Below are 55,128 nucleotides of genomic sequence, written 5' to 3'. Positions count from 1 at the left end.
TTGCGGCCCAAGCTCACGGCTGCCGTCCGCAGATTGCTGCGCAACGTCATGGGGCCAGGCGCTACCGGCATGTCAACGAACTACGATTTCCGCAAGGCCGTTTTTGCTGGCGGCCGCATTCAGTCTGCCATCGCGCTTGATGCGCGTGACAAAGTCATCCAACGTCTTGTGCCAGGCGTCGTCTCCGGTTTTGACAGCGTAGGCATAGGGCAGAACGTGCACAGGCTGGGGCGGAGAAACTATGCGTGCCCAGTCTGCATTGTCGAGCAACCTGCGGCTGTAGGGGTAGTCGGTCAAGAACACGTCTACGCGGCCACTTTCCAGCTCTAGCTCGCGCTTGGACGGAGGGCTCACACTGACTAGTTTGGCGTGCTTTAGGCGCTCGCCCATCACCAACTCCATGGAGGTTCCGGCCTGCACGGCCACCAGAACGCCAGGCTGGTCGATATCGGCCCATTGCTTGATGACCGCATTGCTCTTGGTGGTGATACCGTAGACATCACTGCTCAGGTAGGGCTGGGTGAATTTGAGGTGGGCCATGCGGTGGGTCAAAATGCCGATGGCGAACATGCCCACATCGCAACGGTCCGCCCGCAGGTCTTCCACGATGGTGGCAAAAGACGAGTCGACATAGTCCACCTTCGCCTTGAGATCCTTGCCCAATTCGGCGGACAGGTCGATGTCGATACCAACCAATTGTTGGTTGCGTGGATTTCGGAAAGTGACGCCATAGTATTCGGGCCAAATGCAGACACGCACAACGTGCCTCGTCATTACCCTGTCGTGCACAGGGCCTGCTGACGCGGCCCCGCAGATGAGCAGGCTGGCAAGGGCGCTGCCGCAGGCGATTCGAATGATGGGCTGCATGGCGGTCTCCATGAGGGTAGGCCTGAAATCAGGGGGCGTCGATCAAGTCGGCAAATGTGGGGCGTAGCTCTGTAATTTTGCGTCGCAGGGCGTCTATTTGCTCGAAGTGATGAACGAAAGTGTCCACGATCTGGGGATCGAACGCCTTGCCGCGCTGCTCCACGAGCATTCCACGCGCTTTGAGCGGGGTCAAGGCTGGACGATAGACCCGGTCCATGGTCAATGCGTCGTAAAAATCGACGATGGCAGTGATACGGCCCGACAAAGGTATGTCGTGGCCTGCCAGCCTGCTGGGATAACCCATGCCGTCGAAGCGCTCATGGTGGGTCAGCGCCACTTCAGCCGCCAAGCGAAACACGGGCACCCGAGAGTTGCCAATGATCTCGGCGCCAATGCGCGGATGGCGCTTGATGATTTCACGCTCCTCTTCGGTCAGGGGACCGGCTTTTTTGAGCACATGGTCCGGGGTGCCGATCTTGCCGATATCGTGCATGGGTGCAGCGCGCCGAAGCATGCGGGCAAAGCCCGGTGTCGATCCTACGAGCAGCACCAACGCCTCGGCAAGAAAGCCTATCCGCACGATGTGAACGGAGGTGTCGTCGTCGCGGGCTTCGGCGGCCATGCACAACCGCAGCAATGCTTCATTGTGCGCCCGCGCGATTTCTTCCAGCGCCTTGTTTCGCTCACGGTACATGTGCCCAAAGTCTTCCACGAAACGCAGCATCTGTTCAGCTGCTGCTGCGTCGAAGCGGGTAGTCTCGCCTGCAGGGCGGGAGGCAATCTGCTCAATGGCTTCTGTCATGGGCGGCTTCCAGCCGGTAAATTGATTCCAATACCTGGATGGTGCTGAACGGCTTGGTGAGGTATTCGTCTGCGCCCGCCTTCATGCCGTCGCGGCGGTCTTCTGCCTGGCCGCGTGCCGTGAGCATGATGACTTTGGTGTGCTTCAGTGCGGGGTTTGCCTTGATGCAGCGACAGACGTCCAGGCCCGACAGGGTGCCGGGCATCATGATGTCCATCAGCACTACGTCGGGTGAGTGGGTGCAGGCCATCTCCAGTCCAACATCGCCGTTGGCGGCTTCATAGATCTCGAAATCCTCGAATTCCATGGTCATGTGCAGTAGCTTGCGGATGTCGGCGTGGTCTTCGACGATGAGTACTTTTTTCATGGGGCGCCTGTTTGCAGTTGTTGGCATATTTGGTAAATCCGCCAAATTTTGTCGTTGATTGATCATATCAATCATTTAAATCACTTGCAAGCGCCTTCAATAAAAATGATTTGCAAGTAAAATAGTGCAGCCATGAAAATTGAAACATCATCTTCCGACGCTTCCCCTGCGGCCGACCAACTCACCACCTTTGAGGCGGCGCGCATGCTGGGGATGGCGGTGCGCTCCGTGCAACTGATGGTCGATCGCAACGAACTCCAGGCATGGAAGACGCCGGGAGGGCACCGGCGTATTTCGCGCCGCTCGGTGGAGCAGTGGTTGCGCTCGCGCTCTGGTGGATCGGTGCCAGCGGCTGAGGCGCAGTTGCCGGCTGCCCCAGTGCGTGAACCTTTCAGGCAGCCAGCCAGGCCGATCCCGGAGCTTGCAGATGGCCGAGTGCAGGCGCCCGGCGATATGAAGGTGCTGCTGATCGAGGATTCCATCCATTTCCAGAATCTGGTGTCTTTGCTGGTGGAGCAGCACTTTCCGGCCTGGCAGCTGCACATTGCCAATGACGGCATCACCGGGCTGGCGATGTACGGCCAGATCCAGCCCGATATCCTGATCGTGGATATCCTGCTGCCCGGAATCGATGGAGCGGCCCTCATCACTACGCTGCGCTCGCACCCCCAGTTCGCCAGAAGCAGTCTCATCGTCGTGACCTCGCTGGACGAATCCCAGCGTGCCCCCTATGCGTTTGCGTTGCAGGGGGTGAACCTCATCCACAAGCCCCGGCTGGTGGCTGAATTGCCAGCGCTTCTTGCCCAGAGCGCGGAACTCAGGGCTGCCTCTTGAGCACAGGGCGCGTTCTATGACCAGCGCGTCTGATGCGCCGGTTCGGCGCGTGTTGCTGGTGGAAGACGATGCCTCGATTGCACGCTTCATCGACATGGCGCTGGAAGACCAGGGGGTGGATCTGACCGTGTGCGGCGATGTGGAAAGTGCCTTGGCCGCGCTGCAAGAGCGTCCTGTGGGGCTGGTCATCACGGATCTGATGCTGCCCGGCTTGTCGGGCTACGATCTCGTGGATCGGTTGCATTCCGAGCCCGCGCTGCTCGCTGGCGCCAAGGTGGTCATTTTCAGCGCGGGCGTGAACCTGGACAAGCAGGCGCGGCTTGAAGGCCGTGGCATATGGCGCATCCTGCGCAAACCGGCGTCGGTTGCCCAACTGCAGGCGTGTGTGCTGGATGCCTTTGTGGAGCATGAAGTTGCGCCGGCAACCCTTGCAGTTGTACCGCTGGAGCCTGCCGCTTCCAGCAGGGTGGAAAGCGACGCGGTCCTTGCCTATTTTGGCGGCGACGTAAGCCTGTTCCGTGCATACCGTGCCAAGTGCCTTGTGCAGTTTGAACACGATCTGGTGGCGGGTGATGCCGCCTTGAGCTCCATCGATCTCGCGGCGCTGCAGCGCCTGTCACACAGCCTTGCCACCGTGTTTCGCACGTTGGGCTGGGCAGAGGACGGCAAGGTGGCCAAGCAACTGGAGGTGTTTGCCGCTGAGGGAGATGCGCAGGCTTCAGCCACCGCCTGGGCCCGATTGCGCCCTCGGCTGCTTGGCTGAGACACGGCCTGACGTGCTGACTGCGGGTTGCAGACGTTGCTCAAAGTCGTCCGGCGGCCGCTGTCAGATCTGACATTTCGGGCGTGAACACGATGCTGCGCCCCCGGCCCTGTGCCTTGGCGTAGTACATGGCGAGGTCGGCGCAGTGCATCAAGGCATCGGGCTCCTGCGCATCCATGGGGTACATGGCGATGCCCACGCTGCAGCCAGTCTGAACCGGGAAGCCATCGAGGTTGCGAGGGCTTGAGAGCGCGGCGATGAGCTTGGTGGCCACCATGACTGCGTCCGAGAGCGCGTCGACCTCGCGCAGCAAAACGACAAACTCGTCCCCGCCAATGCGCGCAACGACGTCGCTGGCACGCACTTGGGCTGTCAGGCTCCCGGCCACATCGATCAGCAGCTTGTCTCCAAGGGCATGGCCGAAGGTGTCGTTGACGGACTTGAAGCCATCAAGGTCCAGCAGCAACAGCGCGACCCGCCGGCCAGCGCGCTGTGCATGCGCGACGGCGTGACGCAGGTACTCACTGAACAGCCAGCGATTGGTCAGGCCCGTCAGCGCGTCGTGCGTTGCCTGGTGCTGCAGTTGCCGTTCGGACTGCTTTGCCTCACTGGTGTCTCGAACAAAGGCGATGGTGCCAACATGGCCCCCGCCATCCACGCGGCTCAGTGCGATGTCTATCGGTACCTTGGTTCCGTCCTTGCGCAGCAGGGTCAGATCTCCCATGGTCCCCATGGGTCTGCGTTGGGGTTCGCTCGCATAGCGCTGCCTGTTTTCGACATGCAATCGGCGCAGGTCGGCCGGCAAGAAGAGTTCGACGGATTGCCCAAGCAGTTCATGGGGCTGGTAGCCTGACAGCGTGCACAGCGCCTCGTTGGCAAGCACGATGGTGCCGGCGTCCGATACGAACAGGATGCCGTCGGGCGCCTGTGTGACGATGAGCTCGGAAAGGTTCATGGGGCGCGGAATCCGTGGGTAGCCCTGCTGGGCGGTGCACCGGAACCGTTGTGGGGCCGGGTACCTTCCCATGGTCGGCCAAGTGCAGGTTCACCGGCTTGACGTGCATCAAGTCTTGCGTGCGTGACCGCGAAAGTGCGAGTTGGCGAGGCGAAGCAGGGGCGCCTATTGCGCTCCGGAAAATTCACGCTGCTCGCTATTGCTATTTTTTGTTCGCCCGCATGCCCGATCGACTACAGGGCGCAACAACGACACTGTGACAAGTTGTTGACTCCGATTTTTTCCACGTCCATAATTCGCGGCACTGGTTCGGTTTTCGCTGCACCAGCACCTCAGCAACATTGCTGATCACATACCGGCTATGAAAGCCCCTGACATGCGCGTACAGCGCGGTCAGGGGCTTTTTGCTTTTTGGAGTTTGAATGTCGTTGTCGTCCGATTCGGGAAACCTCCCCGCGCCAAGCACTGCGGGGCACCTCATCACCGTGGCGAGCATCCAGATGGAGCCACGCATCGGCCGCAAGGACGAGAACCTGGCGCGCTCGGTGGCCCTGGCCGAGCGTGCGGCCGCGGGCGGCGCTGCCCTGGTGGTGCTGCCCGAACTGGCCAACACCGGCTACATGTTCGAGAGCCGCGCCGAGGCCTTCGCACTGGCCGAGCCCGTGCCGAATGGCCCGAGCACGCAGGCCTGGATCGAGGTGGCCCGCCGCTGCAACACGCTCATCGTGGCCGGCATTGCCGAGCGCGATGGCGAGCGCCTGTACAACGCGGCCGTGGTCATAGGCCCCGGGGGCTGGCTGGGCACCTACCGCAAGCTGCACCTGTGGGGTGACGAGCACCTGTTCTTCGAGGCGGGCGACAAGGGGCTGCCGCTGTTCCACACGCCGTGGGGGCGCCTGGGTGTGGTGATCTGCTACGACGGCTGGTTCCCCGAGGTTTACCGCCTGCTGGCCATGCAGGGCGCCGACGTGGTGGCCATGCCCACCAACTGGGTGCCCATGCCGGGCCAGCCCCCGGGCAGCCCGGCCATGGCCAACACGCTGGCCATGGCCAGCGCCCACAGCAATGCGCTGAACATCGTCTGCGCCAACCGCACCGGCACCGAGCGTGGTCAGCCCTTCATCGGCCAGAGCCTGATCGTCGATGCCCAGGGCTGGCCGCTGGCGGGCCCCGCTGCCGTGGGCGGTGATGACCTGGTGCTCACGGCGCAGCTGGACCTCAAGGCCACACGCCAGGCGCGCCAGCTCAACGCCTTCAACCACGTGCTGCGTGACCGCCGCGACGACGTCTACGACCCCATGCTGGGCACCGGCTGGCCGCTGCCGCGGCACTGATGCCTACCTCCGAATTTTCCCGCCCCGTGTTTCTTTTTCGTTCAACCCCAACCCAAGGAGCCTTCTGATGATGTCCCCCTTTGCTTCCCTCCTGCGCTACGGCGCAATCGCCCTGGCGGCTGCGCTGGCCCTGCAGGCACAGGCCGCCGACCCCATCCGCATCGGCGTGGCCGTGGGCCTCTCGGGCGCCAACAGCGTGGTGGCACCGGCCGTGGTGCAGTCCTCGCAACTGGCGGTCGAAGAGATCAATGCCGCAGGCGGCATCCTCGGTCGCAAGGTCGAGCTCGAGATCGTGGACGACGCTTCGGGCGCCGTGGGCGCGCAGAAGGCCTTCGACACCCTGGTGTTCCAGAAGAAGGTCGATGCCGTCATCGCCATGGAGACCAGTGCCGCGCGCAATGCGGCCCTGCCCATCATCTCGCGCGGCAAGGTGCCCTACATCTACACCTCGTTCTACGAAGGCCGCTCGTGCAATCCCTGGATGTACGTCAACGCCTGGGTGCCCGAGCAGCAGGTGGCGCCCATCGTCAACTACTTCTGGTCCAACCTGAAGGCGCGCAACTTCTTCCTGGTGGGCAATGACTACGCCTTCGGCCGCGGCATGCTGGACTTCACCAAGAAGTACATCGAGAAGAATGGCGGCAAGGTGGTGGGCGAGGAGTACCTGCCCATCGACGGCTCCGACTGGACTCCGGTGCTCAGCAAGATCCGCGCGGCCAAGGCCGATGCGCTGATCAGCGCCACCGCCGGCGGCGCGCCCAACGTCTCGCTGGCCAAGCAGCTGCAGGGCTCGGGCCTGAACCTGCCCTACGGCAACCTGGCCATTGATGAAGCCACCGCGAAGAACATGGGCGACGTGGCGACGGGCATGTACATGTCGGCCTCGTACCTGACCACCATCGAAACGCCCGAGAACCAGAAGTTCATCGCTGCGATGACGAAGAAGTTCGGCGCCGACCTGAAGACGCCCAATGAGCTGTCCGAACCGCAGTACGAGGCCTTCTACCTGTACAAGGCCGCCGTCGAGAAGGTGGGCGCGGTGGACAAGGACAAGATCATCAAAGCGCTGGGCGAGGTGTCCTACACCGGCCCGCGCGGCGAGGTGAGCATGAACAAGAGCCGCCATGCGCCACTGGCGATGCGCCTGGGCCAGATCCAGGCCGGCGGCGCCATCAAGATTTTGCAGACCTTCAAGGGCGTGGACCCCGGCGCGCAGTGCCCTGACCTGAAGTAAGCCTGCCAGCAAAGGCTGCCGGTACCCTGCTGCGGTGCCGGCCGCTGGCCCCGCCCGGCCGCAAGGGCCGGGGGTTTCCTCCCGCACACCACCACGACCCGCTGCACGAGGGGCGGCGCCACCCGCGCCACCCCTGGGAGCAGCCATGCCCGACTCGAGGAGTTTTCCATGACCTTGCACCGATTCACCCACTCCATCGCCAGCCGCCTGGCGCTCGGCTTTGGCTGCCTGCTGGCGTTGATCATGAGCGTGGCCGGCATGAATGCCTGGTCCTCGCACCAGGTGGGCAGCCAGGTGCGCCAGATCGTGGAGGTCAACAACCAGCGCGCCGCCTTCGCCCGCGAACTGCTGGACAATATCAACCTGATGGCCGTGCAGGTGCGCTCCATCGTGCTGCTCACCGACATGGCCGAGCTCAAGGCCGAGGGCGCTACCCTGGAGACAGCGCGCGGCGAGTACGTGCGCGCCGAGAAGGCGCTGGCCGCAGCCATGGCCGATGCCCAGGCCGACGAGCGACAGCTGGCAGCAGACATCGCCACGCTGGGCGCGCGCGGAATGGCGCTGGTGCAGCAGGCCGCCAGGCACGGCCTGGCCGGTGCCAACATCGACGCCACCACCACGCTCACGCAGGAGTTGCGGCCGGTGGAGGCGCAGTGGCGCGCCAGGGTGAATGCACTCATTGCCCTGCAGACCCAGCGCAATGCCGTGCTGGCCACGGCGGTGGGCACGCAGATCCAGCGCTCCACCGCCATCGGCGCGCTGCTGGCACTGGCCGCGGTGGCCCTCGGTGTGCTCGTGGCCTGGCGCATCGCGCGTGGCATCCAGCGACCGGTGGAGCGCGCGGTGCGCATCGCCGAGCGCATTGCCGAGGGCGCGCTGGACAATGCCATCGAAGGCGCGGGGCAGGGCGAAGTAGGCCGCCTGCTCGACGCCATCGCCACCATGCAGCGGCGCCTGCGCGGCCTGGTGGCCGACATCCGTGATGCCGCCGTGAGCATCGATACCGCCAGCTCCGAGGTGGCGGCCGGCAACCTGGACCTGAGCCAGCGCACCGAGCAGGCCGCCACGCGCCTGCAGGAGACGGCCCATTCCCTGGACCAGCTTGCAGGCAACCTGCGCCACAGCGCCGAGGCGGCAGGCGAGGCCAATGGCCTGGCGGGCCATGCGGCGGCGGTGGCCCAGCGCGGCGGCGCAGCCGTGGGCCAGGTGGTGGACACCATGGGCCAGATCACCCATTCGTCCCGGCACATCGCCGACATCATCGGCGTCATCGATGGCATCGCTTTCCAAACGAATATCCTCGCGCTCAATGCTGCGGTGGAGGCGGCACGCGCGGGCAATGCCGGGCGTGGCTTTGCCGTGGTAGCGGGCGAGGTGCGGGCGCTCGCCCAGCGCAGTGCGTCGGCGGCCAGGGAGATCAAGGGCCTCATCGACGACAGCCTCTCGCATGTGGCGGCGGGCGCACGCCTGGTGCAAGGCGCCGGCACCACCATGACCGACATCGTGGCCAGCGTGGAGCGGGTCTCCGCCATCATCGGCGAGGTAGCCGGAGCATCCACCGCGCAAAGCGGGCGCATCCACGGCATCAACCATGCCATCGCTGCGCTGGACCATGCCACGCAGCAGAACGCCGCGCTGGTGGAGGAGGGTGCAGCCGCAGCCGCCAGCCTGCAGGACCAGTCGCGCCGCCTGCTCGCGCTGGTGTCCACCTTTCACCTGGGGGCCGAGCCCGTCGACAGCGCGCCACCGGCAGGCACTGCCAGGGCCGTGCCTGCAGCAGCCTCGCGCGGGGGCGCGCCGCAGTGGCTGCCCCTTGCCGCTGCGCGCTGACCACGGCGGGAGATGCTGCGATGAAGATGCTTCTGAACACACTGCAGATGGCCGTGCTGGCCCTGTTCGCCACGGCGGTGCTGCTTGCCATGGCCACCACTGTCTCGGCGCAGCCGCGTGCGGCCGAGCCCATCCGCATCGGCGTGGCCGTGGGCCTCTCGGGCGCCAACAGCGTGGTGGCGCCCGCCGTGGTGCAGTCCTCGCGACTGGCGGTCGAGGAGATCAATGCCAACGGCGGCATCCTGGGGCGGCCAGTGCAGCTTGAAATAGTGGACGATGCCTCTGGCGCCGAAGGTGCGCAGAAGGCCGTGCAGGTCCTGGTGTTCGGCAAGAAGGTGCACGCCCTCATCGCCATGCAGACCAGCGCGGCGCGCAATGCGGCGCTGCCCATCGTCGCGCGCGGCCAACTGCCCTACATCTATACCTCGTTCTACGAGGGCCGCTCGTGCAGCCCCTGGATGTACGTCAACGCCTGGGTGCCCGAGCAGCAGGTTGCGCCCGTGGTCGAGTACCTCGCGCGCAACCGGAATGCGCGCAGTTTCTTTCTCGTGGGCAGCGACTACGCCTTCGGCCGCGGCATGCTCGAGTTTGCGCGCCAGACCATCAGAAAGGGCGGTGGGCAGGTGGTGGGCGAGGAATACCTGCCCGTGGACGGCAGCGACTGGACGGCGGTGATCGCCAAAATCCGCACGGCCAGGCCCGACGCGATCATCAGTGCCACCGCGGGCGGCGCACCCAACGTGTCGCTGGCCCGGCAGCTCAAGGCCGCCGACGTGCGCATACCGCTTGGCAACCTGTCCATCGACGAAAGCACTGCGCGGGAGATGGGCAGCGCGGCCACGGGCATGCTCTTGGCGGCGTCGTATTTCCCCTCTATCGACACGGCGCACAACCGCTCGTTCCGCATGCGCATGCTGGTGCGTTTCGGCGCCGAGCTCAAGGCGCCCAACGAACTCTCGGTGCCCCAGTACGAGGCCTTTTTCCAGTACAAGGCGGCCGTGGAGGCGGCCGGCAGCACCGATGCCGCCAAGGTCATCAAGGCGCTGGGTGAGGTCACGGTGACCGGCCCGCGCGGCACGCTGCGCATGGGCAAGGGCCGGCACACGCCGCTGGCCATGCGCCTGGGGCAGGTGCGCTCAGACGGCAGCATCCGCATCCTGGAGACCTACGCGAGCGTGGACCCGGGCGCGCAGTGCCCGCAGATGGAGTGAGCTGGGCCGCTTGAATGACCCGCCTGAGGGCGCCTGCAGGGAGGACAAATCGCGAAGAAAGCAGCTTCGCAGTTGATTGACGCTGGTGTGACCGGCTGTCATAATTGAAATGACCGCACTGGCCAAGCCACTGCAGTCCCTCAGCAGCATTGCTGACCACATACCGGCTATGAAAGCCCCTGAATGCGCACACCGCGCGGTCAGGGGCTTTTTGCTTTCTGGAGTTTGAAAACATGTTCTCTGTGGGTCCCTTCCCGCTGTTCCGTTCACTGACCGATTCCGTGCGCCAGGCCCGCCTGGCAGGCATGGCCTGTGCATTGCCTGTGCAGGCAATGCATGCACTGCTTGAGCTACCTACAAGACCCAGGAGACACCCCATGACCCGTACCGCCGTCACCACCGCGTTGTCACTGCGCGGCCCGATTCCTTTCCATTCGTAGGAGCGCACCATGGTTCTCTTGCTGGATCTGCTCACCACTGCGGCGATGCTGTTCGTCGTCACGGCGGGGCTGATGATGGTCTTCGGGGTGATGAAAATCGTCAATTTTGCTCATGGCGCCCTGCTCACGCTGGGCGGCTATGCGAGCTACGTGGTCACCCGGCTGCAGATGGACCCGTGGCTGGCCTGGCCGCTGGCCGTCGTGGTCGGCGTGGCCGTGGGCATGCTGGTGGAAGGGCTCATCGTGCGCCCGCTGTACAAGCGGCCGCTCGACGCCATCCTGGCCACCTGGGGGCTCGGTATCGTCATCGGCCAGCTCATCGTGATGGGCTTCGGGCGCGAGGTGCAATTCGTCAGTGCCCCGCTGTCGGGCACCTGGCAGGTCGCGGGGGTCGACTATTCGGCCTACCGCCTGGTGTTGGTGCCCGTGGCCATCGTGCTGTGCCTGGCGCTCACGGGGCTGCTCAACGGCACGCGCTTTGGCGTGCGCACCCGCGCCGTGATCATGAACGATGACCTGGCCAGCAGCCTGGGCATCCATTCGGGCCGCGTGCGCTTCATCACCTTCAGCCTGGGCGCGGGCCTGGGCACGCTGGCCGGCGCCATGATCACGCCGCTGTCCAGCGTCGACCCCAACATGGGCCTGCCCTGGCTGGTCAGCGCCTTCATGCTGGTCATGGTGTCGGGCCATTCCATGGCCAGCCTGCTGCTGACCTGCGTCGTGTTCGGCGCGGCCCAGGTGCTGGTCAGCACCTACGCCAGCCCCGTCCTCGGCGGGCTGACCATCGCCGTCCTCGCCGCAGTCACGCTGCGCATCCGTCCCAAGGGGTTTGCCCGTGGCTGATACCAACACCCATTCCAATGCGGCATTGCCGCCCGCCATGCCCGCCGAACCCGCTGACCCGGTGTTACGGGCGCGTCCCTTCAACAGCCTCCTGGTGCTCGGCGCCATCGGTGTGGCGCTGCTCGTGGCAGGGCCCTGGGTGTTCGACACCTATTTGCTGAACATCCTGATCAAGGCCTTCTTCTTCGCCATCGCGGCGATCACGGTGGACATCCTCTGGGGCTACACCGGCTACCTCACCTTCGGCCAGTCGGCCTTCTTCGGCATCGGCGCCTATGCCGCCGGGCTGGTGTTCACCCACGTCGGGTTCAGCACCTTCACCGTGTTGCTGGCCGTCGGCGCCACGGTGCTGGCCAGCGCGGCGGTGGCCGGCCTGGTGGGCTGGCTCTCGTTCTACCGCGGGGCTTCGCCATTCTTCGCCACGGTTATCTCGCTGGTGCTGCCCATCGTGCTCACGCAGTTGCTGCTGTCGGGCGGCAGCTTCACGGGGTCGAGCTCGGGGCTCACGGGCTACCCGAGTTTCGACTGGTCGCTCGAGGCCTGGTACTGGGTGGCTGGCGCCATGCTGGCCGTGGCCGGCGCCATCGGCTGGGTGCTTGTGCGCAGCGATGCGGGCCGCGTGCTGGCGGCCATCCGCGACAACGAGGTGCGCTGCACCTACCTGGGCATCGATACCTCGCGGGTGAAGATCGCGCTGCTCACGGCCATGGGTGTGATGGCCGGCATCGCAGGCTTTGGCTACGGCGCGTTTAGCGGCGTGGTGGCGCCGGAGCTCACGGGCTTTGCGCTGGGTACCGAGCTCATCATCTGGGTGGCCCTGGGCGGGCGCGGCACGCTGTGGGGGCCGCTGGCCGGTGGCGTGCTGATCAACGTGGCCACGGCCTACCTGAGCAGCAGCATGCCCTTTGCCTGGCAGCTGATCCTGGGCGGGGCATTCGTGGTGGTCATCGTGCTGTTTCCGCAGGGGCTGATTCCGCTGCTGCTCAAGCCTTTCGGCGTGCTGCAGGGTGCCAGGCGCATGCCGCAGCTGCAGGAGCGGCCGGGCAGCACCGATGGCCAGGCGACGGATGCGGTGGCCATCCGCCTGCAGGGCGTGACCAAGCATTTTGGCTCACTCAAGGTGCTGCAGGGCATCGACTTCGAGGCACGCCCCGGCGAGCTGGTGGGGCTGATCGGGCCCAACGGCGCGGGCAAGACCACGCTGATGCGCTGCATGAGCGACGGCGCCGAGCGCAGCGGCGGCATCGTGGAGCTGTGCGGCAGCGACATCCGCCAGCTACCGCCCGAGGCCTGTGTGCGCCTGGGCCTGGGCCGCAAGTTCCAGAACGCCAACATCTTCGAGTCGCTGACCGTGGCCGAATGCCTGCGCATCGCCGGTACGCGGCTGGAGCGCCCCTCGCTGCTGCACCAGGATCCGGTGCTGCGCCTGCCGCCCTATGCGCTGCATGTGGTGCGGGCCACGGCGCTGGAGGGCAAGCTGGCCACCGTGGCGCGCGACCTGTCGCACGGCGAGCAGCAGTCGCTGGAGCTGGCCATGGTGCTGGCGCTGGAGCCACGCGTGGTGCTGCTCGACGAACCCACGGCCGGGCTGACCAAGACGGAGCGCACGCAGATCGGCGAGGTGCTGTCGTCGCTGGCGCACCGCTACGGCCTGTGCTGCCTGCTGGTGGAGCACGACCTCGATTTCGTGGAACTCATCTCCACCCGCATCGTGGTGCTGCACCAGGGTGCCATCGCCATGCAGGGCAGCTTCCAGGAGGTGGTCAACTCGCCTCTGGTCAAGACCATTTACTCGGGCAGCACGCATGCCGTGAAGGAGGGCGCATGAACGCCATTGCATCCCCGTCGGCCCTGGTGCTCGATGGCATCACCAGCGGCTACCGCGCCTCCGTGGTGCTGCGTGGCCTGAGCCTGGACATCCGCAAGGGCGAGGCTGTGGCCCTGCTGGGCAAGAACGGCATGGGCAAGAGCACCCTGCTCAAGACGGTGATGGGCTATCTGGCCAAGAAGGCCGGCGCCATCCACCTGCATGGCGAGAACATCACCCGCCTGCCGCCGCACCGCATCGCGCGCCAGGGCATTGCCTATGCCGCGCAGGAGCAGCCGCTGTTCGCCGACCTGAGCATCCGCGACAACCTGCGCTTGGGCCTGGCGCAGGAGTCTCTGTTCGAAGAGCGCTTTGCCGTCTTGGAGCCGCTGTTCCCGGTGTTCGGCAGCCGCCTCGCGCAGTACGCGGGCACGCTGTCGGGCGGCGAGCAGAAGATGCTGCTGCTGGCGCGGGCGCTGATGGTGCGGCCCTCGGTCATCCTGCTCGACGAGATCACCGAAGGGCTGCAGCCCTCCGTGATCGACCGGCTGGCCAATGCCCTGCTGCAGGAGCGCGAGCAGCACGGCACCACCTTGCTGATCGTGGAGCAGAACGTGCCCTTTGCGCTCAAGGTGGCCGACCGCTACGTGGTCCTCAAGCAGGGCGAGCTGGTCGACGAGGGCCTGGCCAAGGCCGATGGGGCTGTCGAGGCGGTTTTCAGCCACCTGAGGGTCTGACATGCACGCCCAGGACTGCCCCCTGTCGGCACCAACGCCCCTGCCGCTGGCCCTGCCGCTGTGCCAGCTCATCGCCACCGGCGGCACCATCGCCATGAAGCTCGACCCCGAGCGGGGTGGGGCCGTGCCCGCTCTGTCGGGGGAGGACCTGCTGGCGGCAGTACCCTCCATGTCGCGCGTGGCGCGGCTGGAGGTGCGCGAGCTGTTCAACATCCCCTCCGATCACATGGAACCCGGGCGCTGGGTGGCGCTGTGGCACGCGGTGCGCGAGGCGCTGGCGCGCCCCGAGATCACCGGCGTCGTCATCTCCCACGGTACCGACACGCTGGAGGAGACGGCCTGGTTCCTGGACCTGACCCTGGCCAGCGACAAGCCTGTGGTGCTGGTGGGTGCGCAGCGCAATGCCTCGGTGCCCGACTTCGACGGGCCACGCAACCTGCTCAATGCGGCGCGCATCTGCGTAGCCAGCCAGGCGCGCTGCCAGGGCGTGCTGGTGGCGATGAACAACCAGATCAACGCTGCCCGCGAGGCCACCAAGACCCACACGGCGGATGTGGAGGCCTTCAAGTCCGGCGACTTCGGCCTGCTGGGCGTGGTCGACGAGGACCGCGTGGTCTTCTCGCGCCAGCCCACGCGCCGCCAGCATGTGCCGCTGCACGCGGTGGATCTGCCGCGCGTCGAAATCGTGCCCATGTTCGCGGGCGCCAGTGGCGATCTGGTGCGCGCCGCAGTGGCGCTGGGTGCGCGCGGCATCGTGGTGCAGGCGCTGGGCTTCGGCAACGTGAATACCGGCATGTTCGAGGCCATCCGCGAAGCCATCGCGCGTGGGGTGGCCGTGGTCATCTCGACCCGCGTGCCCAACGGGCGCGTGCAGCCGGCCTACGGATTCGACGGCGGTGGGCACACGCTGCAGGCCGCGGGCGCCGTGTTCGCCGACAATCTGAGCCCGCACAAGGCGCGCATCTTGCTGATGCTGTTGCTGCAGGGCGCACGAACGCCGCACCAGCTGCAAAGCATGTTCGACCAATGAAGGAATGCCATGTCCGATGATCCCTCCATGCAGCAGCCCGATGACGGCTGGCGCGTTGGCGTGCTGTTTTCCCGCTCGGGGCCCACGGGCGTCACCGAGTCGGAGCACTTCTTCGGCACGGCCCTGGCCATCGAGGAGATCAACCAGCTCGGCGGTGTGCTCGACCGGCCGCTGATCCCCGTGGTCTACGACCCCAAGGGCGATATTGCCGAGTACCGCAAGCTCGCCACGCGGCTGCTGCTGGAAGATGAGGTCAATGTGGTCTTCGGCTGCTCGCGCTCATCGAGCCGCAAGGCCGTGCTGCCGGTGATCGAGCGCAACAACGCACTGCTGTGGTACTGCTCGTTCTACGAAGGCTTCGAGTATTCACCCAACGTGATCTACACCGGTGCCGTGCCCAACCAGAACAGCGTGCAACTGGCTGCCTACCTGATGCAGAACCGGGGCACCCGCTTCTTCCTCGTCGGCGCGGACTACATCTACCCGCGCGAATCGAACCGCATCATGCGCGACATGGTCGAACAGCATGGCGGCGAGATTCTCGAAGAGGTCTACCTGCCCATCGAGGCCGGCCCCTCCGAACTCAAGGAAGTGCTCGCGGACATAAAGGCCCAGCAGCCCGACGTGGTGTTCTCCACGCTGGTGGGCCAGTCGGCCCGCTTGTTCTACCAGCTGTACCGCGATTTCGGTCTGGACCCCAAGACCATGCCGATCGCCAGCCTGTCCATGGCCGAGGAGGAGATCCGCCTCATTGGCCCGGCGCTGTGCGAGGGGCACATCACCTCGGCCACCTACTTCGGCTCGGTGCAGAACGAGAGCAATCAGCGCTTCGTGGCGCTGTGGCGCAAGCGTTTTGGCGACCGACCCACCAGCACCTGGTCCGAGATGGCCTATACCCAGGTGCACCTGTTCGCCCGCGCCCTTCAGCGTGCAGGCAGCATGGACCGGCGCAAGCTGGTGGAGGCGGCGCGCGCCGTGTCCTTCGACTCGCCCGAGGGGCGCGTCACGGTGGATGCCGAGAACAACCACTGCGCGCTCACACCGCGCATCGGCATCTGCCGAGCGGATGGGCAGTTCGACATTGCCTGGGAAGCGTCCGAGCCGGTACGGCCCGATCCGTACCTGTCCACCTTCGGTTTTTCCGAGTTCTGGCTGAGGTGAGGAAACCATGAGTTCAAGCCTACGCCGTCTGTACGAAGACCTGCGCAGCATCAGCGTCACCGTGGTCTATCCGCCGGGGGAGGACCGCGACGTGGTGGTGCAGCAGCTGCAGCGCATCGGCTGCCGCCTGAAGGTGGTGTGGCCGTTCCCGGCCGAGCCGCCCACGGGGGTGGACGTGATCTTTTTCCAGGTCTCGCAAGACCTGGAAGGCAGCAGCGCCTGGAACGCCAGCGCCGTGGACGCCGCCTTCGTGGCCCTGTCGGACTATGAAAGCCCGACCACGCTCAAGCTGTTGCTCGACACCAAGGCGCATGGCGTCATCACCAAGCCGTTCCGCTCCTCCGGCATCCTCAGCACCCTAGTGCTGGCGCGGGCCTCGCAGGGCTTCCAGCAGCGCCAGCAGGGCAAGATCGAGAAGCTGGAGTCCACCATCAAGTCGCGCCGCCAGATCGAAAAGGCCATCCGCGTGCTGGTCGATTACCAGCGCATGACCGAGGCCCAGGCCTACGAGCACATGCGTGAGCGCGCCACCGGCCTGCGCGTGACGGTGGCCGAGGTATCTGCCATGCTGCTGGAGACGCACGAGGCCATGGAAAAGCTGGGGTTTGCGGCGGCCAAGCCGGCGGGCAAGGCCAGGTAGCCCGGCGCCTGCGCTTCAGCCAATCGTCATCAGGCTCGCATTACCTCCGGCCGCTGCGGTGTTCACGCTCAGCGCGCGCTCGATCACCAGGCGCTCCAGCGGCACCTCGGTGCTGCCGGGGGGCAGGGCCGTGGCGGCCACGATGGGGCCTGGGCGGCGGGCGAGCTGTTCGCACACGCTGCGCAGTGCGTCGGGGCTGCCGTGGTGCAGCACGGCAGCCAGTTCGATGCCGCCGTCGGCCAGGGCATTGCCGGTGGTGCTTATGCGCGCCTGCACCTCGGCCGGGAGCGTGGTGCGCAGGGCAGTGTGCGCATCGCTCCACACGGCCTTGCCGCCGCTGGCGAGCACGGCGGCCAGCTGGGTCAGCAGTTCGTCCTGCGTGGTGGCGATGCACAGCACCGTGGCACGCGGCAGCAGGCTGTAGACGTTGCGCTCGCCCGTGGGGCCGGGCAGGGTGCGTGCGGTGCCGCTCTGGCTTTCGGCGGCAAAGCGGCGGCAGGTGGCGGCCAGGGGGGCATGGCCCTCCATCTGGGCCCAGCGCTCCAGGGCACGCAGGGGCATGAGCAGGTGGTCGCGTGCGGCCATGTCGGCGGGCACGGCGCGGTCGGCGGCGGCAAACGTGTGCGCCAGTGCGTTGGCCGGGCGCGCGGCCAGCAGGCGCAGCAGGTACAGCGGGCCGCCGGCCTTGGGGCCGGTGCCCGACAGGCCTTCGCCGCCAAAGGGCTGCACGCCCACCACGGCGCCCACCATGTTGCGGTTGACGTAGACATTGCCGGCGTGCGCGCAGTCCACCACGCGGGCGATGGTCTCGTCGATGCGGGTGTGCACGCCCTGGGTCAGGCCATAGCCGGTGGCATTGATCTGGTCGAGCAATTTGTCGAGGTCGTTGCGCGCGTAGCGCACCAGGTGCAGCACCGGGCCGAAGACCTCGCGCTGCAGCTCGCTGATGGCGTTAAGCTCGATCAGTGTGGGCGGCACGAAGGTGCCCTGGGCCGCCTCGGCAGCATCGCTGCGGCAGTGCTGAAAAACGCGCTGGCCACGGCTCTTGAAGGCCTCGATGTGCTTGTTGATGCCGCCCTGGGCCTCGGCGTCGATCACCGGGCCCACGTCCACCGCCAGGGCTGCGGGGTTGCCCATGCGCAGCTCGCCCATGGCGCCCTTGAGCATTTCCACCACGCGGTCGGCGGCATCCTCCTGCACGCACAGCACGCGCAGGGCCGAGCAGCGCTGGCCGGCGCTGTCGAAGGCGGAGGACACGGCATCGGCCACCACCTGCTCGACCAGGGCCGAGGAGTCCACGATCATCGCGTTCTGCCCGCCGGTCTCGGCGATCAGCGGAATGGGGCGGCCAGCGGCATCGAGCCGGCCGGCGATGGTGCGCTGCAGGATGCGCGCCACCTCGGTGGAGCCGGTGAACATGACGCCCATCACGCGGGCATCGCCGATCAGGCGCGCGCCCACGGTTTCACCCTGGCCGGGCAGCAACTGCACCGCGCCGCGAGGCACGCCTGCGCGCCACAGCAGGCGCACGGCCTCGGCGGCGACCAGCGGCGTCTGCTCGGCCGGCTTGGCCAGCACCGGGTTGCCGGCGGCCAGCGCCGCAGCCACCTGGCCCATGAAGATGGCCAGCGGAAAATTCCACGGGCTGATGCAGGCCACCGGGCCCAGGGGGATGTGCGTGGCGTTGTCGAAAGTGCTCTCGACCTGGGCCGCGTAGTAGCGCAAAAAGTCCACGGCCTCGCGCACCTCGGCGATGGCGTTGCTGGCGCTCTTGCCGGCTTCGCGCATCAACAGGCCGATCAGCGGCTGCAGGCGCTCTTCGAGCAGGTCGGCGGTGCGCTGCAGGACGGCGGCGCGTTCGGCGGGGGCGATGGCGGCCCAGGCGGGAGCTGAAGCCTGAGCGTTCGCCAGCGCCTGATCGACATCGTCTGCCGTGGCCTCCTGCACCTGGCCGACCACGTCGCGCAGATCGGCGGGGTTGCACACGGGGATGGTCGGGCCGGGGGGCGCGTCGGCGGCGAGCAGCGGTCCGGCCTTCCACTCGTGCAGCGCGCTGGCCTGCAGCGTTGCGGCGAGCTGCGCCAGCGTGGCGTCGCTGGCGATATCGAGCCCTTGCGAGTTGGCGCGGCCGTGGCCATACAGCGCCCCCGGCAGCGGGATGCGCGGGTGGGGCAGGGCGGCCGTGCCTTCGCGGGCGGCGGTTTCGTCCACCACCTGCACGGGGCTGCGCACCAGCTCGGCCAGGGCGATGGTCTCGTCGGCGATGCGGTTCACGAAGGAGGTGTTCGCACCGTTCTCGAGCAGGCGGCGCACCAGGTAGGCCAGCAGCGTCTCGTGCGTGCCCACCGGGGCGTAGATGCGGCAGGGCCGGCCCAGCTTGCCGGCGCTGATGGCGCCCACCACCTGCTCGTACAGCGGCTCGCCCATGCCGTGCAGGCACTGGAACTCGTACTGGCCCGCGTAGTAGTTGCTGCCCGCCAGGTGGTAGATGGTGGCCAGCGTCTCGGCATTGTGCGTGGCGAACTGCGGGTACACCGCCTCGGGCGCGGCCAGCAGCTTGCGCGCGCAGGCGACGTAGGAGATGTCGGTGTGCACCTTGCGCGTATAGACCGGGTAGTCGGCCAAGCCGTCGATCTGCGCGCGCTTGATCTCGCTGTCCCAGTAGGCGCCCTTGACCAGGCGCACCATGAGGCGGCGGCGGGTGCGCCGGGCCAGGTCGATCACGAAGTTGATCACATACGGGCAGCGCTTTTGGTAGGCCTGGATCACGAAGCCGATGCCGTTCCAGCCCGCAAGGCTGGGCTCATGGCACAGGCGCTCGAGCAGGTCGAGCGAGATCTCCAGGCGGTCGGCCTCTTCGGCGTCGATGTTGATGCCGATGTCATAGCGCTTGGCCAGCTCGGTCAGGCGCAGCACCAGGGGGTAGAGCTCGTCCATCACGCGCGCGAACTGCGCACGGCTGTAGCGCGGGTGCAGGGCCGACAGCTTGATCGAGATGCCTGGCCCGTCGTAGATGCCTCGCCCGGCAGACGCCTTGCCGATGGCGTGGATGGCCTGCTCGTACGAGGCGTAGTAGCGCTCGGCGTCGGCGGTGGTCAGCGCCGCCTCGCCCAGCATGTCGTAGGAGTAGCGAAAGCCCTCGGCCTCCATGCGGCGGGCGTTGGACAGCGCCTCGGCGATGGTCTCGCCGGTGACGAACTGCTCGCCCATCATGCGCATGGCCATGTCCACGCCCTTGCGGATCAAGGGCTCGCCGCCCCGGCCGATGAGCCGCCCCAGCGATGCGCCCAGGCTGCCTTCGCTGTGCGTGGCCACCAGCTTGCCGGTGATTAAGAGGCCCCAGGTGGCGGCGTTGACGAACAGCGACGGGCTCTTGCCCAGGTGCGGCTCCCACTGGCCGTTGCTGATCTTGTCGCGGATCAGCGCATCGCGCGTCGCCGCATCGGGGATGCGCAGCAGCGCCTCGGCCAGGCACATCAGGGCCACGCCTTCCTGGGACGACAGCGAGAACTCCTGCAGTAGCCCCTGCACGATGCCGGCGCGGCCGCTGGCGGCCTTGCGCTGGCGCAGGGCACCCGCGATGCGCAGCGCCAGTTGCTCTGAAGCGGCGGCCATGTCCTGCGGCACCCGGGCCTGTGCCAGCAGCGGGGCCAGGGCCTCGGGCTCTGGCCGGCGGCAGGCCGCGGTGATGGCGGCGCGCAGCGGGCTGGTCAGTGCGGGGCGTGGGGCGAAGTCTGCAAAAGCGGCGGAATGGGTCATGGCGGTATCTCTGGTGAGAAATTCGGGCCCGACGGCTGCGGGCCCCACGAAATGGATCATCTCTGGACTTGCGGTGAATAAATGTTCGAAAATCGGCTGATCGAACGAATGAATCACTAGAGTCAATGACCAATGATGCCGATCTGGACCGTATCGACCGCCGGATCCTGTCGATCCTGCAGGAAGACGGGCGCATTGCCAACCTCAAGCTGGCCGAGGCCGTGGCCCTGTCGCCCACGGCGGTGCTTGCGCGCGTGCAGCGGCTCACGCGCGACGGCTTCATCCTGGGCTACGAGGCGCGGCTGAACCCGCTCAAGCTGGGTGCCGGCATGCTGGTCTTCGTGGAGGTGCTGCTGGACCGCACCACGCCCAATGTGTTCGACCAGTTCAAAGCGGCCGTGCAGGTGCACCCCGAGATCATGGAATGCCACATGGTGGCGGGTGGCTTCGACTACCTGCTCAAGACCCGCTCGGCCGACATGAATGCCTACCGGGTGTTCGCCGGGGCGGTGCTCTGGCAGCTGCCGGGCGTGCGCGAGACACGCACCTATGCCGTCATGGAAGAGGTCAAGCACACCAACCACCTGGTGCTGCGGTAGGCATGTGCGCAACGCCTGCATTGGCGAGCGCCCTGCAAGCCCGCATAATGGGCGCAATACTCGAAAGTCGCAGGAGGAGTTCTCATGTCCGCATTCAAATTCGCCGCAGCGGCCCTGGTGGCCGCCTGTTTCAGCCAGACCGCCTCCGCCGCCTGCTACGTGGTCTACAGCCCGGCCAAGGAAATCATTTACCGTGCGCCCGAGCCGCCGGTGGACATGTCGTTCCAGGTCCACGAAGTCCTGCCCCGCGTGGCACCTGGCAGCACGCTGGTGTTCACGCTGGACAACTATGGCTGCGACCTGCGCATCAACGAACTGCCGCGCTTCGCACCTGCCCGCATGACCGGCCCTGGCGGGCGCCGCGCGCCGCGCGCCGACCGCGGCTGAGCCATTGCATCCGCACACCCCGTGGACGGGTGCGCAGGACGGTTCGCAGCCTCTGAGACAATCGGAGGATGAGTGAACCCAAAGAATTGTCCCCCTCGTATGAACCCGCCGAGCAGGAAGCGGGAGAACTGCCGGAAGGCTGGCTGTCCGTGCAGTCCCTGGACCTCGAAGCCCAGGGCGTGGCCCGCCGTCCCAATGGCAAGGTGGTCTTCATCGACGGCGCCCTGCCGTTCGAGTACGTCACCGCCAACACCCACCGCAAGAAGAACAACTGGGAGCAGGCCAGCCTGACGGCGATCCACCGCGAGTCGTCCCAGCGCGTGCGCCCGGGCTGCCCGCACTTCGGCCTGCACGCCGGTGCCTGCGGCGGCTGCAAGATGCAGCACCTGCACGTGGGCGGGCAGGTGGCGGTCAAGCAGCGCGTGCTCGAAGACAACCTCTGGCACCTGGGCAAGGTACGGGCCGAGATGGTGCTGCGCCCCATCGAGGGCCCCGCCTGGGGCTACCGCTACCGCGCGCGCCTGTCGGTGCGCCACGTGATCAAGAAGGGCACGGTGCTGGTGGGCTTTCACGAGCGCAAGAGCCGCTACGTGGCCGACATGCAGACCTGCCCTGTGCTGCCCCCGCATGTGGACGCCATGCTGATGCCCCTGCGCGCGCTGATCGCCTCCATGGACGCACGCGACACCTGCCCGCAGATCGAGCTGGCCTGCGGTGACAGCGTGACCGCGCTGGTGCTGCGCCACCTGGAGCCGCTGAGCGCGGACGACCTCACCCGGCTGCGCGATTTCGCCACCGCCCACCAAGTGCAATGGTGGCTGCAGCCCAAGGGCCCCGAGACCGTGAAGCTGATGGACGAGGGCGGTGAGCAGCTGTCCTATGCGCTGCCGGACTTCGGCATCACCATGCCTTTCAAGCCCACCGATTTCACGCAGGTGAACCCGCACATCAACCGCGTGCTGGTCACGCGCGCGCTGCGCCTGCTGGACGTGCAAAATCACGAGCGCGTGATCGACTGGTTCTGCGGCCTGGGCAATTTCACGCTGCCCCTGGCCACCCAGGGCCGCGAGGTGCTGGGCATCGAAGGCAGCGAGGCGCTGGTGGCGCGCTCGCGCGAGAACTACCGGCTCAACCAGCGACTGGTGGCCGAAGGCGGCAAGGCGCTGGCGCCCACCGATTTCGTGGCCCGCAACCTGTTCGACATGACGCCCGAGATGCTGATCGCCGATGGCTCGGCCGACAAATGGCTGGTGGATCCACCGCGCGAAGGGGCCTTCGCGCTGGCCAGGGCGCTGGCCGACATCGAGCAATCGCGCATCGGTGCTGAGGGCGCTGCGCCGCTGCCCCCCGGGGCCGAGCACTGGACGCCGCCCAAGCGCATCGTCTATGTGAGCTGCAACCCCGCCACTCTGGCGCGCGATGCGGGCCTGCTGGTGCACCTGGGTGGCTACCGCTGCACGGCGGCGGGCATGGTCAACATGTTCCCGCACACGGCGCACGTGGAGAGCATGGCGGTGTTCGAGCGGTATTGACCTGCGCCGCCAGGAGGCTGGATATAAAAAAGGAGCCTGCGGGCTCCTTTCGTTTTGGTCAGCTCAGTTTTCCCTGGCGGCCCTCGATGCGGCGCGCGCGGACGCCTCCGGCGGCGCAGCCTTGGTGATCACCGAGGGGCTGCCGTCGATCTTGTTCTCGCGCATGTACTGGTCCATCTCCTTCCACCCGTCGAAAACCGCCGCCTTGGTGGCCTTGGGGTTGAGGGTATAGCAGTCTTCCACCCCGCGCAGCGCATGCCGGCAGGCGCCGCCGATGGCCTTGGCGTCGGCTTCCCGCTGGATGGCGCCCACATCCGGTCCGAGGCCCGGGATCTTGTCGCACCCGGCCAGTAGCAACGCGGCTACGGACGCGACCATGAGGCGCAGGATGGGGAGGGGGACAAAGGGGGCAGTAGAGCGCATGTAGTCTCATTATCGGCAGCTGGCCAGCGGTATTGAGGGTTGACCATTGCGCGTGGTCAACAAAAAGGCTCCCGAAGGAGCCTTTTGGGGAACGGTGCCAAAGGAGCTCAGTCCTTTTCGCCGCCCATGATGCCCAGCAGCGCCAGCAGGCTCTGGAACACGTTGAAGATGTCCAGGTACAGGGCCAGCGTGGCGCTGATGTAGTTGGTCTCGCCGCCGTCCAGAATCTGCTTCAAGTCATACAGCATGTAGGCGCTGAAGATGCCGATGGCCGCCACCGAGATGGCCATCATGCCGACCGAGGAGCCGACGAACACGTTGATGATGGCACCGGCCATCAACACCAGCGCGCCGACCATGAGCCACTTGCCCATGCCCGAGAGGTCGCGCTTGATCACGCTGGCCAGGGTGGCCATCACGAAAAACACCCCTGCGGTGCCGGCAAACGCGGTCATCACGAGGTCGGTACCGTTCTTGAAGCCCAGCACCATGCCGATCATGCGCGATAGCATCAGGCCCATGAAGAAGGTGAAGGCCAGCAGCACCGGCACGCCGGCGGCGGAGCGCTTGGTCTTTTCGATCGCGTACATGAAGGCGAACGCGCCGCCCAGGAACACGATCAGGCCCACGCCGCCGCTCAGCGAACGGGTGATGCCCGTGGCAACGCCGATCCAGGCGCCCAGCACGGTGGGGATCATGCTCAGTGCGAGCAGCCAGTAAGTGTTGCGAAGCACCTTGTGGCGCTCTTCCTGCGAGATGCCATAGCCCGCAGAGCTCCCCAGGGTGGTGACTTGGTCATTCATCATCTTGTGTCTCTCCTTTGTGGCCTGCACGTCGCAGACTTGACAAATTCTAGGTGGTGGCGTTCCTGCAAATGGCAATACCCGCACCGGCCAACGGGCTTGCGATCTTTTCAAAGGGTGGGGCATTGCACCGGCTGGGTCAATATTCTTTCGCTCCAGGCAGTGCTTGTGGCCGCATCGGGAGCCGCTATGCTTGCCGGTTTCCATCCGGGGCTGCCCCGCGCACCCCCTCCAACCCTGGCATTGCACCCATGAAAACCAAGCACGAACTCGAACTGGCCGACGTCAAGGCCATTGCCGCCGCTGCCGAAGCCGAAGCGCTCAAGAACAACTGGGCCGTGACCATCGCCATCGTGGACGATGGCGGTCACCTGCTGTGGCTGCAACGCCTGGACGGCGCAGCCGCCGTGTCCTCGCACATCGCCCCCTCCAAGGCCCGCACGGCGGCCCTGGGCCGCCGGGACAGCAAGGTCTATGAGGACATCGTGAATGGCGGGCGCACCGCGTTCCTGAGCGCCCCGACCATCGATGGCCTGCTCGAAGGCGGCGTGGCCATCCTCAAGGACGGCCAGTGCCTGGGCGCCGTGGGCGTGAGCGGCGTGAAGTCGACCGAAGATGCGCAGGTCGCGCGCGCCGGCATCGCCGCCATCGGCCTGTGATCGGCAGCATGCCCTGCGGCATGCGCCCATGAAAAAACCGGCCGAGGCCGGTTTTTTCTTTGCGGGCCGGTGCTTCTCAGGCCAGCGCGTCCGGCACGGGGTGGCCTGTGCCGCTGGCGCCGGGTGCTGGCATGGGCGAGGCGATGGGGGCTTGGCTCGGGGCTGCGGGGCGGCGCAGCGGGTGGCGCAGTGCGACTAGGCCCTTTTGCTCCAGGTCGATGCGCGGTGCGCTCGGCTGGCCCTTGAAATCGAGCCACTGGTGGTTCTCGTAGTCGTAGAGCTTGCAGGTGCGCATGGTGCGCAGCAGGGTGCGTACCGAGGCTTGCTCGATCACCAGCTTGTGGCCCACCAGCTCGTTCATGCGCTTTTGCGCGGCCAGCAGGTGGTACGAGGGGATGCCGGCATGCGCGTGGTGCGCGGCGTGGTTGTAGACGTTGTTGACCACCTTGGAGATCCAGTCGGGCAGCACCCAGACCACCGAGCAGACCTCGGGGCTGTGGCGGTTGTGGCGCAGGTCGTCGCTCTTGAACCAGGGGATGTTGGGGTGGGTGTGCATGATGTACAGCGAGGTGCTGCTCAGGAACATCAGCGTGAACAGGGGTAGCACCCAGCCCAGCAACACCGCCTGCAGGGCCGTGATGGGGGCGAAGGCGGGCGAGCACAGCAGCAAGGCCACATAGCTGCCGTGGTAGGCCAGCAGCAGGGCGGAGTACTTGCGCGACTCGGGCACCTGGTCTTTGGGCGTGCGCACGTTGGGGTACACGCGGGTCGGAAACCAGTGGATAGCGAAGTACAGCCACAGGCCGATACCCAGGGGCGCGCGGTAGATGTGCTCCAGCACCTTCCTGTGCCAGGGCAGCGCGTCGTAGCCGGCCTTGGAGTAGGGCGTGTAGTAGTCGAAGTGGTCGCCGTTGGTGTAGGGGTGGTGCACCTTGTTGTGGTCGTGCGACCACATGCGGTAGTTGTGCGTGGCGGGCACTCCGGCCACCAGCGCCAGCACCCAGTTCAGCCGTTTGGAGCGCGCCAGCGTGCCGTGCGCGGCATCGTGCGCCAGGGTGTAGAACGAGGACAGGCGCACGCCCGCCATCAGCGCGGCCACCACCTTGAGCCACATCGGCTCGGCCAGCAGCACGGTGGCGATGAAGGCCCAGTACAGCACATGGTCGCGCAGCACCAGGGTCACGCCCTTGCGGTCGCTGGGATTGGCGAAGGCCGAGAGCTCCTGGAGCAACTGGGCTTTGGAAATCTCGGGCCGGGCGGCGGTGGGCTGGGTCATGGGCTGTGCACTGGGTGGGCGGATGGCCCCTTGTGCGTCACGCCGGTGGCGTGTGGGTGGCCGCCAGATGGGATCTCTGTGGCAATGCGCGCAAAGGGGAGAAACGTCAAGAAGTGTTTCACACAGGACCCCGGATTCCGCGCCGGAACAGCAGGGTGAAATCCGCCCATTTCGGGCATTTGCCGGCAACGATGCGCTGTGCCCCAAAAGAAAACGGCCCCGAAGGGCCGTTGGATGGGCGAGGGCCGTGGCGACGGCTGGCTATGTATGAAGAAGCTCTCGTGGAAAAAAAGGCCTGGCTACGCGGGACAATCTGGCCCGTTGGCTGGCAAAAACGACCCTTGCGGACTGTAAGCCCGGGAGTCGCCCCACGATGAAACCTGTTATTTGGTGAGGATCAGCTTTCCAAGCTTGGTGGCCTGCAGGCGGTACATCGAGCCGTTGTGGCTGATGGCCACGGCCTTCTGGCCCTGCAGCAGATCGCTGCTGTCCACGGCGGCTGCTCCATCCACTGCGGCAGCGCTGCGCAATGCGGCGGCCTGCTGCGGCTGCAGGGAGTCTGCAGAGGCGGGGCGCACGAGCGTGGCGGCAGTAAGGGTGGCTTGCATGGAAGGGTTCCTGGTACGTTGAATGGTGTACGGTTTGCTAATGATAGTGATTCGCAATTACTGGTCAAGTGATTTCGCACATTGAACGGTATGAATCCTGGTTGGGGCCCGGATCGAGGTGAACCACTGCGGCTTGTGCGCCACAGGCACCAAGCAAAACAGGCCCGAAGGCCTGTTGTTGCGTGGCAGAGGACTGCGCCTTGCGGGTGCAGGGCATCACTGCGGATCGGTCACGAAGCCGATCTTGCGCACGCCGGCGCGCTGGGCGCTGGCCATGGCCTGGGCCACGCGTTCGTAGCGCACTTCCTTGTCGCCCTGGATGTGCAGATCCGGCTGGGGCTGCTTGGCTCCTTCGGCCTGCAGCCGGGACTGCAATTCCTCGTCGCTCACCTGCGAGCCGTTCCAGTAGTACTTGCCGTCGGCCGCCACGGACAGGCGCACCGTTTCGGGCTTGATGTTCTCGGGCTGGTTGGTGGCGCGCGGCAGGTCCACGTTCACCGAGTGCTTCATGACGGGCACGGTGATGATGAAGATGATGAGCAGCACCAGCATGACGTCCACCAGCGGCGTCATGTTGATCTCGTTCATCACGTCATCGGCGTCGTCTTGCGTTCCGAAGGCCATGGCTTAGCCGCCTTTCTTCATGGGCAGCACCTTGCCCTGCTCGCCGCCGCCAGCGGACACGCGGGCGCCGGTGACGAAATAGGCGTGCAGATCATGCGCAAAGCTGTTGAGGCCGCCCAGGATGGACTTGTTACCGCGCACCAGGGCGTTGTAGCCCAGCACGGCGGGGATGGCCACGGCCAGGCCCAGGGCGGTCATGATCAGCGCTTCACCGATGGGGCCGGCCACCTTGTCGATGGTGGACTGGCCCGAGGTGCCGATGGCCAGCAGGGCGTGGTAGATGCCCCAGACGGTGCCGAACAGGCCGATGAAGGGGGCGGTGGAGCCGACCGAGGCCAGGATGGCCAGGCCCGATTGCAGGCGTGCGGTGAACTCGTCGATGCAGTTGCGCAGGCAGCGCGTGACCCAGTCGCTCACGTCCAGGCTGTCGTGCAGGTGGGCCTTGGTGTTGCGGTGATGGGCCGTGGCTTCGCGCCCTTCCAGCGCCAGGTGGCGAAACGGGTTGGTGTTGTCCTGGCCCAGCTTGGTCAGGCCGGCAGCAAAGTCCTCGCTGTGCCAGAAGTCCTGGGCTGAGCGCGTGTGCTTCTTGAACTTGATGATGTCCAGGGCCTTGATGATGATGACGATCCACGAGGCGAGGGACATGCCCAGCAGCAGCACGGCCACAGCGCGGGTGACAAAGTCACCCTGGATCCAGACGTTGGCGATGCCGAATTGCGATTCCATGAGAACTCCTGATGATTATTCGAGAACAAAATTGACGGGTTGCATGTACCACATGGCTTCAGGCACTCCATTGCGTTTGCCTGGCACAAAGCGCCAGCGCGTGACCGCTTCCTGGGCCTGGCGGTCCAGCCGGTCATAGCCGCTGGACTTGTTGATTTCGACCTTCTGCGGCACGCCGTCGGTGCCGATCAGCACGCGCAGGATGACCTTGCCCTGCTCGCCCATGCGCTTGCTGATGGCCGGGTAGCCGGGGGATGGGTTGTTGAGGTGGGCTGCGTCGCTCGACGGCAGCTCGATCTTGGGGGGGGCGGGAGGGGCGGGCGGTGCCGGGGGCGGCGCCTGCACGGCCACGGGCGCCTCGATGGGCGGGGCAGGCGGCTGCGGCGTGGTCACGCCCGTGGGGGCATTGGGCGCGGGCGTCGGGTCGGCAATGGCCACGGGCATGGGGGCCGGGCGCGGGGCCTTCACCTGGGGGGCGGGCCTGGGTGGCGGCGGCACCGGTGGCTTGGGCGTCGGCGGCTCTATCTTGGGGGCAGGCGGTGCGATGAATTCGCTGAGCAGCTCTGCCGGCACGATGACTTCTGCCGCGCGGCGCAGCAGGCCCGACTGCAGTGCCCAGATGCCGGCCACGTGCAGCAGCACGACGGAACCTACGATCACGGTGTTGCGGCTGACGCCCCCGGGAGGGGCAAAACGATCAGGGTGAGACATAAGTGTGATGGCAGCTGCCGCCGCTTGCACGGCAAGCGGCACAGGCCTGTGAGACCTTGATTATTTACGGAAGATCCACCAGGCCGAGCCTGCGACGAGGATCAGGCTGCCGGCGAGTGTCGAGAGGAGTTCCATGCCCTGCTTTCCATGATGGAGCTGGCAAGCTGGATCGTCTGGGGCGCTGCCTCGTTGTGCAGGGCGGCGACCGGACTCGATGCGCTGCACTGGGCGACCACGTCGCGGGCGCAGCTTTCGCAGCATCCGCATTGGGTGGCGACGCCCAGTTCGAACTGGATTTCATCAAAGCTCATGCCTGCCCGGGCATGGCGGGCGATCTCGCGGTCAGAAATCCGGCGGCAAACACAGACGATCATGGCGGCAGGCAGTGGTGGCTGGCTGGTAGAAGATGCGTGATTATAAATGCGAATTTTTCGCATTTGCAATAAATCAATTCTGTCAGGAGGGGAAAACCCGGTAGTCCGCTTCCAGATCGGCTCCCAGCAAGGCCGGCGAGGCATCGGCCAGCGTGGCGCAGCCGGTGAGCGCCATGGCGATTTCCAGCTCGTCGCGCAGCAGGCGCAGCACATGCGCCACCCCGGCAGCACCCGCATTGGCCAGGCCCCACACCACGGGGCGGCCCACCAGCACCGCAGATGCGCCCAGTGCCATGGCCTTGAGCACATCGGTGCCCCGGCGGATGCCGCCGTCCACCAGCACGGGCAGGGCCCCATGCACCGCCTGCACGATGCGCGGCAGCGCGGTGGCCGTAGCGGGGGCGGTGTCGAGCGTGCGCCCGCCATGGTTGGACACCACCAGGCCCGCCACCTGGAGGCTGGCAGCCTGGTGGGCATCTGCCGGGTGCAGCACGCCCTTGAGCAGCACCGGCAGGCGGGTGATGGACTGCAGCCAGGCCACGTCGTCCCAGGTGGGCGCCTGGTGCAGCAGGGCATCGAACAGGGCGCTCTGGCCGGGCTGCAGCGCCACGGTCGGTGCCGGGGGCATCTGGGCCAGGTTCACGGCGCCGATGCCGGGCGGCAGGCGAAAGCCCGCCCGGCGCTCGCGGTCGCGCGCGCCGCTGGAAGGTGCATCCACGGTGAGCACCAGGGCCTCGTAGCCGGCGGCTTCGGCACGCTCCACCAGGGCGCGGGTGAATCCCCGGTCGTGCTGCAGGTACAGCTGGAACCACAGGGGCCCGCGCCCGGCGTCGTTCAGCACGGCCTGGGCAATGGTTTCCAGCGGCAGCGTGGCCTGGGTGCTCAGCACCAGCCCGGCGCCCATCGCCGCAGCCGCGTAGGCCGTGGCCAGCTCGCCATCGCCATGGGCCATGCGCTGAAAGGCCACGGGCGCCAGCAGCACGGGGTGGGCCAGCGTGCGGCCGAGCAGCTCAATGCGCGTGTGGCCGCCTGCCAGGGGGCGCAGCACGCGCGGCCACAGGGTCAGTGCGTCCCACGCGCTGCGGTTGGCGCGCAGGGTGATTTCGTCGGCCGCGCCACCGGCAAAGTAGGCCCAGGCGTTGTCGTCCAGGTGCAGCCTGGCGTGCTGCTCGTGATCCGCCAAGCTGGCGATGCCAGGGGGAAGCTGCTGGCGTGATGGAACGTAGGTCATGAAATGACAGAAGAACCTGGCGTCAGGTCACACATCGGACCACATGCGCAGCAGATTGTGGTAGGTGCCCGACAGCGTGATCACCGAAGGGTGTGTTTCGCCCACGCTCTGTCTGAGCCGCAGCAGCGCCATGTCCATGTCGAACAGCAATTGCCGCTGCTCCAGGCCGCGCACCATGCTTTCCACCCAGAAGAAACTGCTGATGCGATGGCCGCGGGTGACGGGCAACACCTGGTGCACGGTGCTGCCGGGGTACATGACCATGTCGCCAGCCGGCAGCTTGATGCGTTTTTCACCCCAGGCCTCGGTGGCCACGAGTTCGCCGCCTTCGTACTCGTCCGGCGGGGTCAGGAACAGCGTGCACGACAGGTCGCTGCGCATCCACGCATTGTCGGCCCTGGAGTGCATGACGGCGCTGTCCACGTGGTCGCCATAGAAGTTGGCGCCGTCTGCGTAGTGGTTGAACAGCGGGTTGTAAATGCGCCGAGGCAGGGCGGCTGAAAAGAACAATGCGTTGCGGGCGAGCGCCGCCTTGACCAGGCCCTGCAGCTGGCCCGAGAGCTCGCTGCCCTGCGAAAGCTGCAGATTGTTCTTCTGGTGCACCGCCTGGCTTCCCGCGCTGCGAGATCCGTCCACCCACGGGGTGTCGGGTGCCCAGAGCTTTTGCCGAAAGTGCGCGATCTCTTCGGCCGTCAGTACATTCTTGATGTGCAGGAACATGGGGCCTGATTGTGACTGCGCCCCGGTGAAGGGGCGCAGTCATCTCGTCACAGCATCAGAAGCGCGTCTTCAGCGTCATCTGCACGGAGCGTGGCACGCCTGGCGTGTAGAAGCCGCGGTACAGGCCGTCCGCATAGGTGCGGTCAAACAGGTTGTTCACGTTCAGCTTCAGCGATGTCTTGTCGTCGAAGGCGTATTCGACCATGGCATCCATTACCGCAAAGCCGCTGGCGTACACCGCGCGCGAACCTTCGGGGTTCTGCTTGCTACGGTAGGTCAGGCCTGCACCCAGGCGCACCTTGGAGGTGACCGCATAGGTCGTCCACACGCTGCCGCTGTGCTTTGGCGTAAGGCCGGGGCGGTCGCCCTGCACCTGCGCGCCGCCGCCATTGGCTGGCAGCACCACGTTGCTGTCGTCGATCTTGGCCGAAGGAATCCAGGTGTGGTTGGCGAACAGCTCCCACTGGGGCGTCAGGCGGCCTGCCAGGTTGAACTCCATGCCGCTGGCGTGGCGCTTGCCGGACAGCAGCTCCTGCTGGGCTGCGGTGTCGGGGTCGGTGTTGCGCTCGTTGTACTTCTGGCTGTAGAACGCGGCCACACCCAGCAGTGCGCGGCGCTCGAACATCTCGAACTTGCTGCCGATCTCGAAGTTGCGGCTCTTCTCTGGCGGGGTGTTGGCCGTGCGGGCGGTGCCGTTGCCGGGGTTGCCGAACTGGTAGGTGTCGCCCGAGGTGTTGTACGAAGTGCCGAACGATGCGTAGTACGAGGCCAGCTCGTTGGGCTGGAACACCAGGCCCACGCGGGGGCTGAGCAGGCTGTCGGAGCGGGAGTTGCTCAGGGCGCCGGTGGCGTTTTTGTAAGACGCCTTGAAGTCGTCATAGCGCAGGCCGGCCACCAGCTTGAGCGTGTCGTTGAGCGAAACCGTGTCCTGCAGGTACAGGCCCAGGTTGCGCGAAGTGAAGGTGTTCCACTGCACCGGTGCGCGGCCGTCGGCCACCCAGGCGCCATCGTTGGGCGAACCCACGGTGGTGTTAGGGCGTGGCGTGGTGTTGGCGTAGTTCTGGTTGCGCTTGGCATCGTCGTCGTAGTAGTCCACGCCCGCCAGTACCGCATGCTTGCGGCCACCCCAGTTGAAGGTGTTGTTGTAGTCGCTTTGCAGCTGCAGCACTTCGCTTTCGCCCAGGCGGCCCTTGGAGCCACGGGTCAGCACGGTGTCGCCGTTGATCTGGTCCAGCGTGAGGGCGCCGTTCTGGAAACCGATGGTGCTGGCCAGCAGGTCGCGCTCGTACTTGCCGTAGCGCAGGCGCGTGTTCACCTCGCCGTTGTCGTCAAAACGGTGGATGTGCCCCAGCGTGACGTACTGCGAAGAGCTGTTGTTGTGGTCGCTGGCCAGGCCGTAGTAGTTGCGCGCCTCCAGGTGCGTGTTGATCTTGCCGTCGACCACGCGCCAGGGGTGGTTGTACAGCGGGCGGCCCTTGGATTCGAGGTAATACAGCCCGATCGAGAACTCGTCGCGCGTGCCGATGCCCCAGGCGAAGGTAGGCGCAATGCCGCGCTTGTCCTGCTTGGCGCCGTAGTTGTCATATTCCTGCACCATCGCGTTCAGGCGCAGGGCCGCGTTTTCGCCGGTCTTGAAGTTGAAGTCGCCCGTGGCGCGGTGGTATTGGCCGGTGCCGAAGGTGTAGGCGGCCTCGTGCTGGTCAATCAGCAGCGGGTACTTGTTCACCTGGTTGACCACGCCGCCGGTCGAGCCCTTGCCGAACAGCATCGAGGCAGAGCCCTTGAGCACTTCGATGCGGTCGTTGTTGAACGTGTCGCGCTCGATCAGCGGGGCGTCCTTCATGCCGTCCACATAAATGTCGCCGGCCTGACCAAGGGAGAAGCCGCGCAGGCGCACATCTTCTTCGCCTGTTTCGCCGGACAGGAAGGTTACGCCCGCGGTGGTGCGAAGCACCTCGCGGAAGTCGTCCTGGTTGCGGTCGTTCATGAGCTTTTCTGTGAACACGGTCACGGACTGGGGAATGTCCTTGATGTCCTGGTTGCCCTTGCCAACCGTGGTCTTCTTGAGCAGCAGGGTGTCCTTGCCTTGCACTTCTGCAGCTTCCTTGACAGTCACCGTGCCCAGGGTGGGCGCGGCGGTCTGCGCCCAGCTGCTCACCGATGCGGCCAGCATGAGGGCGCCCAGGGGCAGCAGGCCCTTGTCGGAAGTGAAGGAGGTGGGGGCTGCAGCGATGGGGGCAGCGGCGGCGGCGCGCGCAGCGGGCTGTCCTGCACGGCGGATGTTTTTCTTGGCCAAGGTGGCTTCTCCAACGGAACAAAAGGGTCGCTGCGGGGTCCGCGGCGGGGGTGTTCAGAAGCACTGGCTGGCAGGCGGCGTGCACGGCAGGAGATCTGCAAAGGGTGCAGTGGCTGGCAACGGCAGATCGCGTGCGTGGCTGTGCTTCAAGGCGTCGGAATATTAATCTTATTGCGTATTATTCATATTCACAATGTTGCTGGTTTGCAACGATCCTGAATGGCTTTCACGAAAAAGGACGCAAAAAAGCCGGCGCGAGGCCGGCTTTTCAGAGAGTGCGGGGTGCGCTCTGTGCGCTTGTGCGCTTACTTGACGTGCTTGCCGATCAGGCCAGCCAGTTCAAACATCGACACCTGGGGCTTGCCGAAGAGCTCCTTGAGCTTGGCATCTGCATTGATGTTGCGCTTGTTCGCCGCATCTTGCAGGTTGTTGGCCTTGATGTAGACCCACAGCTTGCTGATGATCTCCGTGCGTGGCAGCGGTGCCGAGCCGACCACAGCCGCGAGAGCGGGGCTGGGGGTGAGGGCCTTCATGAACGCAGCGTTGGGCGTGCGCTTCTTGGCAGGAGCCGCCGCCTTGGTGGCGGGCGTCTTGGCTGCGGGTGCTGTTTTTGCCGGAGCCTTTTTTGCAGTTGCCATGTTGGATTTTCCTTGTTGGAAGTAGATTGTCTGACCAGTGAAAGCCTAGCCTCTCTGCTGGCAGGCCGATGCTACTGGGAAAAAAACGCGTTTCCAAGGGAGAAAACGCTTTTTTTGCCTCGATTTGTTGCTTGGGTGCCCCAGGGAAGGTAAAGCTCACCGTTTTGGTGCTTTCCCTAGGGGGGAAGTGGCTCCTGGCGATTTATGCGGGTGCGGGCGCCACCCGACCACAGTGCATGACAATGAAAGGCGCTGAGAGTCCGCGCAGCACCCCCTTTTTCTTCTGGTCTTCTTTGCACGAAAGGTCTTTGCAACATGACAGCCCCCTCCTCTGCAGCCTTCAGCACCTGTGATTTCTGCGACGCGCACAAGGGCGACGACAGCGGTGCCTTTCGCGTGCTGCCCCCGGTGTTCCAGGACCTGGGCGGTGTGGCCGCCTTCAGCGGGCCGGTGAGCACCGTCAAATGCTTCGAGGACAACACCCTGGTCAAGGCCGCCGTCGATTCCCCTGGCAACGGCCGCGTGCTGGTGGTGGATGGCGGTGGCTCGCTGCGCCGCGCGCTGGTGGGCGGCAACCTGGCCGCTGCGGCCGTGCGCAATGGCTGGGCCGGCGTGGTGGTGGATGGCTGCGTGCGCGACATCGTCGAGCTGCGTGCGGCGGCCGTCGGCATCCGTGCCCTGGCCCTGATGCCTTTGCCCACCGAGAAGCGCAACGAGGGCCAGCGCGACGTGGCCGTGCAGATCCAGGGCGTCTGGGTGCGCCCCGGCGACTGGCTCTACGCCGATGCCGATGGCATCGTGGTCAGCGCGGCGGCGCTAACGGCGTGAGCCAGTGCCCACGCGCCAGGCCAGGCGCGAGGGCAGGGTGGCCAGCAGCACGCTGGCCAGCGCGATGCCGAAGGCCAGCAACTGCAGGCCGCTGAGCGATTCGCCAAGCACCAGCACGCCCACCAGGGCCGCGCTCACCGGCAGCAGCACGGTGAACACGCCGCCCTGTGCGGCGGGCACCACGCGCAGGCCGGTCATCCACAGCCACACCGTCCAGATGCTGGCGGCCAGGGCGTAGAACACCAGCAGCAGCCAGGTGCCCCAGCCCACGGCGGCAAAGTCGAAGTGCCACGCCGCATACAGGCCCAGGGGCATCGACAGCGTGAAGCCCCACAGGTTGATGATGGAGGTGATGCGCTTGGGCCCCAGCGCGCCCGTGAGCTTCTTGCCGATCACGGAGTACGCCGCCTCGCACACCACGGCGCCCAGCAGCAGCAACTGCCCCAGCCAGGCCAGGTCGGCCTTGCCTGCAGGCGCATCGGCACCTGCCGGGCCTGCATGGCCGGCGCTGGGGCTTGCCAGGGCAAACAGGGCGATGCCCACCACGGCGCAACCCACGGCCACCCAGGTGCGGGGTGCCACCTTCTCGCGCAAAAAGGCCCAGCTCATCACCGCCACAGCCGCCGGCATGCTGGCCATGGTGACGCCGGCCGATACCGCATTCGTCAGGCTCACGCCGTAGATCATGCAGGCGGTGAACAGGAAGTTGCCCAGGAAGGATTCGAGGAACAGCAGGCGCCGGGTCTGCGCCGTCATCGGTGGTTCGTCGGCCGGCTTTTTCAGCCAGTGCAGCATGGCCAGGCCGCCGATGCCAAAGCGCATCCACGCGAGCAGGAACACCGGCAGAACGGCGGCCAGCGGCTTGGATAGGGCGACATAGCTGCCCACCAGCGACATGCTGAGGGCCAGGCAAAGGTAGGCAACGGTGCGGCTGGGGGCGGTCATTGGGCTCAGGGCGGCTTTCGCACCCGCGTTCCGGTACGGAGCGCCGGGGTCGCGAGCGGGATGGAGGTGTCGGCAGAGCGACCCCGCGATGATTGCACAGGCGCTAAGCTCCCTTGGGTTCATGGCGCAGATCTGGCGCCGCTCTTTTTTCAAACCATTGTTCCGAGGAATACCCCATGCGCAGTGTCGTTTTCGAATCCTTTGGCGAGCCTTCCGAAGTGCTGGTTCTGGCCGACCGCCCAGAGCCCGAGCCCGCGGCCGGCCAGGTGCGCGTGCGCATGGCGATGTCGCCCATCCACAACCATGACCTGGCCATCATCCGCGGCAAATATGGCTACAAGCCGCCGCTGCCGGCGGTGCCGGGCACGGAGGCGGTGGGGGTGGTCGACGCGCTCGGCGAGGGCGTCACGCACCTCAAGACCGGCCAGCGCGTGATGCTGGCCGGCGCCAGCGCCACCTGGGCCGAGTTTTTCCTGGCCCAGGGCGCCAAGCTGATCCCTGTGCCCGATGCGGTGTCCGACGGCCTGGCCTGCCAGCTGATTGCGATGCCGCTGTCGGCCGCCATGCTGCTGCAAGACCTGCAACTGCAGCCGGGCCAGTGGATGGTGCAGAACACCGCCAACGGCGCCGTGGGCAAGACCGTGGCCATGCTCGCCCAGGCGCGCGGCGTGAAGGTGGTGAACCTGGTGCGCCGCGATGCGGGCGTGGCCGAACTCGATGCCCTGGGCATCGCCAACGGCGTCTCGACCGAGCAGGCCGGCTGGGAAGAGCGCGTGCAGGCCATTACCGGCGGTGAGCCCATCGTGCGTGCGGTGGACTCCATCGGCGGCGACGCCGCCAACCAGATCATGAACGTCGTGGCGGCGGGCGCCACGCTGGTGTCGTTTGGTGCCATGTCGGGCCAGCCGCTGGTGCTGAGCGCCAACAACCTGATCTTCAAGCAGGCCACGGTCAAGGGCTTCTGGGGTGCCAAGCGCTCCGAGGCCACGCCACCGGCCGAGATGGCGCGGCTGATCGGCGAATTGATCCGCCTGGCCGCCAGCGGCGAACTGCGCCTGCCCGTGGAAGCATCCTTCGACATCGCTGATGCGGCCAGGGCGGCTGCCGCCAGCGACGTGCCGGGCCGCGCCGGAAAGATCACGCTCACCGCATGACGGTTGTCCCAAAAAAGGATCTGCACGATGCCTGACGCATCCCATCTCCCTGGCCCGCTGCGCTGCGTGTTCGTGTACGGCACCCTGCGCAAGGGCGGCTCCAACGACATCACGCGTTTGCTGCCCGCACCGCGCTTTGTCGGCATGGCGCGCCTTGCGGGCACGCTGTACCACCTGGGCGCCTATCCCGGGCTGCTGCTGGGCGGTGCCGTGGATGTGGTGGGGGAGGTCTACGCCATCGAGCCTGCGCTGGAGCAGCGTCTCGATGGGATCGAGGAAATCCACGGAAGACCTGACGACGAATACTTCAAACGCGAGCTCACGCTGCCGGTGGCCGGCCTGCTGGTCGACTGCCTGGTGTACGAGATCAATCCCGACCGGGTGACCGCCGCGGCGCGCATCGAGGGCGGCGACTGGATGCTTGAATTGTCACGCCCTGTAAGGAAATGAGGCTGCAGGCAAGGCGGTAGCTGGGAGCGCTGCCTGCTGCGCCTGACTGCGGGGACTTTTGCGCGACGGAATCCATGCAATTTCACATTGCAAAAATTGCTTTTGGCGATATGGAATGCAAGAATGTTGCGGTGCGGCAATTTCTCTCAATACGAGAAAACGGTTTTCATATTGAGGAATCTGAAGCATAAGGTGTTGTTTTAAAAGAGAAAAATTTATCTCTTATATAAGACATAAGAGCTTGTGCAACTCTTATAGAAGACTTAAAGTTCTCTCCATGGGCCGCAGACGCAGCCCGGTGTTTTCAACCAACCTCAGGAGTAGACCCCATGCCCCAATCCTTCAACGAACAACTGAGCCGCGAACAGCAGATTGCCGCCCTGGAAAAAGACTGGGCCACCAACCCCCGCTGGAAGGGCATCAAGCGCGGCTACTCCGCTGCTGACGTGGTGCGTCTGCGCGGCTCGTTCCAGGTCGAATACACGCTGGCCCGCCGCGGTGCCGAGAAGCTGTGGGACCTGGTGAACAACGAGCCCTACGTGAACTGCCTGGGCGCGTTGACCGGTGGCCAGGCCATGCAGCAGGTGAAGGCCGGCATCAAGGCCATCTACCTGTCGGGCTGGCAAGTCGCTGCCGACAACAACGAATACTCGGCCATGTACCCCGACCAGTCGCTGTACCCCGTCGACTCGGTGCCAAAGGTCGTGGAGCGCATCAACAACTCCTTCACCCGTGCGGACGAAATCCAGTGGTCCAAGGGCATCAACCCCGGTGACAAGGCCTATATCGACTACCACGCACCCATCGTGGCCGATGCCGAAGCCGGTTTCGGCGGCGTGCTCAACGCCTACGAACTGATGAAGGCCATGATCCGCGCCGGCGCCGGTGGCGTGCACTTCGAAGACCAGCTGGCTTCCGTGAAGAAGTGCGGCCACATGGGCGGCAAGGTGCTGGTTCCCACCGTGGAAGCCTGCCAGAAGCTGATCGCCGCCCGCATGGCTGCCGACGTGTACGGCGTGCCGACCCTGGTGATCGCCCGTACCGATGCCGAAGCCGCCGACCTCTTGACCAGCGACTACGACGAGAACGACAAGCCCTTCCTGACCGGTGAGCGCACCGCCGAAGGCTTCTACAAGACGAAGAAGGGCATGGACCAGGCCATCTCGCGCGCCGTGGCCTATGCCGAGTACGCCGACCTGGTGTGGTGCGAAACGGGCACGCCGGACCTGGAGTTCGCCAAGAAGTTCGCCGATGCCGTGCACGCCAAGCACCCCGGCAAGATGCTGGCCTACAACTGCTCGCCTTCGTTCAACTGGAAGAAGAACCTGGACGATGCCACCATCGCCAAGTTCCAGCGCGAGCTGGGCGCCATGGGCTACAAGTACCAGTTCATCACGCTGGCTGGCATCCACTCCATGTGGTACAACATGTTCGATCTGGCCCAGGACTACGTGGCCCGCGGCATGTCGGCCTATGTGGAAAAGGTGCAGGAGCCCGAATTCGCAGCCCGCGACCGTGGCTACAGCTTCGTGTCGCACCAGCAGGAAGTGGGCACGGGTTACTTCGACGAAGTGACCACCGTGATCCAGGGCGGCAAGTCCAGCGTGACCGCGCTGACCGGCTCGACCGAAGAAGAGCAGTTCCACTGATCTGAAATCCCTCGGCAAGAGGGGTGAGGAGACTGCAAGAAGCCACCCCGCGGGGTGGCTTCTTGCTTTGGGCTGCTGGTTTTTTCGCGCTGCGCATGTTGTCGGGGCGCGACTGGCGGGGCCGTCGGGTGGCTGGGGCCGTGCGCCCTTCGGCGAACATGGTTAAAATGGCGGCATCAACTGTTTGATTTCCCACAAGGGCGAGAAAGGCAATCTGGTTATGACACCGCGAACTACAACGGAGTTCTCCACCGGCCACTAGTGGCTGGCCGTTCGCGCCTGCACGAGATTTACCTCTCCCCAATCAAAAGCGCGGCCGGTTCCGCGCTTTTTTGTTTTCCGATTCCGGCTGGCGTGCGCCGCAGCACCTGCCCCGTGATCGACCCCATACCCACATCCACGGACAAGAGACCCCTCATGATTCACATCACGCTCCCCGACGGTTCGCAGCGAGAGTTTCCCGGCCCGGTCACGGTCGCCGAAGTGGCGGCCTCGATCGGCGCTGGCCTGGCCAAGGCGGCCCTGGCCGGCAAGATCGGCGACAAGGTGGTGGACACCAGCTATCAGATCACGGCCGACAGCCCGCTGGCCATCGTGACGGCCAAGGATGCCGATGGCCTGGATGTCATCCGTCACTCCACCGCCCACTTGCTGGCCTATGCCGTCAAGGACCTGTTCCCCGAAGCGCAGGTGACCATCGGCCCGGTGATCGAGAACGGCTTCTTCTACGACTTCGCGTACAAGCGCCCCTTCACGCCCGAAGACTTGGTGGCTATTGAAAAGCGCATGGCCGACCTGGCTGCCAAGGACGAGCCCGTGGTGCGCCGCGTGCTGCCGCGTGACGAGGCCGTGGCCTACTTCAAGGGCCTGGGTGAGAACTACAAGGCCGAGATCATCGCCAGCATCCCCAGCAACGAGGATGTGAGCCTGTACCGCGAAGGCAATTTCGAGGACCTGTGCCGCGGCCCCCACGTGCCCAGCACCGGCAAGCTCAAGTTCTTCAAGCTCATGAAGGTGGCCGGTGCCTACTGGCGCGGCGACCACCGCAACGAGATGCTGCAGCGCATCTACGGCACGGCCTGGTCTACCAAGGACGAGCTGCAGCAGTACCTCACGATGCTGGAAGAAGCGGAAAAGCGCGACCACCGCAAGCTTGGCCGCGAGCTCGACCTGTTCCACATGGACGAGCACTCGCCCGGCACCGTGTTCTGGCATCCCAAGGGCTGGGCCCTGTGGCAGGAGGTGGAGCAGTACATGCGCCGCGTCTATCGCAACAACGGCTACCAGGAGGTCAAGGGTCCGCAGATCCTGGACAAGCAGCTGTGGGAGAAGACTGGCCACTGGGACAAGTACCACGAGAACATGTTCACCACCGAGTCGGAAAAGCGCGAGTACGCGCTCAAGCCGATGAACTGCCCCGGCCACATCCTTATCTACAAGCAGGGCATCAAGAGCTACCGCGACCTGCCACTGCGCTACGGCGAATTCGGTGCCTGCCACCGCAACGAGCCCACCGGCGGCCTGCACGGCATCATGCGCGTGCGTGGCTTTACGCAGGACGACGGCCACATCTTCTGCACCGAGGAGCAGGTGCTGGAGGAGTGCGCCAACTACACGGCGCTGGTGCAGAAGGTCTACAAGGACTTCGGCTTCACCAACATCATCTACAAGGTGGCCACGCGCCCCGAGGCACGCATCGGCACCGATGAGTCGTGGGACCGCGCCGAAAAGGCGCTGATGGATGGCCTGCGCCATTCGGGCTGCGAGTTCGAGATCGCCGAAGGCGAGGGCGCCTTCTACGGCCCCAAGATCGAGTACACACTCAAGGACGCTCTGGGCCGCCAGTGGCAATGCGGCACGATGCAGATCGACCCGAACCTGCCCGAGCGCCTGGACGCCGAGTACGTGGCCGAGGACGGCAGCCGCAAGCGCCCCCTGATGCTGCACCGCGCCACCGTGGGCAGCATGGAGCGTTTCATCGGCATGCTGATCGAGCACTATGCCGGCGCCTTCCCCCTGTGGCTGGCCCCGGTGCAGGTTGCGGTGCTCAATATCACCGACGCGCAGGCCGATTACTGTCGCGAAATTGTTGAACGGCTGCAAAAAGCACTGCCGAATCAAGACCTTAGGGTGGCGGTGGATCTGCGCAACGAGAAGATTACGTATAAAATACGCGAGCATTCGTTGCAAAAGCTGCCGTATATCCTTGTCGCGGGCGACAAGGAGAAGGCCGCAGGCGCCGTTGCAGTACGCGGCCGGGGCAATCGTGACCTCGGAGTGATGTCCATCGAAGCGTTCGCTGAGTTGATCGCCAATGACATCGCCACCAAAGCCTGAGTTTGATTCAAAACCTGCTTTGTCGCTTGCCAGCTGTACGGTTGTAGCTACAATTTTTGTAGTATTTTGATTGAAGGAAGATAGCCATCGCTACTGAATTTCGTGATCGTCGCCACCGTGAAGAGCGCAAGCACCGCCTGAACCGTGAAATCATGGCCCCGGAAGTCCGTCTCTCCGGGCCGGAAAATGAGCCTTTGGGCGTGGTCAGCCTCATGGAAGCCCTGCGCATGGCAGGTGAGCTGGATGTGGATCTGGTGGAAATCGCTGCAACAGCGAATCCGCCGGTGTGCCGCCTGATGGACTACGGCAAGTTCAAGTACCAGGAGCAAAAGCGCGCTGCCGAGGCGAAGGCCAAGCAGACGGTGATCGAGATCAAGGAAGTCAAATTCCGTCCGGGCACGGACGATGGCGACTACAACATCAAGATGCGCAACATCCGCCGCTTCCTGGCCGAGGGTGACAAGTGCAAGATCACGCTGCGTTTTCGGGGCCGTGAAATCACCCACCAGGAACTGGGCCTGGCGCTGCTCAACCGCATCCGCGACGAGCTGGCCGACACCATCCTGATCGAGCAGTTTCCCAAGCTGGAAGGCCGCCAGATGATCATGATGATTGCGCCGGGCAAGAAAAAGCCCGCCGCTGCCAAGCAGGCCAGTGCCGAGAGCACGCCTTCCGGCAGCGCAGCCTGACGGCTGGCAGTCCTCAAGGAAGAGACAGAATTTGCCAGGCGGGTCCCGCAAGGGGCTCGTCGGGTGATAGGCAGCGGTCACACGCTGCCGCACAGCCGGTGCAAACCGGCTGAAAAAGTGGCTCGGGGCCAACAAGTTTGCAGATCCCTTTGCAAACGCCTCACGAGCACAACGAAAAGGAGCATTCACATGCCCAAAATGAAGACCAAGAGCAGCGCGAAAAAACGTTTCCGCGTTCGTCCCGGTGGCACCGTCAAGCGCGGTCAAGCCTTCAAGCGTCACATCTTGACGAAGAAGACCACCAAGAACAAGCGCCAACTGCGCGGTTCGGTTGCTGTGCATGAGACCAATATGGGCTCTATTGCACAAATGCTGCCCGGTGCTGGCCTTTAATAACGACGAACAAGGAGTACTCACATGCCTCGCGTCAAACGTGGTGTAACGGCCCGTGCCCGTCACAAGAAAGTTCTCGCCCTTGCAAAGGGCTTCCGTGGTCGCCGCGGTAACGTCTACCGTATCGCCAAACAGGCGGTAATGAAGGCTGGGCAATATGCCTACCGTGACCGCCGCACCAAGAAGCGCGTGTTCCGCCAGTTGTGGATCGCCCGTATCAACGCCGCTTCGCGCGAACTGGGCCTGACCTACAGCCAGTTCGCCAACGGCCTGAAGAAGGCATCCATCGAGATCGACCGCAAGATGCTGGCCGACCTCGCAGTGCACGACAAGGCTGCCTTTGGCAGCATCGTGGAGCAAGTCAAGGCCAAGCTGGCTGCTTGAGTTCACGACAGGCGGCCGTCTCTTACCGGACGGCTGTTTGCGCAATAACAGCAAGGGCTAGGGCTTGTGAAGGCACTAGCCCTTGTTCATTTTCAAGAGTCGATATGAACGAGTTGGATTCCCTGGTCGAGAGCGCGACGCAACTGTTTGCCCAAAGCGCCACCCCTGCTGATCTGGAAAACGCCAAGGCGCAGTTTCTGGGCAAGGCCGGTCGCGTGACCGAGCTCATGAAGGGCATGGCGCAGCTGTCGGTGGACGAGAAGAAGTCCCGCGGCGCGGCCATCAACGTCGCCAAGCAGGCCATCGAGGCCGCACTCACTGCCCGCCGCCAGGCTCTGGCCGATGCGGAGCTGCAGATCCAGCTCAAGGCCGAGGCCCTGGATGTGAGCCTGCCAGGGCGCCAGCGCGGTCAGGGCGGCCTGCACCCGGTGTCGCTCACGCTCGAGCGCATCGAGGGCATCTTCGGCTCCATGGGTTTCGACGTGGCCCAGGGCCCCGAGATCGAGACCGACTGGTTCAACTTCACCGCACTGAACACGCCGGAAGACCATCCCGCGCGTTCCATGCACGACACCTTCTACGTGGAAGGCGGCACCCCCGAGGCGCCCAACCTGCTGCGCACGCACACCAGCCCGATGCAGATCCGCCACGCGGTGCAGCACGTCAAGAAGCACCGCGCCGCGCTGGATGCCGGCCAGCCCATGCCCGAGATCCGCGTCATCGCGCCGGGCCGCACCTACCGCGTGGACAGCGATGCCACGCACTCGCCCATGTTCCACCAGTGCGAAGGCCTGTGGGTCGGCGAGAACGTGAGCTTCAAGGACCTGAAGGTGATCTTCACGGCCTTTTGCCGCACCTTCTTCGAGAGCGATGACCTGGTGCTGCGCTTCCGTCCGAGCTTCTTCCCCTTCACGGAGCCCAGCGCCGAGATCGACATCCAGTTCCAGACCGGCCCGCTGGCCGGCCGCTGGCTGGAAGTGGCCGGTTCGGGCCAGGTGCACCCCAACGTGGTGCGCAATATGGGCCTGGACCCTGAAAAGTACATCGGCTTTGCTTTCGGCATGGGCCCCGACCGCCTGACCATGCTGCGCTATGGCGTGAACGACCTGCGCCTGTTCTTCGACGGCGACATCCGCTTCTTGTCGCAGTTCCAGTAAGCAAGGGCCGGCCCTGCCTGCAAGGCCGGGCCACCCAGCCGTTTTCGCCTTGGCGCGCGCTTCGAGATCCTGGCCGCGCAAGGCACTTTCCGTACAAGAGTTCGACTATGCAATTCCCTGAATCCTGGTTGCGTGAGTTCTGCAATCCACCCCTGTCGACCGCCGAGCTGGCCGAGACGCTGACCATGGCCGGCCTGGAGGTGGAAGAGTTGCGCCCTGTGGCGCCACCGTTCGCGAAGATCGTCGTGGGTGAGATCAAGGAGGCCGTGCAGCACCCCGACGCCGACCGCCTGCGCGTGTGCCAGGTGGACGTGGGCCAGGGCGCCCTGCTCAACATCGTCTGCGGTGCGCCCAATGCGCGCGTAGGCATCAAGGTGCCTTGCGCCCTGGTGGGTGCCGAGCTGCCCCCCGGTGACGATGGCAAGCCCTTTCTGATCAAGGTGGGCAAGCTGCGCGGCGTGGAAAGCCAGGGCATGCTGTGCTCGGCGCGCGAACTCAAGCTCTCGGAAGACCATGGCGGCCTGCTCGAACTCGATGCCTCCGCGCCCGTGGGCCAAGACATCCGCGAGCACCTGAATCTTGACGACACGCTGTTCACCCTCAAGCTCACGCCCAACCTGGCGCACTGCCTGAGCGTGTATGGCATTGCGCGCGAAGTCTCGGCGCTGACCGGTGTGCCGCTCTCGCAGCCGGCCTTCCCGGCCGTGGCGACCAAGGTGGCTGACATGCTGGGCGTGAAGATCAGCGCGCCCGACCTGTGCGGCCGTTTCAGCGGACGCGTGGTGCGCAACGTGAACACCCGCGCCACCACGCCGCAGTGGATGCTCGACCGCCTGGCCCGCTGCGGCCAGCGCGGCGTGTCGCCGCTGGTGGACATCTCCAACTATGTGATGTTCGAGCTGGGCCGCCCCTCGCACATCTTCGACCTGGACAAGATCCACGGCGGTCTGGACGTGCGCTGGGGCAAGGCCGGCGAGCAGCTCAAGCTGCTCAACGGCAATACCATCACAGTGGACGAGAAGGTCGGCGTGATCGCCGACGGCCAGCAGGTCGAATCGCTCGCCGGCATCATGGGGGGCGATGCCACCGCCGTCTCGGACGACACCAAGCACATCTACATCGAGGCCGCCTTCTGGTGGCCCAAGGCCGTGGCCGGGCGCTCGCGCCGCTACAACTTCTCGACCGATGCCGGCCACCGCTTCGAGCGCGGTGTGGACCCTGAGCTGACGGTGGAGCACATCGAGCGCATCACGCAGCTGGTGATCGACATCTGCGGTACGCCCGAGACGGCCTGCGGCCCGATGGACGACCAGCGCGTGAACGTGCCCGTGCCAGCGCCCGTCACGCTGCGCGTGGCACGCGCGGCCAAGGTCATCGGCATGCCGATCACGCAGGCGCAGTGCGCCGACGTGTTCAAGCGCCTGGGCCTGCCGTTCACGGAAGGCGAGGGCTCCGTCACCGTGGTCCCGCCAGCCTACCGCTTCGACATCACCATCGAGGAAGACCTGATCGAAGAGGTCGCGCGCATGGTGGGCTACAACAACCTGCCCACCACGCCGCCGCTGGCCCCCATCACGCCCAAGCTGCCGGCCGAGGCCACGCGCAGCCCGTTTGCCGTGCGCCGCACGCTGGCCGGCCTGGGCTACCAGGAAACAATCAACTTCAGCTTCGTGGAAGAGCGCTGGGAGCAGGAGCTGGCGGGCAATGCGCAGCCCATCAAGCTGCTCAACCCGATCGCCAGCCAGATGAGCGTGATGCGCTCGAGCCTGCTCGGCTCGCTGCTGCAGGTGCTCAAGTTCAACCTGGACCGCCGTGCCGAGCGCGTGCGCGTGTTCGAACTGGGCCGCGTGTTCCTGCGCGATGCCAGCGTGCAGAACACCGACACCACGGTGGAGGGCTTTCACCAGCCCATGCGCGTGGCCGGCGTCGCCTATGGCGCCAATGACATGCTGCAATGGGGCCGCAAGGAGCAGGGCATCGACTTCTTCGACGTGAAGGGCGATGTGGAGGCCTTGCTGGCGCCGCTGCAGGCCACGTTCGAGCCGGGCGAGCACCCGGCCATGCACCCCGGCCGCTGTGCCCGCGTGCTGGTGCAGGGCAAGTCCATCGGTTTCGTGGGCGAGCTGCATCCACAGTGGCGCCAGTCGTGGGAGCTGCCGCTGGCGCCGGTGCTGTTCGAGCTGGAGCTCGATGCCGTGCTGCAGCGCGTGGTGCCGCAGTTCAAGTCGGTCGCCAAGCACCAGGCCGTCGAGCGCGACCTGGCCCCGGTGGTGGCCGAGCGCGTGACGCACGCCGAGATCGTCGCGGCCGTGCAGGAGGCCGTTCCTGGCGGCATGCTGCGTTCAGCCGTGGTGTTCGACATCTACCGCCCCAAGCCGCTCAAGGCCGGCGAGGAAACGCCTGCGGGCGGCCTGGCCCCCGGCGAGAAGAGTGTTTCGGTGCGCCTGACCCTGGGCAGTGATGAGGCGACGCTGACCGAGGCCGAGATCGAGTCCGCCGTGCAGGCGGCTGTGACGCACCTCACACAGCGCGTGGGCGCGCGGCTGCGCGGCTGACCATCGCGGCGACAATAGGCCCGAGCGAACGAACACAACAACATGACCATGCTGACGGGGAGAGATGCCGTGATCGAATTTGCAGTCGAAAGCCTGGAAACCCCTGCGCTCACCAAGGCGCAGCTGGCCGATCTCTTGTTCGACCAGATCGGGTTGAACAAGCGCGAGTCCAAGGACATGATCGATGCGTTCTTCGACCTCGTCTCGCAGAGCCTGGTGGAGGGCAAGGACGTGAAGCTCTCGGGCTTTGGCAACTTCCAGATCCGCACCAAGGCGCCGCGCCCCGGGCGCAATCCGCGCACGGGCGAGGCGATTCCGATCCAGGCGCGCCGCGTGGTGACCTTCCACGCCAGCAGCAAGCTCAAGGAGCAGATCCAGGCGGCTGCCGGATTGTGAATTTTTGCCAGTTTGCGCGCTGAATTTCAGGGGTGGGCTGGCAGTTCCCGCCGGCCTGCAGTACCCTTGCAGGCTTTCCTGTTTGAATCCGGAACCCCATGGGCACTGTGCTTCCCGCCATTCCTGCCAAGCGCTACTTCACCATCGGTGAGGTGGCGGAGCTGTGCGGTGTGAAGCCGCATGTGCTGCGCTACTGGGAGCAGGAATTCACGCAGCTGCGCCCCATGAAGCGGCGCGGCAATCGCCGCTACTACCAGCACCACGAGGTGCTCATGATCCGCCGCATCCGCGACCTGCTGTACGACCAGGGCTTCACCATCAGCGGTGCCCGCAACCGCCTGCAGGAGCTGGCACTGCCCGCGCGCAACGATGCAGGGCAGGGCGATGCAGACGGTGCCGACGGCGAGCTGCCCAGCATGCTGGTGGACGATGCGGGTGACCTTTCCATCGGCTCGTCGGCCTTTGCTTTCGACTCGAATGCGGTGCGCCAGGAATTATTTGAGATCAGAGCACTGCTTTCTCCAAACTGACCCGAAATTGTGCATATAATCTAAGTCTTGTCGGCGTGTAGCGCAGCCTGGTAGCGCACTTGCATGGGGTGCAAGGGGTCGCGAGTTCGAATCCCGCCACGCCGACCATTTTCTTCGAAGAACAACGGGTTATCGCCACAAGCGGTAGCCCGTTTTTCATTGTCCGATCGCACTCGCCCGGGTTGGGGCAAGATCCGCTGTGGTGCTGCTACTTGCCCAAGCGTGCCAGCGATTGCTGGATGTTGGCAAAGGCCTGGGTGAGCTTGTGGGTGGCGCGCTGCAATGCTTCGGGTGTGACCTCGCTGGTGCGGCGGCACCGGGGGCAGGTGATGCGCGGGCTCTGCTTGAGCTTGCCCAGCCGCTCTTTGAACGTCTGCTGGCAGTGCGGGCAGGGCAGTTCGATGCTGGCGTCGTCCAGAACAGTCATGGTGGCCCCTCTCGAAAGATGGTGGGTGCGAACTGGTGGAGCTTGCCGGACCATTGTGACCGGTTTGCCGGTGTGCGCCAAATGCGGATTGTGCGCCGGTGTGAAGCTGGCTTGGACGGGGCCCTGTCGAAGTGGGCTGGCAGTGTCGCGCGCATGCCGCACCGTGTGGTCAAAGCGCCCTGTTTGAAAGGTCGGTGGTTACAATACGTACTGGCTTTTGGATGGATGTGCGTGGCGCCCATGGTGGTTGCTGCGCAGGTCAAGACAAGGCGCCAAGCGGGTTGGTCCGATGCGACGGGGCAGTTCGGCTCCGGGGCGGGCCATGGTTTCAGGGGAGCGGGGTGGGGTGATCGCCACGGGTTGGCGATGCTGCTGCGGCCTGGCACTCCTTGAAGCAGCCCGTGCTGGCGGCGACCCCATCATTCGCAGCGAAAGCCCAGAGCCGTTGGTCCTGGGCTTTTTTTGTGGGCAGGGGTGGCAGGTTTTTCGAGACTGCTGTGTTCCGGCTGGGTGGGTGGGGCGATGGCCCCGGCGAGAACAAACCGACAACAAGTGCTGGATGGGGATTGCATGATCGATGGACTGATTTCGGGCCGTCTCTACGGGGGCCCAGAGCGGCGTCTGGACAAGGTAGGAAAGCCCTACATGGTGGCCAAGGTACGGGCGCCGAGTGCCGAGGGCGAAATGCTGTTCGTCAACGTCATCGCGTTTGACGACGACGTGTGCATGGCCATGGAGCAATTGCACGATGGCGAGTCCATCTCGGTGGCTGGCTCGGTCACCCCCAAGGTGTGGACCGACAAGCAGGGCAATGTGCGCCCGGCGCTCGACATGGTCGCCCACCGCGTGATGAGCGCGCGCGACGCCTGCCAGACGCAAACGAACTGACCCGCAACTGCTTGGTGGGGTGGGCGTTGCCGCCTTGTGCCCTGTCGTCCGCTGCGCGCGGCGACCCCTGCTGTCTGTGCTGCGTTCAGGATGCCTTGTTCGGCGCGGTGGTGTCCGCCTGCACAGTGCCAAAGCCCATGGCCACCAATTCTTCAGGCGAAAGGTGCAGCTCTCGCACTTCGGGCTGGCGCGGCTCGATGGAGCGGCGCCGCTCGTGCTTGTCCGGTGGGCCGGCTTCTGTCTGGCGGCGGTCCTTGCCGCTGCGCCGCTCGCAAGGGATGTGCTTGTCCATATTGGGGTCGGTAGTGGGTGGGGTGCATTGGCCGCGCGGCAGGCACTGCGCTTGTGCCTGCCCTCAGGTTGATTTGAGTATGCCCGAGCGGCCACCGTTTGCTGGCGTGAAATGGGTGCCTAAGCCGCCCCGCAACGCTTGTTCACGATTGCGGCGGGCATGCCTGGGGGCGGGGTGTCGCCACGCCGGGCTGGATGTGTCAGCCTGTCAGCGCGGCCTTGAGCAGGTACCCCGCGAATTGCGGATTTTCCTTGAGCCGACGGATGCTGTAGCCATGCCAGTCCTGTCCATAGGGCACGTAGATCCGCACCGGGTAGCCCCTGTCGCGCAGGCGGTCGCGCAAGGGCTCGCACACGCCCAGCAGCATCTGGAATTCCAACCCTGAAGGGGCGGTGTTGCCGCCACGGCGCCTGGCGGCCGCAATGACCTGCTCGATCAGCGCCTCATCGTGGGTGGCCACTGCGACGAAGGTGCCTGTGTCCAGGCAGCGCTCGACGTGGTGCAGAAAGTGGCTGTTGATGGCGTGCCGGTCGTGCCGGGCGCCCTCCACCAGGTGGGCCTTGTCCTCGACATAGATGCCTTTGCACAGGCGCAGGTTGTTGTGGCTGCCCAGCAGTGGCTCGATGTCCTGGTAGGTGCGCTTGAGGTAGGCCTGCAGGGCCAATCCGGTATTCCCATGGCCATCGGCCTTGAGCCTCTGGAGCAGGTCGATTTCCGCCTGGGTGCACTGTAGGTCTTCCATGTCCATGCGCACAAAATTGCCGTGCTGTCGGGCTGCCGTGGCCAGCGCCGCGATGTGGGTTTCGCACTGCTGCGCATCCAGCAGAAGGCCCAGCGCCGAGGGCTTGACGGAGATGTTCGCGCGCAAGCCGTGGTGGTGGATGGCGTCCAGCACGCCCCGGTATTCATCGGCCGTCTGCTGCGCCTGCGCAAGGTCGCGGGTGACCTCGCCGAGCACGTCGATGGTGGCTGTGAAGCCCTGTGCATTGAGTGCCTGCACGCGCACGACGGCCTCGGCGATGGATGCGCCGGCAATGTAGCGGCGCGAGATTTTCTGGACGAGTGGACGGGGCACATGGGCAATGGCTCGGGCCACTGCGGTGTTGAAAAAAGAGGCAAGCATGGGGTATCCAGGTGGCGATGACAACGGAACAAGATGCCGCCCGCACGCGGGCACGCACCACCGCGCCAGGGCGTGGTGCGGTGCAGTGTCAGGGAGGGGGCGATGTGAAGCAGCCTGCCGGATGGCTGGATCCGGCAGGTGCCTCAGACGCGGCTGCAGCAGTCAGGCGCGCCAGTGGTGGCGTGCGCGACATGCGAGCGCGTTCAGCGTGTCTTCGTCAGGGGAGGCCAGGCGGCTGCGTGCATGGGGTTGTGGTTGTCGATCGGCAAGGTGGAATGCGACTGCTATGGCGCAGTGTAGCCTTCGTGCGCAGATTCTGCGTGGGAGCCGGGAAATTGCCGCGCCTTCAGGCCTCTGCAGGCGTGGCGGTGGCCGGGCCGTTCGATGCGCCATCAAAATCTGCGCTGCCACCCCGCCATGCAAAAAGCCCCTGACTCTTGCGAATCAGGGGCTTTCATTTGGTGCCGGAGAGATGAATCGAACACCCGACCTTCTCATTACGAATGAGCTGCTCTACCGACTGAGCTACACCGGCGTAAGCCTCAGATTATAGCGTGGAATGGTAGCTTGTGACGCGGTCGACCTCATTTTTTGATCCGAGGATCACGCTGACGCGTTCATGCAACTGTGTGGGCTCGATGTCCATGATGCGCTGCTTGCCGTTGGTGGCGGCGCCGCCGGCTTGCTCGATGAGCCAGGACATGGGGTTGGCCTCGTACATCAGGCGCAGCTTGCCGGGCTTGTTCGGTTCGCGCTTGTCCCAGGGGTACAGGAAGATGCCGCCGCGCGTGAGGATGCGGTGCACGTCGGCCACCATGCTGGCGATCCAGCGCATGTTGAAATCCTTGCCGCGCGGGCCATCCTTGCCCTGCAGGCACTCGTCGATGTAGCGCTTCACGGGGGTGTCCCAGTGGCGCATGTTGCTCATGTTGATGGCGAATTCCTTGGTGTCGTCGGGAATGCGCACGTTCTCTTCGGTGAGGATGAACGAGCCCTGCTCGCGGTCCAGCGTGAACATGGCCACGCCGTCGCCCACGGTGAGCACCAGGGTGGTCTGAGGGCCATAGATGCAGTAGCCGGCTGCCACCTGCGCCGTGCCGGGCTGCAGGAAGTCGCCGGCCTCCACGCCGCGGTCGTCATCGGGCTTCTTGAGCACGCTGAAGATGGTGCCGATGCTCACGTTCACGTCGATGTTGCTCGAACCATCGAGGGGGTCGAACAGCAGCAGGTATTCGCCCTGCGGGTAGCGGTTGGGCACCAGGTAGATGCCGTCCATTTCTTCAGAGGCCATGGCCGCCAGGTGGCCGCCCCATTCGTTGGCTTCGATCAGCACTTCGTTGGCGATGATGTCCAGCTTCTTCTGGATTTCGCCCTGCACGTTCTCGCTGGACGCCGTGCCCAGCACGCCGCCGAGTGCGCCCTTGTTGACGGCCTGGCTGATGCTCTTGCACGAGCGGGCCACCACTTCGAGCAGCAGGCGCAGCTGCGAGGGGATGAGCCCGTCGATGCGTTGCTGCTCGACCAGGTAGCGGGTGAGGGAGATGCGGGAGCTCATCGGTGGTGTGTCCTTGGGCTTTGGGTTTTTGTGAAATCAGGGGTTCGACTGCTCGCGCTCGGCCAGCTCTGCCAGCGTGGCCTGTGCTTCTTCGAGCAGGTCTTCGTCGCCGCTGGCATGCGCTATGGCCACGCGCTGCTGCAGCAGGCTGCGCGCCAGGCTGCTGTCGCCGGATTCGTGCGCCAGCACGCCCTGCTGGAACAGGGTGTCCAGCACGATGCCGTCGTCTTTCAGGGCCTGGCCCAGCGCCAGGCGCTGTTGCAGGTAGCGCCGCGCCTGGGCCGCATCGCCCATTTCGTAGGCGTTTTGCGCCAAGTTGTTGATCAGGCCCGACAGGCGCTCGTCCTTGTCGGAGCCAAAGGCGCTCTGCGCATCGGCCAGCAACTGCTGGTTGTGCGCCAGTGCCTCGGCAAAGCGCCCGGCCTCGTGCAGCGCATAGCCGATCTCTTCGCGGATGCCCAGCTTCTGCTCGGCGCCCAGCGTGGCGCCGGCATGGTCGGCCCAGTGGGCCGACTGGCGCAGGTGCTCGATGGCGGTGTCGTACTCTTCGGACTGCAGAGCCGACTCGCCGATGGCGTAGTGCTGCTCGTAGCGGTCCGTGGGCGTGAGGTCCGACAGGGCGCTGCGGATGGCCAGGGCGCGCAGCCCCAGGGGCAGGCCCTCGTCGTCCATCTGGCGCTTGGAATACACGACGAACTGCAGCCAGAGCAACTGGGCCAGCTCGGAGGACTCGGCGCCCAGACCTTCCGCCAGCGGGCGCAGGGCCGCCAGGTCGGCCGACATGGCCGAGCCGCTGAACATGGCGCTGGCGTCGTACACGGTATCGCGCAGCGGGTTGAAGCGCTGCGCGAACTGCTCGGCAGGGGAGGGTGATGCCATGGGTGCTGCTGCCTGTCAGTCGGCCAGTGCGCGGGTGACCACCTCGCGCACATCGTTGCTCAGGTCGGGGCGCGTGGCCACGCGGGCAATCGCCTCGCGGGCGGCCGTGCGCCAGGGTTCGGCCAGCTTCTTCCAGCGGTCGAGCGCGCGCGCCAGGCGGGCGGCGACCTGCGGGTTGATGGCGTCGAGCTCGATCACGCGGTCGCTCCAGAACACATAGCCCGCCGCATCGCTGCGGTGGAAAGCGCCGGGGTTGGCACTGCAGTAGCTGAAGATCACGCTGCGCGCGCGGTTCGGGTTCTTCAGGCTGAAGTCCGGGTGCTGCATGAGCTGGCGCACGGCCGGCAGCACGTTGCCGCCCTTGTCCGGCGCGCCGGCCTGCAGCGCAAACCACTTGTCGATGACCAGGGGCTCGTCCTTGAACAGCGCGTGAAAGCGCGCCAGCGCGGCGGCCGCATGCGCGCTGCCGCTGGCCACCAGGGCCGTGAGCGCGTTGAAGCGGTCGGTCATGTTGCTGGCCACCTTGAAGCGCTGGTAGGCCTTGCCGGGCCAGACTTCGTCACCGCTGCGCTGGGCGGCGATGCACAGCATGTGCAGCGCCATGCCGCTGAGCGAACGGCGGCCGGAGGAGACGGGGTCGGGGCTGTAGCCGCCGGTGTCCTGGTTCTGCTCCCAGGCCCATTCCCAGTCGGCCTTGAGGGCCAGTGCGAGCTGCTCGCGCATGCCTTCGCGCACAGCGTGGATGCGCTGCGGGTCCACCACGTCGAGCTGTTCGGCGATGTAGGTCTCCGATGGCAGGGTGAGCACCAGTTCCTTGAAGGCCGCGTCCAGCGCCGGGTTGCGCAGCACGCTGCGCAGCGCGTCGACCACGGCCGCAGGCAGGATGTCGCCGCTGGTGGGGCCGTTGCCGGTGATGGCATGGATGGCGGTGCGCAGCGCCAGGCGTTGGCCGGCTTCCCAGCGGTTGAAGGCGTCGGTGTCGTTGGCCAGCAGGGTGAGCAGCTGTTCGTCGGTGTACCCGATGTCCAGCACCACGGGCGCAGTGAAGTCGCGCAGCAGCGAGGGCACGGGCTCGGCGTCGAGCCCGGTGAACACCAGGGTCTGGCTGGCTTCGGTCAGCACCACGGTGCGCGATGGCGCGCCGGCCGTGTCTTCGCCCTGCAGTTGCAGGGGCAGTGCGGCGCCTTCGTGCGTGAGCAGGCCCAGGCCGACGGGGATCACGAAGGGCAGCTTCTCGGCCTGGCCGGGCGTGGGGGCGCAGCTTTGCGCCAGGGTCAGCGTGTAGGTGCGCGCGGTGGCATCGTAGCTGCCCGTGGCTTTCACGCGCGGCGTGCCGGCCTGGCTGTACCAGCGCTTGAACTGGGGCAGCAGGCGCGCCAGGTCACTGGCGGGGTTGGCGTCGGCAATGGCCTGGGCGAAGTCATCGCAGGTCACGGCCTGGCCGTCAAAGCGCTCAAAATAAAGCTTCATGCCCTGGGCGAAGCCTTCGCGGCCCACCAGGGTGTGCATCATGCGCACCACCTCGGCACCCTTTTCGTAGATGGTGACGGTGTAGAAGTTGTTGATCTCGATGTAGCTGTCGGGCCGCACCGGGTGGGCCATGGGGCCTGCATCCTCGGGGAACTGGGCGGTGCGAAGCACGCGCACGTCCTCGATGCGCTTGACGGCGCGGGCCGAGGGGCTGCCGGCCAGGTCCTGGCTGAACTCCTGGTCGCGGAACACCGTGAGGCCTTCCTTGAGGCTCAGCTGGAACCAGTCGCGGCAGGTGACGCGGTTGCCCGTCCAGTTGTGGAAATATTCGTGACCCACCACGCTCTCGATGTTGGCGAAGTCCACGTCGGTCGCGGTCGATTCGCTGGCCAGAACATACTTGGTGTTGAAGATGTTCAGGCCCTTGTTTTCCATGGCGCCCATGTTGAAGTCGCTGGTGGCGACGATCATGAAACGTTCCAGGTCCAGCGGCAGGCCAAAGCGCGCCTCGTCCCAGGCCACGCTGGCCATCAGCGAGTTCATGGCGTGCTCGGTCTTGCCCAGGTCGCCCGGGCGCACGTACACCTGCAGCAGGTGGTCGGTGCCCGAGCGGGCGCGGATCTTCTGCTCGCGCGCCACCAGCTTGCCCGCCACCAGGGCGAACAGGTAGCAGGGCTTCTTGTGCGGGTCCACCCATTGGGCGAAGTGGCGGCCGTCTTCCAGGTCGCCGCTGTCCACCAGGTTGCCGTTGGACAGCAGCACCGGGTACTGGGCCTTGTTGGCGCGCAGCGTGACGGTGTAGCTGG

Annotated in this window: 54 protein-coding genes and 2 tRNA genes (2 of these 56 running past the window's edge); 30 read left to right on the top strand and 26 right to left on the bottom strand. The window is 65.6% G+C overall.

The annotated features are described in order from the left end of the window. The 4 genes in view from QYL93_RS09180 to QYL93_RS09165 are tightly spaced (at most 28 nt apart) and all read right to left on the bottom strand, a layout consistent with a single transcriptional unit that may run on beyond the window. Positions 1-50, bottom strand: partial view of a hypothetical protein gene (locus QYL93_RS09180; RefSeq protein WP_305743369.1) — the 5' portion only. The gene continues 367 nt to the left of window position 1, outside the view; the window shows 50 of its 417 coding nt (coding positions 1-50); it begins with the start codon at positions 48-50; its stop codon lies beyond the left edge, outside the window. Positions 51-72: 22 nt separating this feature from the next. Then, a complete protein-coding gene (locus tag QYL93_RS09175) occupies positions 73-867 on the bottom strand; it encodes an ABC transporter substrate-binding protein (RefSeq protein ID WP_305743368.1) in 795 nt (264 codons plus the stop codon). A 28-nt stretch (positions 868-895) separates the two neighbouring features. Continuing rightward, positions 896-1,669 carry an HD-GYP domain-containing protein gene (locus QYL93_RS09170; protein ID WP_305743367.1) on the bottom strand — a complete coding sequence of 258 codons (774 nt, stop codon included), beginning with the start codon at positions 1,667-1,669 and terminating at the stop codon, positions 896-898. Next, positions 1,653-2,036 carry a response regulator transcription factor gene (locus QYL93_RS09165; protein WP_305743366.1) on the bottom strand — a complete coding sequence of 128 codons (384 nt, stop codon included), beginning with the start codon at positions 2,034-2,036 and terminating at the stop codon, positions 1,653-1,655. Before QYL93_RS09165 ends, QYL93_RS09170 begins: the two co-directional genes overlap by 17 nt. A 132-nt stretch (positions 2,037-2,168) precedes the next feature. Between QYL93_RS09165 and QYL93_RS09160 the strand changes: the two genes are divergently transcribed. Further along, a complete protein-coding gene (locus tag QYL93_RS09160) occupies positions 2,169-2,870 on the top strand; it encodes a helix-turn-helix domain-containing protein (protein ID WP_305743365.1) in 702 nt (233 codons plus the stop codon). A 16-nt stretch (positions 2,871-2,886) separates the two neighbouring features. Beyond that, positions 2,887-3,633, top strand: coding sequence for a response regulator (locus tag QYL93_RS09155; protein WP_305743364.1), 747 nt, complete (start codon positions 2,887-2,889; stop codon positions 3,631-3,633). A 40-nt stretch (positions 3,634-3,673) separates the two neighbouring features. Here QYL93_RS09155 and QYL93_RS09150 read toward each other — a convergent pair whose 3' ends face one another. Continuing rightward, positions 3,674-4,588: a sensor domain-containing diguanylate cyclase gene (locus QYL93_RS09150; RefSeq protein WP_305743363.1), complete on the bottom strand. Its 915-nt coding sequence runs from the start codon at positions 4,586-4,588 to the stop codon at positions 3,674-3,676. 422 nt (positions 4,589-5,010) lie between these two features. Between QYL93_RS09150 and QYL93_RS09145 the strand changes: the two genes are divergently transcribed. The 10 genes from QYL93_RS09145 to QYL93_RS09100 all read left to right on the top strand — a co-directional run bounded on the left by QYL93_RS09145 (position 5,011) and on the right by QYL93_RS09100 (position 16,855). Next, entirely contained in the window at positions 5,011-5,922 is a 912-nt protein-coding gene (locus QYL93_RS09145; protein WP_370876953.1) for a nitrilase family protein, read from the top strand. Between the two features lie 70 nt (positions 5,923-5,992). Then, positions 5,993-7,156, top strand: a complete 1,164-nt coding sequence (locus QYL93_RS09140) for a substrate-binding protein (protein WP_056172262.1) — start codon at positions 5,993-5,995, stop codon at positions 7,154-7,156. Positions 7,157-7,324: 168 nt separating this feature from the next. Then, positions 7,325-8,986 carry a methyl-accepting chemotaxis protein gene (locus QYL93_RS09135; RefSeq protein WP_305743362.1) on the top strand — a complete coding sequence of 554 codons (1,662 nt, stop codon included), beginning with the start codon at positions 7,325-7,327 and terminating at the stop codon, positions 8,984-8,986. Positions 8,987-9,006: 20 nt separating this feature from the next. Beyond that, the gene (locus tag QYL93_RS09130) at positions 9,007-10,197 is read left to right on the top strand and encodes a substrate-binding protein (protein ID WP_305743361.1); all 1,191 of its coding nucleotides are present in this window, start codon (positions 9,007-9,009) and stop codon (positions 10,195-10,197) included. Positions 10,198-10,646: 449 nt separating this feature from the next. Next, positions 10,647-11,480, top strand: coding sequence for a branched-chain amino acid ABC transporter permease (locus tag QYL93_RS09125; RefSeq protein WP_305743360.1), 834 nt, complete (start codon positions 10,647-10,649; stop codon positions 11,478-11,480). A 37-nt stretch (positions 11,481-11,517) separates the two neighbouring features. Continuing rightward, positions 11,518-13,308, top strand: coding sequence for an ATP-binding cassette domain-containing protein (locus QYL93_RS09120; protein WP_305743527.1), 1,791 nt, complete (start codon positions 11,518-11,520; stop codon positions 13,306-13,308). After that, on the top strand, positions 13,305-14,024 hold the full coding sequence (locus QYL93_RS09115; protein ID WP_305743359.1) for an ABC transporter ATP-binding protein: 720 nt from the start codon (positions 13,305-13,307) through the stop codon (positions 14,022-14,024). The genes QYL93_RS09120 and QYL93_RS09115 overlap by 4 nt, the downstream gene beginning before the upstream one ends. Position 14,025: 1 nt before the next feature. After that, positions 14,026-15,054 carry an asparaginase gene (locus QYL93_RS09110; RefSeq protein ID WP_305743358.1) on the top strand — a complete coding sequence of 343 codons (1,029 nt, stop codon included), beginning with the start codon at positions 14,026-14,028 and terminating at the stop codon, positions 15,052-15,054. 9 nt (positions 15,055-15,063) lie between these two features. Beyond that, positions 15,064-16,215 carry a transporter substrate-binding domain-containing protein gene (locus QYL93_RS09105; protein WP_179680886.1) on the top strand — a complete coding sequence of 384 codons (1,152 nt, stop codon included), beginning with the start codon at positions 15,064-15,066 and terminating at the stop codon, positions 16,213-16,215. 7 nt (positions 16,216-16,222) lie between these two features. Further along, positions 16,223-16,855, top strand: a complete 633-nt coding sequence (locus QYL93_RS09100) for an ANTAR domain-containing response regulator (RefSeq protein WP_305743357.1) — start codon at positions 16,223-16,225, stop codon at positions 16,853-16,855. A 15-nt stretch (positions 16,856-16,870) separates the two neighbouring features. On the opposite strand, the gene putA is transcribed toward QYL93_RS09100, so the two are convergent. Next, complete coding sequence (gene putA / locus QYL93_RS09095) at positions 16,871-20,614, bottom strand: trifunctional transcriptional regulator/proline dehydrogenase/L-glutamate gamma-semialdehyde dehydrogenase (RefSeq protein WP_305743356.1); 3,744 nt, start codon at positions 20,612-20,614, stop codon at positions 16,871-16,873. Between the two features lie 125 nt (positions 20,615-20,739). On the opposite strand from putA, the gene QYL93_RS09090 reads away from it, so the two are divergent. The 3 genes from QYL93_RS09090 (at position 20,740) to rlmD (ending at position 23,132) form a co-directional block, all read left to right on the top strand. Further along, positions 20,740-21,213: an Lrp/AsnC ligand binding domain-containing protein gene (locus QYL93_RS09090; RefSeq protein WP_305743355.1), complete on the top strand. Its 474-nt coding sequence runs from the start codon at positions 20,740-20,742 to the stop codon at positions 21,211-21,213. An 84-nt stretch (positions 21,214-21,297) separates the two neighbouring features. Continuing rightward, positions 21,298-21,600: a hypothetical protein gene (locus QYL93_RS09085; protein ID WP_057203658.1), complete on the top strand. Its 303-nt coding sequence runs from the start codon at positions 21,298-21,300 to the stop codon at positions 21,598-21,600. 68 nt (positions 21,601-21,668) lie between these two features. Further along, on the top strand, positions 21,669-23,132 hold the full coding sequence (gene rlmD / locus QYL93_RS09080; protein ID WP_305743354.1) for a 23S rRNA (uracil(1939)-C(5))-methyltransferase RlmD: 1,464 nt from the start codon (positions 21,669-21,671) through the stop codon (positions 23,130-23,132). Between the two features lie 63 nt (positions 23,133-23,195). On the opposite strand, the gene QYL93_RS09075 is transcribed toward rlmD, so the two are convergent. Together QYL93_RS09075 and QYL93_RS09070 are read right to left on the bottom strand one after the other, a co-directional pair. Beyond that, positions 23,196-23,555 carry a hypothetical protein gene (locus tag QYL93_RS09075; protein ID WP_305743353.1) on the bottom strand — a complete coding sequence of 120 codons (360 nt, stop codon included), beginning with the start codon at positions 23,553-23,555 and terminating at the stop codon, positions 23,196-23,198. A gap of 107 nt (positions 23,556-23,662) precedes the next feature. Beyond that, the gene (locus QYL93_RS09070; RefSeq protein ID WP_305743526.1) at positions 23,663-24,358 is read right to left on the bottom strand and encodes a Bax inhibitor-1/YccA family protein; all 696 of its coding nucleotides are present in this window, start codon (positions 24,356-24,358) and stop codon (positions 23,663-23,665) included. 251 nt (positions 24,359-24,609) lie between these two features. Between QYL93_RS09070 and QYL93_RS09065 the strand changes: the two genes are divergently transcribed. Then, a complete protein-coding gene (locus QYL93_RS09065; RefSeq protein WP_057203655.1) occupies positions 24,610-25,017 on the top strand; it encodes a heme-binding protein in 408 nt (135 codons plus the stop codon). A 76-nt stretch (positions 25,018-25,093) separates the two neighbouring features. On the opposite strand, the gene QYL93_RS09060 is transcribed toward QYL93_RS09065, so the two are convergent. The 10 genes from QYL93_RS09060 to QYL93_RS09015 all read right to left on the bottom strand — a co-directional run bounded on the left by QYL93_RS09060 (position 25,094) and on the right by QYL93_RS09015 (position 34,221). After that, on the bottom strand, positions 25,094-26,293 hold the full coding sequence (locus QYL93_RS09060; protein ID WP_305743352.1) for a fatty acid desaturase: 1,200 nt from the start codon (positions 26,291-26,293) through the stop codon (positions 25,094-25,096). A gap of 383 nt (positions 26,294-26,676) precedes the next feature. Beyond that, positions 26,677-26,901, bottom strand: a complete 225-nt coding sequence (locus tag QYL93_RS09055; protein WP_305743351.1) for a hemin uptake protein HemP — start codon at positions 26,899-26,901, stop codon at positions 26,677-26,679. 216 nt (positions 26,902-27,117) lie between these two features. After that, a complete protein-coding gene (locus QYL93_RS09050) occupies positions 27,118-27,525 on the bottom strand; it encodes a biopolymer transporter ExbD (protein ID WP_057203652.1) in 408 nt (135 codons plus the stop codon). A gap of 3 nt (positions 27,526-27,528) precedes the next feature. Next, complete coding sequence (locus QYL93_RS09045; RefSeq protein WP_057203651.1) at positions 27,529-28,251, bottom strand: MotA/TolQ/ExbB proton channel family protein; 723 nt, start codon at positions 28,249-28,251, stop codon at positions 27,529-27,531. Positions 28,252-28,266: 15 nt separating this feature from the next. Continuing rightward, positions 28,267-28,962, bottom strand: a complete 696-nt coding sequence (locus tag QYL93_RS09040) for an energy transducer TonB (protein WP_305743350.1) — start codon at positions 28,960-28,962, stop codon at positions 28,267-28,269. Between the two features lie 101 nt (positions 28,963-29,063). After that, positions 29,064-29,336 carry a bacterioferritin-associated ferredoxin gene (locus tag QYL93_RS09035; protein ID WP_082604280.1) on the bottom strand — a complete coding sequence of 91 codons (273 nt, stop codon included), beginning with the start codon at positions 29,334-29,336 and terminating at the stop codon, positions 29,064-29,066. Positions 29,337-29,418: 82 nt separating this feature from the next. After that, positions 29,419-30,567, bottom strand: a complete 1,149-nt coding sequence (locus QYL93_RS09030) for an alpha-hydroxy acid oxidase (RefSeq protein ID WP_305743349.1) — start codon at positions 30,565-30,567, stop codon at positions 29,419-29,421. 27 nt (positions 30,568-30,594) lie between these two features. After that, positions 30,595-31,287 (bottom strand): Fe2+-dependent dioxygenase, encoded by a 693-nt coding sequence (locus QYL93_RS09025; RefSeq protein WP_305743348.1) that lies wholly within the window; start codon positions 31,285-31,287, stop codon positions 30,595-30,597. Positions 31,288-31,342: 55 nt separating this feature from the next. Then, a complete protein-coding gene (locus QYL93_RS09020; RefSeq protein ID WP_370876956.1) occupies positions 31,343-33,460 on the bottom strand; it encodes a TonB-dependent receptor in 2,118 nt (705 codons plus the stop codon). A gap of 428 nt (positions 33,461-33,888) precedes the next feature. Then, positions 33,889-34,221 (bottom strand): SWIB/MDM2 domain-containing protein, encoded by a 333-nt coding sequence (locus QYL93_RS09015; RefSeq protein WP_007856154.1) that lies wholly within the window; start codon positions 34,219-34,221, stop codon positions 33,889-33,891. A 315-nt stretch (positions 34,222-34,536) separates the two neighbouring features. Here QYL93_RS09015 and rraA point away from each other — a divergent pair, with 315 nt between their 5' ends. After that, the gene (gene rraA / locus QYL93_RS09010; protein WP_305743346.1) at positions 34,537-35,049 is read left to right on the top strand and encodes a ribonuclease E activity regulator RraA; all 513 of its coding nucleotides are present in this window, start codon (positions 34,537-34,539) and stop codon (positions 35,047-35,049) included. Here the strand turns inward: rraA and QYL93_RS09005 are convergent. Beyond that, a complete protein-coding gene (locus tag QYL93_RS09005; protein WP_305743345.1) occupies positions 35,038-35,994 on the bottom strand; it encodes a DMT family transporter in 957 nt (318 codons plus the stop codon). The two genes, rraA and QYL93_RS09005, sit on opposite strands and share 12 nt — an antisense overlap. Before the next feature lie 176 nt (positions 35,995-36,170). Between QYL93_RS09005 and QYL93_RS09000 the strand changes: the two genes are divergently transcribed. The 12 genes from QYL93_RS09000 (at position 36,171) to QYL93_RS08945 (ending at position 47,796) form a co-directional block, all read left to right on the top strand. Continuing rightward, positions 36,171-37,148, top strand: coding sequence for a zinc-binding dehydrogenase (locus QYL93_RS09000; RefSeq protein ID WP_305743344.1), 978 nt, complete (start codon positions 36,171-36,173; stop codon positions 37,146-37,148). Positions 37,149-37,175: 27 nt separating this feature from the next. After that, positions 37,176-37,598, top strand: coding sequence for a gamma-glutamylcyclotransferase (locus QYL93_RS08995; protein WP_305743343.1), 423 nt, complete (start codon positions 37,176-37,178; stop codon positions 37,596-37,598). 329 nt (positions 37,599-37,927) lie between these two features. Continuing rightward, positions 37,928-39,247, top strand: a complete 1,320-nt coding sequence (aceA, locus tag QYL93_RS08990) for an isocitrate lyase (protein ID WP_057203642.1) — start codon at positions 37,928-37,930, stop codon at positions 39,245-39,247. Between the two features lie 417 nt (positions 39,248-39,664). Then, positions 39,665-41,584, top strand: coding sequence for a threonine--tRNA ligase (gene thrS, locus QYL93_RS08985; RefSeq protein WP_305743342.1), 1,920 nt, complete (start codon positions 39,665-39,667; stop codon positions 41,582-41,584). A gap of 152 nt (positions 41,585-41,736) precedes the next feature. Next, positions 41,737-42,273 (top strand): translation initiation factor IF-3, encoded by a 537-nt coding sequence (infC, locus tag QYL93_RS08980; RefSeq protein ID WP_057203640.1) that lies wholly within the window; start codon positions 41,737-41,739, stop codon positions 42,271-42,273. A gap of 189 nt (positions 42,274-42,462) precedes the next feature. Next, positions 42,463-42,666 (top strand): 50S ribosomal protein L35, encoded by a 204-nt coding sequence (gene rpmI / locus QYL93_RS08975; protein WP_082604278.1) that lies wholly within the window; start codon positions 42,463-42,465, stop codon positions 42,664-42,666. A 24-nt stretch (positions 42,667-42,690) separates the two neighbouring features. Further along, positions 42,691-43,050, top strand: a complete 360-nt coding sequence (gene rplT / locus QYL93_RS08970) for a 50S ribosomal protein L20 (RefSeq protein WP_057203639.1) — start codon at positions 42,691-42,693, stop codon at positions 43,048-43,050. 104 nt (positions 43,051-43,154) lie between these two features. After that, positions 43,155-44,207 carry a phenylalanine--tRNA ligase subunit alpha gene (gene pheS / locus QYL93_RS08965; protein WP_305743341.1) on the top strand — a complete coding sequence of 351 codons (1,053 nt, stop codon included), beginning with the start codon at positions 43,155-43,157 and terminating at the stop codon, positions 44,205-44,207. 107 nt (positions 44,208-44,314) lie between these two features. Then, positions 44,315-46,762 carry a phenylalanine--tRNA ligase subunit beta gene (gene pheT / locus QYL93_RS08960; RefSeq protein ID WP_305743340.1) on the top strand — a complete coding sequence of 816 codons (2,448 nt, stop codon included), beginning with the start codon at positions 44,315-44,317 and terminating at the stop codon, positions 46,760-46,762. Positions 46,763-46,804: 42 nt separating this feature from the next. Then, on the top strand, positions 46,805-47,158 hold the full coding sequence (locus tag QYL93_RS08955) for an integration host factor subunit alpha (RefSeq protein ID WP_057203636.1): 354 nt from the start codon (positions 46,805-46,807) through the stop codon (positions 47,156-47,158). Between the two features lie 98 nt (positions 47,159-47,256). Next, the gene (locus QYL93_RS08950; RefSeq protein WP_305743339.1) at positions 47,257-47,688 is read left to right on the top strand and encodes a MerR family transcriptional regulator; all 432 of its coding nucleotides are present in this window, start codon (positions 47,257-47,259) and stop codon (positions 47,686-47,688) included. 31 nt (positions 47,689-47,719) lie between these two features. Then, positions 47,720-47,796, top strand: a tRNA-Pro gene (locus QYL93_RS08945). A 100-nt stretch (positions 47,797-47,896) separates the two neighbouring features. On the opposite strand, the gene QYL93_RS08940 is transcribed toward QYL93_RS08945, so the two are convergent. Continuing rightward, positions 47,897-48,115: a hypothetical protein gene (locus tag QYL93_RS08940; protein WP_305743338.1), complete on the bottom strand. Its 219-nt coding sequence runs from the start codon at positions 48,113-48,115 to the stop codon at positions 47,897-47,899. A gap of 570 nt (positions 48,116-48,685) precedes the next feature. Between QYL93_RS08940 and QYL93_RS08935 the strand changes: the two genes are divergently transcribed. Further along, positions 48,686-49,003, top strand: coding sequence for a single-stranded DNA-binding protein (locus QYL93_RS08935; protein ID WP_057203633.1), 318 nt, complete (start codon positions 48,686-48,688; stop codon positions 49,001-49,003). A gap of 85 nt (positions 49,004-49,088) precedes the next feature. Here QYL93_RS08935 and QYL93_RS08930 read toward each other — a convergent pair whose 3' ends face one another. From QYL93_RS08930 to pepN, 6 genes are all read right to left on the bottom strand, one after another. Beyond that, positions 49,089-49,295, bottom strand: a complete 207-nt coding sequence (locus QYL93_RS08930; RefSeq protein ID WP_305743337.1) for a hypothetical protein — start codon at positions 49,293-49,295, stop codon at positions 49,089-49,091. Positions 49,296-49,494: 199 nt separating this feature from the next. Then, complete coding sequence (locus QYL93_RS08925; protein ID WP_305743336.1) at positions 49,495-50,418, bottom strand: proline dehydrogenase family protein; 924 nt, start codon at positions 50,416-50,418, stop codon at positions 49,495-49,497. A gap of 459 nt (positions 50,419-50,877) precedes the next feature. After that, positions 50,878-50,953: transfer RNA gene (locus QYL93_RS08920), tRNA-Thr, on the bottom strand. Between the two features lie 12 nt (positions 50,954-50,965). Next, positions 50,966-51,973, bottom strand: a complete 1,008-nt coding sequence (locus QYL93_RS08915) for a class 1 fructose-bisphosphatase (RefSeq protein WP_305743335.1) — start codon at positions 51,971-51,973, stop codon at positions 50,966-50,968. Positions 51,974-52,009: 36 nt separating this feature from the next. Continuing rightward, on the bottom strand, positions 52,010-52,852 hold the full coding sequence (locus QYL93_RS08910; protein WP_305743334.1) for a tetratricopeptide repeat protein: 843 nt from the start codon (positions 52,850-52,852) through the stop codon (positions 52,010-52,012). A 15-nt stretch (positions 52,853-52,867) separates the two neighbouring features. Continuing rightward, positions 52,868-55,128 carry the 3' portion of an aminopeptidase N gene (pepN, locus tag QYL93_RS08905; protein WP_305743333.1) on the bottom strand. 454 nt of this gene lie beyond the right edge of the window, so 2,261 of the gene's 2,715 nt are visible here — the last part of the coding sequence; its start codon lies off the right edge, out of view — the gene reads right to left on this strand; its stop codon occupies positions 52,868-52,870.

The organism is Acidovorax sp. A1169, from assembly GCF_030704685.1.
Classification (GTDB): domain Bacteria; phylum Pseudomonadota; class Gammaproteobacteria; order Burkholderiales; family Burkholderiaceae_C; genus Acidovorax.
Note: the sequence above shows the minus strand (reverse complement) of the source record. Positions and strands in the feature narration are given on the sequence as shown.

Excerpts from the sequence above, each read along its gene's own strand:
- QYL93_RS09175 (WP_305743368.1), bottom strand. The coding sequence starts at position 867 with ATGCAGCCCATCATTCGAATCGCCTGCGGCAGCGCCCTTGCCAGCCTG.
- QYL93_RS09170 (WP_305743367.1), bottom strand. The coding sequence starts at position 1,669 with ATGACAGAAGCCATTGAGCAGATTGCCTCCCGCCCTGCAGGCGAGACT.
- QYL93_RS09165 (WP_305743366.1), bottom strand. The coding sequence starts at position 2,036 with ATGAAAAAAGTACTCATCGTCGAAGACCACGCCGACATCCGCAAGCTA.
- QYL93_RS09160 (WP_305743365.1), top strand. The coding sequence starts at position 2,169 with ATGAAAATTGAAACATCATCTTCCGACGCTTCCCCTGCGGCCGACCAA.
- QYL93_RS09155 (WP_305743364.1), top strand. The coding sequence starts at position 2,887 with ATGACCAGCGCGTCTGATGCGCCGGTTCGGCGCGTGTTGCTGGTGGAA.
- QYL93_RS09150 (WP_305743363.1), bottom strand. The coding sequence starts at position 4,588 with ATGAACCTTTCCGAGCTCATCGTCACACAGGCGCCCGACGGCATCCTG.
- QYL93_RS09145 (WP_370876953.1), top strand. The coding sequence starts at position 5,011 with ATGTCGTTGTCGTCCGATTCGGGAAACCTCCCCGCGCCAAGCACTGCG.
- QYL93_RS09140 (WP_056172262.1), top strand. The coding sequence starts at position 5,993 with ATGTCCCCCTTTGCTTCCCTCCTGCGCTACGGCGCAATCGCCCTGGCG.
- QYL93_RS09135 (WP_305743362.1), top strand. The coding sequence starts at position 7,325 with ATGACCTTGCACCGATTCACCCACTCCATCGCCAGCCGCCTGGCGCTC.
- QYL93_RS09130 (WP_305743361.1), top strand. The coding sequence starts at position 9,007 with ATGAAGATGCTTCTGAACACACTGCAGATGGCCGTGCTGGCCCTGTTC.
- QYL93_RS09125 (WP_305743360.1), top strand. The coding sequence starts at position 10,647 with ATGGTTCTCTTGCTGGATCTGCTCACCACTGCGGCGATGCTGTTCGTC.
- QYL93_RS09120 (WP_305743527.1), top strand. The coding sequence starts at position 11,518 with ATGCCCGCCGAACCCGCTGACCCGGTGTTACGGGCGCGTCCCTTCAAC.
- QYL93_RS09115 (WP_305743359.1), top strand. The coding sequence starts at position 13,305 with ATGAACGCCATTGCATCCCCGTCGGCCCTGGTGCTCGATGGCATCACC.
- QYL93_RS09110 (WP_305743358.1), top strand. The coding sequence starts at position 14,026 with ATGCACGCCCAGGACTGCCCCCTGTCGGCACCAACGCCCCTGCCGCTG.
- QYL93_RS09105 (WP_179680886.1), top strand. The coding sequence starts at position 15,064 with ATGTCCGATGATCCCTCCATGCAGCAGCCCGATGACGGCTGGCGCGTT.
- QYL93_RS09100 (WP_305743357.1), top strand. The coding sequence starts at position 16,223 with ATGAGTTCAAGCCTACGCCGTCTGTACGAAGACCTGCGCAGCATCAGC.
- putA (WP_305743356.1), bottom strand. The coding sequence starts at position 20,614 with ATGACCCATTCCGCCGCTTTTGCAGACTTCGCCCCACGCCCCGCACTG.
- QYL93_RS09090 (WP_305743355.1), top strand. The coding sequence starts at position 20,740 with ATGACCAATGATGCCGATCTGGACCGTATCGACCGCCGGATCCTGTCG.
- QYL93_RS09085 (WP_057203658.1), top strand. The coding sequence starts at position 21,298 with ATGTCCGCATTCAAATTCGCCGCAGCGGCCCTGGTGGCCGCCTGTTTC.
- rlmD (WP_305743354.1), top strand. The coding sequence starts at position 21,669 with ATGAGTGAACCCAAAGAATTGTCCCCCTCGTATGAACCCGCCGAGCAG.
- QYL93_RS09075 (WP_305743353.1), bottom strand. The coding sequence starts at position 23,555 with ATGCGCTCTACTGCCCCCTTTGTCCCCCTCCCCATCCTGCGCCTCATG.
- QYL93_RS09070 (WP_305743526.1), bottom strand. The coding sequence starts at position 24,358 with ATGAATGACCAAGTCACCACCCTGGGGAGCTCTGCGGGCTATGGCATC.
- QYL93_RS09065 (WP_057203655.1), top strand. The coding sequence starts at position 24,610 with ATGAAAACCAAGCACGAACTCGAACTGGCCGACGTCAAGGCCATTGCC.
- QYL93_RS09060 (WP_305743352.1), bottom strand. The coding sequence starts at position 26,293 with ATGACCCAGCCCACCGCCGCCCGGCCCGAGATTTCCAAAGCCCAGTTG.
- QYL93_RS09055 (WP_305743351.1), bottom strand. The coding sequence starts at position 26,901 with ATGCAAGCCACCCTTACTGCCGCCACGCTCGTGCGCCCCGCCTCTGCA.
- QYL93_RS09050 (WP_057203652.1), bottom strand. The coding sequence starts at position 27,525 with ATGGCCTTCGGAACGCAAGACGACGCCGATGACGTGATGAACGAGATC.
- QYL93_RS09045 (WP_057203651.1), bottom strand. The coding sequence starts at position 28,251 with ATGGAATCGCAATTCGGCATCGCCAACGTCTGGATCCAGGGTGACTTT.
- QYL93_RS09040 (WP_305743350.1), bottom strand. The coding sequence starts at position 28,962 with ATGTCTCACCCTGATCGTTTTGCCCCTCCCGGGGGCGTCAGCCGCAAC.
- QYL93_RS09035 (WP_082604280.1), bottom strand. The coding sequence starts at position 29,336 with ATGATCGTCTGTGTTTGCCGCCGGATTTCTGACCGCGAGATCGCCCGC.
- QYL93_RS09030 (WP_305743349.1), bottom strand. The coding sequence starts at position 30,567 with ATGACCTACGTTCCATCACGCCAGCAGCTTCCCCCTGGCATCGCCAGC.
- QYL93_RS09025 (WP_305743348.1), bottom strand. The coding sequence starts at position 31,287 with ATGTTCCTGCACATCAAGAATGTACTGACGGCCGAAGAGATCGCGCAC.
- QYL93_RS09020 (WP_370876956.1), bottom strand. The coding sequence starts at position 33,460 with ATGCTGGCCGCATCGGTGAGCAGCTGGGCGCAGACCGCCGCGCCCACC.
- QYL93_RS09015 (WP_007856154.1), bottom strand. The coding sequence starts at position 34,221 with ATGGCAACTGCAAAAAAGGCTCCGGCAAAAACAGCACCCGCAGCCAAG.
- rraA (WP_305743346.1), top strand. The coding sequence starts at position 34,537 with ATGACAGCCCCCTCCTCTGCAGCCTTCAGCACCTGTGATTTCTGCGAC.
- QYL93_RS09005 (WP_305743345.1), bottom strand. The coding sequence starts at position 35,994 with ATGACCGCCCCCAGCCGCACCGTTGCCTACCTTTGCCTGGCCCTCAGC.
- QYL93_RS09000 (WP_305743344.1), top strand. The coding sequence starts at position 36,171 with ATGCGCAGTGTCGTTTTCGAATCCTTTGGCGAGCCTTCCGAAGTGCTG.
- QYL93_RS08995 (WP_305743343.1), top strand. The coding sequence starts at position 37,176 with ATGCCTGACGCATCCCATCTCCCTGGCCCGCTGCGCTGCGTGTTCGTG.
- aceA (WP_057203642.1), top strand. The coding sequence starts at position 37,928 with ATGCCCCAATCCTTCAACGAACAACTGAGCCGCGAACAGCAGATTGCC.
- thrS (WP_305743342.1), top strand. The coding sequence starts at position 39,665 with ATGATTCACATCACGCTCCCCGACGGTTCGCAGCGAGAGTTTCCCGGC.
- infC (WP_057203640.1), top strand. The coding sequence starts at position 41,737 with ATGGCCCCGGAAGTCCGTCTCTCCGGGCCGGAAAATGAGCCTTTGGGC.
- rpmI (WP_082604278.1), top strand. The coding sequence starts at position 42,463 with ATGCCCAAAATGAAGACCAAGAGCAGCGCGAAAAAACGTTTCCGCGTT.
- rplT (WP_057203639.1), top strand. The coding sequence starts at position 42,691 with ATGCCTCGCGTCAAACGTGGTGTAACGGCCCGTGCCCGTCACAAGAAA.
- pheS (WP_305743341.1), top strand. The coding sequence starts at position 43,155 with ATGAACGAGTTGGATTCCCTGGTCGAGAGCGCGACGCAACTGTTTGCC.
- pheT (WP_305743340.1), top strand. The coding sequence starts at position 44,315 with ATGCAATTCCCTGAATCCTGGTTGCGTGAGTTCTGCAATCCACCCCTG.
- QYL93_RS08955 (WP_057203636.1), top strand. The coding sequence starts at position 46,805 with ATGACCATGCTGACGGGGAGAGATGCCGTGATCGAATTTGCAGTCGAA.
- QYL93_RS08950 (WP_305743339.1), top strand. The coding sequence starts at position 47,257 with ATGGGCACTGTGCTTCCCGCCATTCCTGCCAAGCGCTACTTCACCATC.
- QYL93_RS08940 (WP_305743338.1), bottom strand. The coding sequence starts at position 48,115 with ATGACTGTTCTGGACGACGCCAGCATCGAACTGCCCTGCCCGCACTGC.
- QYL93_RS08935 (WP_057203633.1), top strand. The coding sequence starts at position 48,686 with ATGATCGATGGACTGATTTCGGGCCGTCTCTACGGGGGCCCAGAGCGG.
- QYL93_RS08930 (WP_305743337.1), bottom strand. The coding sequence starts at position 49,295 with ATGGACAAGCACATCCCTTGCGAGCGGCGCAGCGGCAAGGACCGCCGC.
- QYL93_RS08925 (WP_305743336.1), bottom strand. The coding sequence starts at position 50,418 with ATGCTTGCCTCTTTTTTCAACACCGCAGTGGCCCGAGCCATTGCCCAT.
- QYL93_RS08915 (WP_305743335.1), bottom strand. The coding sequence starts at position 51,973 with ATGAGCTCCCGCATCTCCCTCACCCGCTACCTGGTCGAGCAGCAACGC.
- QYL93_RS08910 (WP_305743334.1), bottom strand. The coding sequence starts at position 52,852 with ATGGCATCACCCTCCCCTGCCGAGCAGTTCGCGCAGCGCTTCAACCCG.